The 56201-nt window shown below is 70.3% G+C and carries 50 protein-coding genes and 1 riboswitch (2 of these 51 only partly in view); of the genes, 29 read left to right on the top strand and 21 right to left on the bottom strand.

Going from position 1 to position 56201, the window contains the following annotated elements:
• Positions 1-1071, bottom strand: the 5' portion of a protein-coding gene (locus FHT37_RS21495) for a carboxyl transferase domain-containing protein (RefSeq protein WP_183484417.1). Its footprint begins 537 nt before the window's first position; 1071 of the gene's 1608 nt are visible here — the first part of the coding sequence; its start codon is at positions 1069-1071; the stop codon falls past the left edge of the window.
• Between the two features lie 231 nt (positions 1072-1302).
• On the opposite strand from FHT37_RS21495, the gene FHT37_RS21490 reads away from it, so the two are divergent.
• From FHT37_RS21490 to FHT37_RS21480, 3 genes are all read left to right on the top strand, one after another.
• Positions 1303-2082: a TetR/AcrR family transcriptional regulator gene (locus tag FHT37_RS21490; protein WP_147241495.1), complete on the top strand. Its 780-nt coding sequence runs from the start codon at positions 1303-1305 to the stop codon at positions 2080-2082.
• A 137-nt stretch (positions 2083-2219) separates the two neighbouring features.
• Complete coding sequence (locus FHT37_RS21485) at positions 2220-2486, top strand: hypothetical protein (protein ID WP_183484414.1); 267 nt, start codon at positions 2220-2222, stop codon at positions 2484-2486.
• Complete coding sequence (locus tag FHT37_RS21480) at positions 2467-2778, top strand: type II toxin-antitoxin system RelE/ParE family toxin (protein ID WP_183484412.1); 312 nt, start codon at positions 2467-2469, stop codon at positions 2776-2778. Before FHT37_RS21485 ends, FHT37_RS21480 begins: the two co-directional genes overlap by 20 nt.
• Positions 2779-2983: 205 nt before the next feature.
• On the opposite strand, the gene FHT37_RS21475 is transcribed toward FHT37_RS21480, so the two are convergent.
• On the bottom strand, positions 2984-5887 hold the full coding sequence (locus FHT37_RS21475; protein WP_091720013.1) for a TonB-dependent siderophore receptor: 2904 nt from the start codon (positions 5885-5887) through the stop codon (positions 2984-2986).
• Positions 5888-6330: 443 nt separating this feature from the next.
• A complete protein-coding gene (locus tag FHT37_RS21470; RefSeq protein ID WP_183484409.1) occupies positions 6331-9084 on the bottom strand; it encodes a TonB-dependent siderophore receptor in 2754 nt (917 codons plus the stop codon).
• A 506-nt stretch (positions 9085-9590) separates the two neighbouring features.
• Here FHT37_RS21470 and FHT37_RS21465 point away from each other — a divergent pair.
• Positions 9591-10061 (top strand): (2Fe-2S)-binding protein, encoded by a 471-nt coding sequence (locus tag FHT37_RS21465; RefSeq protein ID WP_217648365.1) that lies wholly within the window; start codon positions 9591-9593, stop codon positions 10059-10061.
• Between the two features lie 2 nt (positions 10062-10063).
• Positions 10064-12223, top strand: a complete 2160-nt coding sequence (locus FHT37_RS21460; protein ID WP_183484406.1) for a xanthine dehydrogenase family protein molybdopterin-binding subunit — start codon at positions 10064-10066, stop codon at positions 12221-12223.
• A gap of 15 nt (positions 12224-12238) precedes the next feature.
• On the opposite strand, the gene FHT37_RS21455 is transcribed toward FHT37_RS21460, so the two are convergent.
• Positions 12239-12433: a heavy-metal-associated domain-containing protein gene (locus tag FHT37_RS21455; protein WP_091720003.1), complete on the bottom strand. Its 195-nt coding sequence runs from the start codon at positions 12431-12433 to the stop codon at positions 12239-12241.
• A gap of 167 nt (positions 12434-12600) precedes the next feature.
• Here FHT37_RS21455 and FHT37_RS21450 point away from each other — a divergent pair, with 167 nt between their 5' ends.
• The 3 genes from FHT37_RS21450 (at position 12601) to FHT37_RS21440 (ending at position 16273) form a co-directional block, all read left to right on the top strand.
• The gene (locus FHT37_RS21450; protein ID WP_091720001.1) at positions 12601-14826 is read left to right on the top strand and encodes a cation-translocating P-type ATPase; all 2226 of its coding nucleotides are present in this window, start codon (positions 12601-12603) and stop codon (positions 14824-14826) included.
• 146 nt (positions 14827-14972) lie between these two features.
• Positions 14973-15326, top strand: coding sequence for a MerR family DNA-binding protein (locus FHT37_RS21445; protein WP_254783356.1), 354 nt, complete (start codon positions 14973-14975; stop codon positions 15324-15326).
• On the top strand, positions 15323-16273 hold the full coding sequence (locus FHT37_RS21440; RefSeq protein WP_183484401.1) for a pirin family protein: 951 nt from the start codon (positions 15323-15325) through the stop codon (positions 16271-16273). The genes FHT37_RS21445 and FHT37_RS21440 overlap by 4 nt, the downstream gene beginning before the upstream one ends.
• A 126-nt stretch (positions 16274-16399) precedes the next feature.
• On the opposite strand, the gene FHT37_RS21435 is transcribed toward FHT37_RS21440, so the two are convergent.
• Together FHT37_RS21435 and FHT37_RS21430 are read right to left on the bottom strand one after the other, a co-directional pair.
• Positions 16400-17272, bottom strand: coding sequence for a pirin family protein (locus FHT37_RS21435; protein ID WP_091719992.1), 873 nt, complete (start codon positions 17270-17272; stop codon positions 16400-16402).
• Between the two features lie 114 nt (positions 17273-17386).
• Positions 17387-18013, bottom strand: a complete 627-nt coding sequence (locus tag FHT37_RS21430; RefSeq protein ID WP_091719988.1) for an FMN-dependent NADH-azoreductase — start codon at positions 18011-18013, stop codon at positions 17387-17389.
• A gap of 199 nt (positions 18014-18212) precedes the next feature.
• Here FHT37_RS21430 and FHT37_RS21425 point away from each other — a divergent pair, with 199 nt between their 5' ends.
• Complete coding sequence (locus tag FHT37_RS21425; protein WP_183484398.1) at positions 18213-19154, top strand: LysR family transcriptional regulator; 942 nt, start codon at positions 18213-18215, stop codon at positions 19152-19154.
• 27 nt (positions 19155-19181) lie between these two features.
• On the opposite strand, the gene FHT37_RS21420 is transcribed toward FHT37_RS21425, so the two are convergent.
• On the bottom strand, positions 19182-19994 hold the full coding sequence (locus FHT37_RS21420; protein ID WP_183484395.1) for an energy transducer TonB: 813 nt from the start codon (positions 19992-19994) through the stop codon (positions 19182-19184).
• Between the two features lie 234 nt (positions 19995-20228).
• A riboswitch (TPP riboswitch) is annotated at positions 20229-20364 on the top strand.
• 123 nt (positions 20365-20487) lie between these two features.
• On the opposite strand from FHT37_RS21420, the gene thiC reads away from it, so the two are divergent.
• From thiC to FHT37_RS21385, 7 genes are all read left to right on the top strand, one after another.
• On the top strand, positions 20488-22377 hold the full coding sequence (thiC, locus tag FHT37_RS21415) for a phosphomethylpyrimidine synthase ThiC (RefSeq protein ID WP_183484392.1): 1890 nt from the start codon (positions 20488-20490) through the stop codon (positions 22375-22377).
• Positions 22378-22382: 5 nt separating this feature from the next.
• Entirely contained in the window at positions 22383-23459 is a 1077-nt protein-coding gene (locus tag FHT37_RS21410; RefSeq protein WP_183484390.1) for an FAD-dependent oxidoreductase, read from the top strand.
• Positions 23456-23674 carry a sulfur carrier protein ThiS gene (gene thiS, locus FHT37_RS21405; protein ID WP_091719973.1) on the top strand — a complete coding sequence of 73 codons (219 nt, stop codon included), beginning with the start codon at positions 23456-23458 and terminating at the stop codon, positions 23672-23674. The genes FHT37_RS21410 and thiS overlap by 4 nt, the downstream gene beginning before the upstream one ends.
• A gap of 10 nt (positions 23675-23684) precedes the next feature.
• Positions 23685-24491 carry a thiazole synthase gene (locus FHT37_RS21400; RefSeq protein WP_183484387.1) on the top strand — a complete coding sequence of 269 codons (807 nt, stop codon included), beginning with the start codon at positions 23685-23687 and terminating at the stop codon, positions 24489-24491.
• A 56-nt stretch (positions 24492-24547) separates the two neighbouring features.
• Positions 24548-26167 (top strand): bifunctional hydroxymethylpyrimidine kinase/phosphomethylpyrimidine kinase, encoded by a 1620-nt coding sequence (locus FHT37_RS21395; RefSeq protein WP_183484384.1) that lies wholly within the window; start codon positions 24548-24550, stop codon positions 26165-26167.
• Between the two features lie 257 nt (positions 26168-26424).
• A complete protein-coding gene (locus FHT37_RS21390; RefSeq protein ID WP_091719965.1) occupies positions 26425-26676 on the top strand; it encodes an AbrB/MazE/SpoVT family DNA-binding domain-containing protein in 252 nt (83 codons plus the stop codon).
• Positions 26670-27014: a type II toxin-antitoxin system ChpB family toxin gene (locus FHT37_RS21385; RefSeq protein ID WP_183484381.1), complete on the top strand. Its 345-nt coding sequence runs from the start codon at positions 26670-26672 to the stop codon at positions 27012-27014. The genes FHT37_RS21390 and FHT37_RS21385 overlap by 7 nt, the downstream gene beginning before the upstream one ends.
• Before the next feature lie 164 nt (positions 27015-27178).
• Here FHT37_RS21385 and FHT37_RS21380 read toward each other — a convergent pair whose 3' ends face one another.
• Positions 27179-29227, bottom strand: coding sequence for an alkaline phosphatase (locus FHT37_RS21380; protein ID WP_221211195.1), 2049 nt, complete (start codon positions 29225-29227; stop codon positions 27179-27181).
• 74 nt (positions 29228-29301) lie between these two features.
• Positions 29302-29796: a hypothetical protein gene (locus FHT37_RS21375; RefSeq protein WP_183484374.1), complete on the bottom strand. Its 495-nt coding sequence runs from the start codon at positions 29794-29796 to the stop codon at positions 29302-29304.
• Between the two features lie 202 nt (positions 29797-29998).
• Between FHT37_RS21375 and FHT37_RS21370 the strand changes: the two genes are divergently transcribed.
• The gene (locus FHT37_RS21370; RefSeq protein WP_183484372.1) at positions 29999-30649 is read left to right on the top strand and encodes a methyltransferase domain-containing protein; all 651 of its coding nucleotides are present in this window, start codon (positions 29999-30001) and stop codon (positions 30647-30649) included.
• 12 nt (positions 30650-30661) lie between these two features.
• Here the strand turns inward: FHT37_RS21370 and FHT37_RS21365 are convergent, their stop codons facing one another.
• Complete coding sequence (locus FHT37_RS21365) at positions 30662-31018, bottom strand: PspC domain-containing protein (protein ID WP_091719944.1); 357 nt, start codon at positions 31016-31018, stop codon at positions 30662-30664.
• Positions 31019-31201: 183 nt separating this feature from the next.
• Here FHT37_RS21365 and FHT37_RS21360 point away from each other — a divergent pair, with 183 nt between their 5' ends.
• Positions 31202-31885, top strand: a complete 684-nt coding sequence (locus FHT37_RS21360) for an alpha/beta hydrolase (protein ID WP_183484369.1) — start codon at positions 31202-31204, stop codon at positions 31883-31885.
• Between the two features lie 71 nt (positions 31886-31956).
• Positions 31957-35322 carry a prolyl oligopeptidase family serine peptidase gene (locus tag FHT37_RS21355; protein WP_183484366.1) on the top strand — a complete coding sequence of 1122 codons (3366 nt, stop codon included), beginning with the start codon at positions 31957-31959 and terminating at the stop codon, positions 35320-35322.
• 58 nt (positions 35323-35380) lie between these two features.
• Here FHT37_RS21355 and FHT37_RS21350 read toward each other — a convergent pair whose 3' ends face one another.
• The 4 genes from FHT37_RS21350 to FHT37_RS21335 form a co-directional block, all read right to left on the bottom strand.
• Positions 35381-36484 (bottom strand): M48 family metallopeptidase, encoded by a 1104-nt coding sequence (locus FHT37_RS21350; protein ID WP_183484363.1) that lies wholly within the window; start codon positions 36482-36484, stop codon positions 35381-35383.
• A 16-nt stretch (positions 36485-36500) separates the two neighbouring features.
• Positions 36501-37748 (bottom strand): YjgN family protein, encoded by a 1248-nt coding sequence (locus FHT37_RS21345; protein ID WP_183484360.1) that lies wholly within the window; start codon positions 37746-37748, stop codon positions 36501-36503.
• Between the two features lie 103 nt (positions 37749-37851).
• Positions 37852-38244 carry an S-adenosylmethionine decarboxylase family protein gene (locus FHT37_RS21340; protein ID WP_091719924.1) on the bottom strand — a complete coding sequence of 131 codons (393 nt, stop codon included), beginning with the start codon at positions 38242-38244 and terminating at the stop codon, positions 37852-37854.
• Positions 38245-38332: 88 nt separating this feature from the next.
• On the bottom strand, positions 38333-38797 hold the full coding sequence (locus FHT37_RS21335; RefSeq protein WP_091719921.1) for a MerR family DNA-binding transcriptional regulator: 465 nt from the start codon (positions 38795-38797) through the stop codon (positions 38333-38335).
• A 45-nt stretch (positions 38798-38842) separates the two neighbouring features.
• Between FHT37_RS21335 and FHT37_RS21330 the strand changes: the two genes are divergently transcribed.
• Complete coding sequence (locus tag FHT37_RS21330; RefSeq protein WP_091719918.1) at positions 38843-39898, top strand: MBL fold metallo-hydrolase; 1056 nt, start codon at positions 38843-38845, stop codon at positions 39896-39898.
• Positions 39899-40199: 301 nt separating this feature from the next.
• Here FHT37_RS21330 and FHT37_RS21325 read toward each other — a convergent pair whose 3' ends face one another.
• The 7 genes from FHT37_RS21325 to FHT37_RS21295 form a co-directional block, all read right to left on the bottom strand.
• On the bottom strand, positions 40200-41102 hold the full coding sequence (locus FHT37_RS21325) for a M48 family metallopeptidase (protein WP_183484357.1): 903 nt from the start codon (positions 41100-41102) through the stop codon (positions 40200-40202).
• Positions 41103-41117: 15 nt separating this feature from the next.
• Positions 41118-41927, bottom strand: a complete 810-nt coding sequence (locus FHT37_RS21320) for a 1-acyl-sn-glycerol-3-phosphate acyltransferase (RefSeq protein ID WP_183484354.1) — start codon at positions 41925-41927, stop codon at positions 41118-41120.
• Complete coding sequence (gene gmhB / locus FHT37_RS21315; RefSeq protein WP_254783153.1) at positions 41927-42577, bottom strand: D-glycero-beta-D-manno-heptose 1,7-bisphosphate 7-phosphatase; 651 nt, start codon at positions 42575-42577, stop codon at positions 41927-41929. Before gmhB ends, FHT37_RS21320 begins: the two co-directional genes overlap by 1 nt.
• Positions 42578-42595: 18 nt before the next feature.
• Complete coding sequence (gene glyS / locus FHT37_RS21310; RefSeq protein WP_183484352.1) at positions 42596-44737, bottom strand: glycine--tRNA ligase subunit beta; 2142 nt, start codon at positions 44735-44737, stop codon at positions 42596-42598.
• 19 nt (positions 44738-44756) lie between these two features.
• Positions 44757-45731: a glycine--tRNA ligase subunit alpha gene (glyQ, locus tag FHT37_RS21305; RefSeq protein WP_091719905.1), complete on the bottom strand. Its 975-nt coding sequence runs from the start codon at positions 45729-45731 to the stop codon at positions 44757-44759.
• Positions 45732-45831: 100 nt separating this feature from the next.
• Entirely contained in the window at positions 45832-47376 is a 1545-nt protein-coding gene (gene lnt / locus FHT37_RS21300; protein WP_183484349.1) for an apolipoprotein N-acyltransferase, read from the bottom strand.
• On the bottom strand, positions 47376-48260 hold the full coding sequence (locus FHT37_RS21295) for an HlyC/CorC family transporter (RefSeq protein WP_233218109.1): 885 nt from the start codon (positions 48258-48260) through the stop codon (positions 47376-47378). The genes lnt and FHT37_RS21295 overlap by 1 nt, the downstream gene beginning before the upstream one ends.
• Positions 48261-48382: 122 nt before the next feature.
• On the opposite strand from FHT37_RS21295, the gene FHT37_RS21290 reads away from it, so the two are divergent.
• The 9 genes from FHT37_RS21290 to FHT37_RS21250 form a co-directional block, all read left to right on the top strand.
• A complete protein-coding gene (locus FHT37_RS21290; RefSeq protein ID WP_183484346.1) occupies positions 48383-49504 on the top strand; it encodes a GTP-binding protein in 1122 nt (373 codons plus the stop codon).
• A gap of 149 nt (positions 49505-49653) precedes the next feature.
• A complete protein-coding gene (gene dksA / locus FHT37_RS25715) occupies positions 49654-50289 on the top strand; it encodes an RNA polymerase-binding protein DksA (protein ID WP_175538132.1) in 636 nt (211 codons plus the stop codon).
• 34 nt (positions 50290-50323) lie between these two features.
• Positions 50324-52075, top strand: a complete 1752-nt coding sequence (locus FHT37_RS21280) for a hypothetical protein (protein WP_091719889.1) — start codon at positions 50324-50326, stop codon at positions 52073-52075.
• Positions 52076-52275: 200 nt separating this feature from the next.
• On the top strand, positions 52276-52836 hold the full coding sequence (gene hslV, locus FHT37_RS21275) for an ATP-dependent protease subunit HslV (protein WP_091719884.1): 561 nt from the start codon (positions 52276-52278) through the stop codon (positions 52834-52836).
• Positions 52837-52856: 20 nt separating this feature from the next.
• Complete coding sequence (hslU, locus tag FHT37_RS21270; RefSeq protein WP_091719880.1) at positions 52857-54203, top strand: ATP-dependent protease ATPase subunit HslU; 1347 nt, start codon at positions 52857-52859, stop codon at positions 54201-54203.
• A gap of 31 nt (positions 54204-54234) precedes the next feature.
• Complete coding sequence (locus FHT37_RS21265) at positions 54235-55053, top strand: nucleotidyltransferase domain-containing protein (RefSeq protein ID WP_183484343.1); 819 nt, start codon at positions 54235-54237, stop codon at positions 55051-55053.
• Between the two features lie 133 nt (positions 55054-55186).
• Positions 55187-55435: a hypothetical protein gene (locus FHT37_RS21260; protein ID WP_183484340.1), complete on the top strand. Its 249-nt coding sequence runs from the start codon at positions 55187-55189 to the stop codon at positions 55433-55435.
• Positions 55436-55522: 87 nt separating this feature from the next.
• Complete coding sequence (locus tag FHT37_RS21255) at positions 55523-55942, top strand: nuclear transport factor 2 family protein (RefSeq protein WP_183484339.1); 420 nt, start codon at positions 55523-55525, stop codon at positions 55940-55942.
• 34 nt (positions 55943-55976) lie between these two features.
• Positions 55977-56201 carry the 5' portion of a tautomerase family protein gene (locus FHT37_RS21250; protein WP_147240928.1) on the top strand. 171 nt of this gene lie beyond the right edge of the window, so 225 of the gene's 396 nt are visible here — the first part of the coding sequence; its start codon is at positions 55977-55979; its stop codon lies off the right edge, out of view.

Genomic DNA, 56201 nt, shown 5'->3' with positions numbered 1-56201 from the left:
GGCGCCCTTGTTGGCGCTCTCCGCGAAGAGGATGCCGTTGTTGGCCACGATGCCCACCGGCATGCCCTCGATGTGGGCGAAGCCGCAGACCAGCGTGTTGCCGTAGCGGGCCTTGAATTCATCGAACTCGCTGCCATCGACGATGCGGGCGATGACCTCGCGTACGTCGAAGGGCTTGCGCGTGTCGGTCGGGATCACGCCGTGCAGCTCGGCCGGGTCGTAGGCGGGCGGCTTGGGCGGCTGGGTCAGCAGCTCGCCCCGCTTGCGCCAGTTGAGGCGGGCCACCGACTGGCGCGCGATCGCCAGCGCGTGGGTGTCGTTCTCGGCCAGGTGGTCGGCCACGCCGGACAGGCGCGTGTGGACATCGCCGCCGCCCAGGTCCTCGGCGCTGACCACCTCGCCGGTGGCGGCCTTCACCAGCGGGGGGCCGCCCAGGAAGATCGTGCCCTGGTTCTTGACGATGACGGTCTCGTCGCTCATCGCCGGCACGTAGGCGCCGCCAGCGGTGCAGGAGCCCATCACCACGGCGATCTGCGGGATGCCCTTGGCCGAGAGGTTGGCCTGGTTGAAGAAGATGCGGCCGAAGTGGTCGCGGTCCGGGAAGACCTCGTCCTGGTTGGGCAGGTTGGCGCCGCCGCTGTCGACCAGGTAGATGCACGGGAGGCGGTTCTGGTCCGCGATCTCCTGCGCGCGCAGGTGCTTCTTGACGGTGATCGGGTAGTAGGTGCCGCCCTTGACGGTGGCGTCGTTGCAGACGATCACGCACTCGACGCCCGAGACGCGGCCGATGCCGGCGATCACGCCGCCGCCCGGCGCGGCGTTGTCATACATGTCCAGGCCCGCGAGCGGGGCCAGTTCCAGGAAGGGCGTGCCCGGATCCAGCAGCATCTCGACGCGGTCGCGCGGCAGCAGCTTGCCGCGCCCGACGTGCTTGGCCCGCGCGGCCTCGCCGCCGCCTTCGGCGATCTTCGCCAGCCGGGCGTTGAGGTCGTCGATCAGGCCGCGCATCGCGTCCGCGTTGGCCTTGAAGTCGGCCGAGCGGTCGTTGAGCTTGGTGGACAGCTGGGGCATGGTGAGGTGTCTCCGGGCATCTGCGCTCAACGGCCGGCATGGCCGCAGAAACGCTCATATGAGCCGCGCTCAATTCTGTGGAGCGAGCGCTGGTGGGGCGCCGCCGCCCGGGATCGCCGGGCCGGCGCAAGGCGCGAAGCATACGCGAGAAACTCAAGGCGCCGCCAGATGTCCGGCCGCGGAAACCGCCCACTTGAGCCGGGCTCAATAAATCGGGAGAATCCGCCCCTCATGAGCGCCTCCGCCCCCCTCCGCCCCGATGCCGGCGCCATTCCGGCGTCGGCCGCCGCGCTGCCGGCGCGGCGCCGCTCGCCGGTGGGCGCCAAGGCCGAGCAACGGGTGCGGGACATCCTGCGCGAGAGCCGGGTGGTGTTCGCCGAACGCGGCTACGAGCGCGCGACGACGACGGAGATCGCGCAGCGGCTGGGGATCTCCGAGGCGACGGTCTTCACCTACTTCCGCGGCAAGCGCGAGCTGTGCATGCGGGTGATCGGCGACTGGTACGACGAGATCATCGACGCGATTGAATCGGGGCTGCCGCGGGGTCGGCCGATCCGGGACCAGCTGGAATTCGTCGTGCACACGCACCTGCGGCTGTTCCTGATCCAGGGCACGGGGCTGTGCGAGCTCGTGCTGTCGGAAGGCCGCAAGCGCGAGGCGCCGGTGACGCGCGGCGAGGGCCAGGACTTCGGCGCGGCCTTCGTGGACCTGCAGCGTCGCTACACGGCGCCGCTGATGGACCTGCTGGCGCGCGGCCAGGCGCAGGGCGAGGTGCGGCAGGACATTCCGCTGCGGCTGCTGCGCTCGCTGGTCTTCGGGCCGATGGAGCACATGCTGTGGGAGGTGATCATCGCGGGCCGGCAGATCCAGGTGGACGCCGCGGCGCGCGACTTGGTCTCGCTGCTGTGGCCGGCGCTGCAGGCGCCGGACCAGGAGCTCAAGGCGCTGCGGCGCATGAAGGCGCGCGTGGCGCAGGCGCTCGCCGAGGCGGGGGACGAGGGTGAGGGATGAGGCTCGACGGCCAGTCAGCGACCCAGCGCAAGACTCGAGAGGGTCAAACGCGCAGCAGTTCGAGTCATGGCGCGAGCAACACGATTCGGCCACGATGGCTGCTCCGACTTTCGAGTCGATTCCTGGAGTGAAACATCGTGAATGACCAGCCCCGCCTCGCCGTAGATGCGCTTGCCGCCGCTCATCCCGCGCCCGCCCAGCACCCACCGACCTCGCCAGGTGGGCTCCGCCCCGACCTCGACGAGGACCAGTTCGATCAGGAGGCGTGGGACAAGTGGTACCGGGAGCGCATTCGCCGCTCCCTCGAGGACCCTCGCCCCCCGATCTCTCATGCGGAACTGGTGGCGGCGACTTCGCAGTTCCTTTCCGAGTTGGAGGTGCGCCATGTCAGCAAGGCAGCTTGATTGGCGCATCCAGGCCGTGGAGAGCTTGCGCGTGATCCTGGAGCACATTGGCGAGCACAACCTCGACGCGGCCAAGGAGCTGTTCGGCGAGATCTGCAAGCGTCTCAAGCTCGTGACGGATTTCCCCAACCTGTACCGCGCCTCGGAGCGGGTCGAGGGCCTGCGCGAGATCGTGGTGACCGCGAACTATGTCGTGCCTTATCGCATCACGCCGGACGCCGTGCAGGTCGTGGACGTCGTCCACGCGCGAAGGAACTGGCCGGACCCTTCAGCATCTGCGCTGGCGAGTTGAGCCTCTACCCACGACAAGGGCGACCGCAAGCGGTCGCCCTCTTTCATCCGGTGCGCACGCAGCCCCTCCAGCACGCGGCTCTGGCACGCCTTCTCGGTACCCGAGACCAAGTCCGCGCACCCGGCCGCAGGCAAGTACGGACGAAGAAAAGGGACCCGAAGGTCCCTTTCCGCTTGGCGTTCGAGCCAGCCGAAGCCGGCGTCGATCACTTGAAGGTGTAGTTCGCAGTGAACGTCCAGTAGCGGCCGTAGCCGTTGTGCAGGCCGGGGTTCCAACCCAGGATCGTGTTGGCATTGGTGTTGGTGCCGGGGTAGTACGGCGCCTTCTCGTCGGTCACGTTCTGGATGTTCAGCGACAGCGACAGATCCTTGAAGCCGGTGTAGGTGTAGCCGACGTCGAAGGTCATCCACTTGCCGGTCGAGCAGCTCGGATAACGGTTGATGTACAGGTCGCGACCGTTGGTCGGAGTCGCCTGCACACCCAGCACCGTGCGGCCGGTCACGCCGTCCGGGTTCGGACCGCCCCAGTGGCAGGTGTTGCCCGAGTAGTACTCCGGCACCGCACCGTCCATGCGGCGGATGAACGACACGCCGCTCACCCAGTTCATGGCGCCCATCAGCGAGTGCCTGCCGTCGATGTCCAGCGTCGAGGTGGCGCGGAACTTCAGACGCGGCACGTCGCCGGCGGAGGTCGCCCAGTCGGCCAGGCCGCCGTTCGTGCCCACCAGGTTGTTGCGCGCGTCGCCGACGTGCTCTTCGCGGCTGTAGCGGGTCATGTAGGTGCCGCGCAGCTGGTTGGTCCAGCGCAGACCTTCCTTCGGGATCATGTTGGTCTTGACCTCGAAGTCGATGCCCGACACCTCGGTGCTGCCCTGGTTGACCCACGGCGTCTGCACGAACAGCAGCGGACCGGAGTTCGCCACGCCCGGCAGTTGCAGCGCCGGGTTGGTATCACGCAGGATCAGGCCGGGATAGCGCTCCGGATGGTCCACCACGCTCTGCACATCGAGCAGGGCCACTTCGCCCTTCTTCACGATGTTGAAGTAGTCGACCACGATGTCCACGTTCTTGTTGGGCGAGAAGATCACGCCGAACGAGTGGCTCTTGGACTTCTCGGGTTTCAGCTCGGGGTTCGACGTGCCCACGCCGGCCACGCTCTTCGCGCAGTCGGCGATCGCGGCGCCGGGCTTGGGCGTCGATCCATCTTCCTCGCAGCGCACCGGGTCGATGACCCCGTTGACGAAGTACTGCGCGCCGCCCGGAGCGATCTGCGACACGGCCGGAGCGCGGAAGCCCTCGGAATAAGTACCGCGGAAGGACAGTTGCGGGATGACCGTCCACTTCGCACCGACCTTCGGCACGAAGTTGGTCTTGATGCCGGGGTACTTGTCGGCGCGGCCGGCGAAGTCCATTTCGAAGGTCTTCAGCCACGGCGTGCGGAACTCGACGAAGGCCGACTTCACCGTGCGGGCGCCGTCGATCTGCGTATTGGCCAGGCCCAGGATCTTGCCGGTCGCGTTCAGCGTGTCAGGCGTGATTGCCAGCGTCTCCCGGCGAATCTCGACACCGGCCGCGGCGCCGATGGCACCGCCCGGCAGCGAGCCGAACTCGGTGGCGACCTTCGCATCCCATTGCCAGATCGACGCGTCGGCGTTGTTGGTCAGCGGGCGCGACAGGTTGGGATCGGCGGCGATCTGCGCCAGCGTGCGACCGTTGGGGCCGAGCATGGTGCGCAGCACGTCCAGGTTCAGGAAGCCGAAGCTGGTTTCCTCGCGCTTGGCCTTGTTCCACAGGACGGCGCTTTCCCAGTCGAAGGCGCCGGTCGTGCCCTTGACGCCGCCCAGGGCGCGGTACTGCTGGTTGGTCAGCTCGCTACCGCCGCGGATGTTCTCGAAGCGCATCTGCACCGCGGCGCGCGCGTTCGAGAACGGGTTGTCCGGATGCCCGATCTCGAGGACCGGCTGGAAGGACGGCGCCACGTTGCCGAGCAGGAAGTTGCTCGACGGGCTCAGGCCGCTGATCGTGCGCGGCGCGCCGAGGTAGTCCCGCTCGGTGCGCGCGTAGCCCGCTTCCGCGAACGCGGTGATGTCGTTGTTGACGCGGAAGCTCGCGCGCGAGATGAGGCTGCCGTCCGTGCCCTTGTTCTGCGCCTCGTTGTAGTTGTCCAGGTTGAAGTTGCAGAAGGTGCGGCCCAGCAGCGGCGCCTGGGTGATGCCATAGACGGCGCCGCCGGTGATCTGCTGCGACGGATCGCAGTTGGTGCGGATCACGACGTTGGCCGGGTTCCCCTGCGGGAAGTTCAGCTGGCCGGGGGTGCCTTCACGGGTGAGGAAGGGCGAGGCCGACGAGAACGAGCCGTACGGGTTCAGGCGCAGGTTGATGGCGCGGTAGTCGTCGGCGTGGATGTCCTTGACGTCGCGGGTCATCGTGCGACCGCGATGGGTGATGTCCGCGCTGATCAGCAGGTTGAAGCCGTCCTTGGCGAAGTCGCCGAAGCCGAACGCGCCATTGACCGTCTGGCGGCTGAATTCGCCGTCGTCGTTGGCGCCCACCGTGGCGCCCATCTGGATGCCCTGGTAATCGTTCTTCGTGATGAAGTTGATGACGCCGCCGACCGCGTCGGAGCCGTACACCGCCGAGGCGCCGTCCTTGAAGATCTCGACGCGCTCCAGCGCGGACACCGGGATCGAGTTCAAGTCGTACAGCGTCGACGTGCCGTTGTTCGGGTTCGCATAGGCGGCCGGCGTGAGGCGGCGGCCGTTCAGCAGCACCAGGGTCGAGGTCGAGCCCAGGCCCCGCAGCGAGGCGGTGGCCACACCGCGCGAGAAGCTGTTCTGCCCCGGCGTGTCGCTGAAGCCGTCGGTGCCCATCGCGGGAACCATCTTCATCAGCTCCAGCGCGGTCTTCGCGCCGCTGGCGCGAATCTCGGCCTGGGTGATGCGATCGATCGGCGAGGTGCCTTCGGCCGCGGTACGGCGGATGTTGGAGCCCGTGACTTCGACGCGCTCGAGTTGTTGCGATTCCTGCGCCGCGGCGATGCCGCAGGCCAGCGTGCTGGCAATCGCGATGCTGGTCAGTGCCAGCGCCCTGTGGGTCAGTTGACGAGACATTACGGTCCTCTTTTAAAAGGGGGTCGCACCCGGTGATGGCGCTGCTTCCCGACGTCGCAGCGCGCCACGGAATCGATAACTCCGGTGCGGTGCGCAACGCGATTTTTTCAGTGACGCAAACGTGTGGTTCACCAACAAAAACATTTGCTACAGCACGCAGCAAAGATGCGACAGACCTATAAGAAGAAACCCGTGATGAACGCGTCAAACGCGGGGGAACCCTATCCTCAGAAACCCCCTTAAATAGAGGCGGGACTACTACGGATATGTGGGGTGAATAACCATGACGAGGCAGTCCCAATGCCAAAAGCCATGCGGATCACCCATGCCAAAGGTCATGGAGCCCCTCCCGCGAAGGACGAAAAAAAGCCCGGACAAGCCGGGCTTCGCGAGGGGTGGAAGGCCGCGGGCGGCGGCCTTCCGGAACGCGCGGGGCGCTTTGATCAGAAGTCGTAGGACGCGCCGATCTTGTAGCTCCGCGGACGGACGCGGTAGCCATCGCGCAGGTTCACCGGCCGCTCGTCGCCCATCAGGTTGTTGATGTTCAGCGTCAGGCGCAGGTTCTTGATGCCGGTGTAGCCCAGGCTGAAGTCGGTGCGCAGGTCCTCGTCGATGTAGCAGGGCAGCGCGCCCGGCTTCAGGCGGGCCTGGCACGCGGACTCGCCCCAGCTGGCCAGGTCGGTCTCGTCGCGGTTCAGCGCGGTGCGGGACGTGTAGTTGAAGCGCAGTCCGGTGGTCCAGTCGCCCTTGTTCCAGTAGGCCGAGAACACCGCCTTCAGGCGCGGGTTCTCATACATGCCGACCTGGTTGGGACGCCACTTGTTCGCGTCGATGTCCCACGCCTTGTAGGTCAGCGCGTAGGTCGCCGCCACGCCCAGGTTCAGCGTGCCGAACGAACCCGCCGCCACGCGGCCCTTGACGTCGATGTCCACGCCCGAGGTCTCGGTCTTGCCGAAGTTTTCGTACTGCAGCAGCAGCGAGGTGATCTGGCCGGCCTGCCAGGCCAGCGAACCGCCCGACAGCTGGTTGGCGCGGTCCACCCAGGCCTGCTCCTGCGCGGTCAGCGTGGCGCGGCTGATCATGGTCTCGTAGCCGGGCTTGCCTTCGCGCTCCAGCACGTAGTCCGGATCACGCGAGTTGATCTCGTTCTTGCGCTCGATCTTGAAGTAGTCGACGGCGATCGACGCGTTGCGGGTCGGCTCGAACACGAAGCCCAGGGTGATGCTCTTCGACGTTTCCGGCTTCAGGTTGGGATTGGCCGAGATCATCGCCGGCACCGAGGCGCGGCAGCCGCTGGCCAGGGCCAGCGCGGCGTCGGCCTGGTCGGCCGCCGTGCCCTTCTTGAGGATGTCGCTGACGGCCGTGGCGGTCGCGCAGCGCGCCGGGTCCACCGTGTTGTTGAAGAAGCCAGTCACGCCGACCTGGCCCAGCGTCTCGGGGATGTTGGGCGCGCGGAAGCCGCCGGCCACCGTGCCGCGCAGCAGCAGCTGCGGCGACACCTCGTAGCGCACGCCCAGCTTCGGCGAGACGCGGCCGTCGAAGCCGCTGGCCTTGTCGAAGCGCAGCGCGCCATTGAGCTCCAGGCCCTTCCACACCGGGGCGTTCAGCTCCAGGAAGGCGGCGTCGAGGTTGCGCTCGCCGTCGATCAGCACCGAGCCGCGGCCCACGATCTGCGCCTTCAGGACGTTGTCGGTCGACTTGATCGACACGCCTTCCTGGCGGTGTTCGGCACCCAGCGCGAAGGCCAGCGGACCGCCCGGCAGCTGCATCAGCTCGCCGCTCAGCTTGGCATCCACCCAGGTCTGATGGTTCTTGCCCTTGGAGCCGTTGACCGGGAACAGGCGCTCGAGCAGCTCGCGGCTGTTGCCGCCGCCGATCTTGTACTCGCCGGATTCGACGGCCGCGAACAGGTCGCGCGAGCCCCAGCGGGCCAGCTTCTCCGCCTCGGCGGCGTTGCGGCCGACCGAGACTTCCCAGTCCATGTCGCGGAAGGTGCCTTGCAGACCGGTCAGCACGCGGTACTGCTTGCCGGTGCCGTCGTAGTTGAACAGGCTGGGGTCATCCATGAACCGGTAGTCGATGCCACGCGGCTGGCCGGTCGGGTTGGCCGGGTTGGTGGCCGAGAGCACCGGGTGCGGCACCGACTGGGCCACCTTGTTGTAGCCGTCGTACCAGCGCGAGGTGGCGCCGGCGCCGATGGCCATCGGCACCGTCAGGTACTCGGTGGTCGTCTTGGAGTAGCTCAGCTCGGCGAAGGCCTGGATGTCCTCGGTGACCTTCGCGCGGGCGGCGCTGAACAGGTTCACGCGCCTGGCCGGATCGGAAACCGCATTCAGGCCGTTGATGTCGGTCACGCACTGGCCGGCCGAATTCAGCGTCGTGCAGCCCGCCACCGGCACGCGGTTGGTGCCCACGCGCAGGTTGCCGGGGTAGGAGTTCAGGCTGGGGTCGCCGAAGGATGCCAGATAGAAGGACTTGTGCCACGCGGGGTAGTCGTCCTTGACGTCGGCCACGGTGTAGCCCTCGCGGCGATAGGCCTCGATGTTGGCGAAGACGTTGAAGCGGTCCTTCTCGAGGTCGCCGAAGCCGGCCACGATGCTGGCCTGGCGCTGCGCGCCCAGGCTGGGGTTCTCGTTGAAGGTGTAGCTGGCGGACGCGCCGACGCCGTTGTAGCTGCGGCGCGTGATGATGTTGATCACGCCGGCCATCGCGTCCGAGCCGTAGATGGCGGAGGCGCCGTCCTTCAGCACTTCCACGCGCTCGACGGCATCGGCCGGGATCGAGTCGACGTTGACGAAGGTGTCCTTGGCGCCGTCGGCCAGGCCGAAGTTGGCGACGCGGCGGCCGTTCAGCAGCACCAGCGTGGCGCCCTTGCCCAGCCCGCGCATCGACACGCCCGAGGCGCCGGAGGCGAAGCTGGAGGTGTTGCCGTCGTCGCGGATCTCGGTGCTCGAGGTCGAGGTCAGCGTGTCCAGCACCTGGCGCACGGTGTTGGCGCCGGTGCGACGGATCTCCTCGCGGTTGTAGACCTGCACCGGCGAGGCGGTTTCGGACGCCAGGCGCTTGATGTTGGAGCCGGTCACCTCGACGCGCTGGAGCTGGGTCGTGTCCTGTGCCTGGGCTTGCGCGATCTGGGCGCAGCACAGCAGCGCCGCGGCGGCGCTCAGGGACAGGGAGAGCTGGTTGTTCTTTCTCATACTTCCACTTGCGAATTGATGAAAGGCCGGATGGGTCGCATCGGCCGAGGAGACCGGTGCCCGCGAGCAGGACCGGATCGCGCCCGGGGGATCACCCGATGGGCGCGAGGGGGCGGATTCTGGGGAGGGGCCTCCCCCCTGTCCCTCGTCATCCATTGCAAATCAGCAACAAACCTTCACGTCGCGCCGTCCGTTATTCGCAGAACCGGGCGCTTCTCGCGCGAGTGCTACAAAAGTGGGCTGACTTGGATGGGGGACGGTCCGTTACCTCACCCAAAGCGCGGGAAAACCCTCCCGCCTGGGAGCGGCACCATTCGGGTGCGCCCATCGCCCTCTCGTGCGGGTGAACCCTGCCGGGTTGACCCTCGAAGGCGGCATCAAGACCTGTCCCTGCACGGTTTTGAAGCGAAAGCGCTACCCTTGCGCACCCCCGCCGCAAGACCCGGCCCCTTCGCGAAGGACCGGGCGCGGTGGATCCGCCCCAGGCGCCCCCAGGAGGAATCCCCATGTCCATTTCGATGACCGTGAACGGCAAGGCGGTGACGCTCGATGCCGATCCGCAGATGCCGCTACTGTGGGCGCTGCGCGAGGACCTGCAGCTGACCGGCACCAAGTTCGGTTGCGGCATGGCGCTGTGCGGCGCCTGCACCGTCCACCTGGACGGCCAGCCGGTGCGCGCCTGCCAGACGCCCCTGGAGGCCGCGGCCGGCAAGAAGATCACGACGATCGAGGGCGTGGCCGCCACGCCCACCGGCCGGGCGGTGCAGAAGGCCTGGCTCAAGATCGACGTGCCACAGTGCGGCTATTGCCAGAGCGGCCAGATCATGAGCGCCTGCGCGTTGCTGGCCGGCAAGAAGAAGCCCACCGACGCGGACATCGATGGCGCGATGAGCGGCAATGTCTGCCGCTGCGGCACCTACAACCAGATCCGGGCGGCGATCCACGACGCCTCGGCCACGCTGGCGAAGGGAGGCTGATCATGGGCATCACCGTGGAATCCCCGAGCCGCCGCGGGCTGCTCAAGACCGGCGCGGCGCTGACCCTGTCCTTCGCGCTGCCGCTGGCGACGACGCGCGCCGCGCTGGCACAGGCCGCCTCGGCCCCCGCCAGCAACACCTTCGCACCCAATGCCTGGCTGCGCATCACGCCGGACGGCAAGGTCACCGTGGTCTGCGGCTCGGCCGAGATGGGCCAGGGCGTGCTGACCGCCATCCCGATGATGGTGGCCGAGGAACTGGACGCCGACTGGGCGCTGGTCTCGGTCGAGCAGGCGCCGGCCAGCGCCGCCTACAACAACCCGATGTTCGGCATGCAGGCCACCGGCGGCAGCACGACGGTGCGCGCGCACTGGACGCCGGTGCGCCAGGCCGGCGCGGCGGCACGCCAGATGCTGGTCGCGGCCGCGGCGCAGCAGTGGGGCGTGGATGCCGCGTCGCTGCGAACCGAGCGCGGCCAGGTCATCGGCCCGAATGGCCGCCAGCTCGGCTACGGCGCGCTGGTCGAGGCCGCCGCGAAACAGGCCGTGCCCGAGAAGCCGGTGCTGAAGGACCGCAAGGACTTCCGCATCATGGGCAAGCCCACGCGCCGCCTGGACAGCGCGGCCAAGATCAACGGCACCGCCAAGTTCGGCATCGACGCGCACGTCGAGGGCATGCTGGTCGCGGTGATGGCGCGCGCGCCGATCGCCGGCGCCAAGCCCAAGGCCTTCGACGAGGGCAAGGCCAAGGCGATCAAGGGCGTGCGCAAGGTCATCGCGATCCCGTCCGGCGTGGCGGTGCTGGCGGATGGCTACTGGGCCGCGAAGCAGGGGCGCGACGCGCTCGGCATCGAGTGGGATCTGGGCGCGCACGCGGACCTGTCCACCGACAAGGTCTCGGCGACGCTGGACGAAGCCCTGCAGAACCCCAGCGCGATCGCGCGCGAGACCGGCAACGTCAAGGATGGCAGCGCCAATTCAGCGCGTAGCCTGACCGCGCAGTACGACGTGCCCTACCTCGCCCACGCCTGCATGGAGCCGCTGAACTGCCTGGCCTGGGTGCGCGGCGACGAGGTCACGATCTGGGCCGGCACGCAGAGCCAGGGACCGGCGCAGGGCATCCTGTCGCAGGTCGCGCAGGTCACGCCGGCCAAGGTCAAGGTCAACACGCTGCTGCTGGGCGGCGGCTTCGGACGCCGCTTCGCGCCGGACTTCACCATCGACGCCACGCTGCTGTCCAAGCTCAGCGGCAGCCCGGTGAAGCTGGTCTACACCCGCGAGGACGACATGGCCGCGGGCTACTACCGCCCGACTTCGCGGGTGCGCTTCGAGGCCGGGCTCGACGACAAGGGCCAGCCGCTGATGCTGCGGGCCGAGGTCGCGAGCCCGTCCATCATGGCCGCCTCCGGCTTCATGAAGATCCCCGACAACGGCGTCGACGCGATGGCCGTCGAGGGCCTGGCGGACCATCCCTACGAGATCCCGCATCAGCGCGTCGCCTACGGCCGCGCGGAGCCGGGCCCGCAGGTGTGGTTCTGGCGCTCGGTGGGGCATTCCCAGAACGCGTTCTTCATCGAGAGCTTCATCGATGAACTCGCGCACGCGGCCAAGGCCGATCCGCTGAAGTACCGCCTGGCGCTGCTGGAGAAGCATCCCCGCGCGCGCGGCGTGCTGCTGCTCGCGGCGGAGAAGGCCGGCTGGAGCCGCCCATTGCCCAAGGGCCGGCACCGCGGCATCGCGGTGGCCGAGAGCTTCGGCACCTGGGTGGCGGAGGTGGCCGAGGTGTCCGTCGGCAAGGACGGTGCGATCAAGGTGCATCGCGTGACCGCGGCGGTGGACTGCGGCCAGACCGTCAACCCGCAGACCATCGCCCGCCAGATCGAGGGCGCCGTGGTCTACGGCCTGTCCGCGGCGCTGTATGGCCGCATCACCTTCAAGGACGGGAAGGTCGAGCAGAGCAACTTCCACGACTACCCGGTGCTGCGCCTGAACGAGATGCCCAAGGTGGACGTGCACATCGTGCAGAGCAGCGAGGCGCCCGGCGGCATCGGCGAGCCGGGCACGCCGCCGATCGCGCCGGCCGTGGCCAACGCGATCTTCGCGGCCACCGGCAAGCGGCTGCGCCAGCTGCCGTTCGACGGCGAGGCGCTGAAGCGGGCCTGAGCGCCCGCGGCGGACTCAGGAGGCCGGCGGGTAGCCGGCCTCGCTGAGCACGCCGGCCAGTTGCTCGCGGCTCAGGCCGCTTTCCACCCGCACCGTCTTCTGCGGCAGGTCGACATCGACCTCGGCCTTGGCGTCGGCCTCCTTGACGGCCTCGGTCACGGCGGCGAGGCAGTGCCCGCAGCTCATGTCGGGCAGCTTGAATTCATGCATGGGGAACTCCTGGGAAAAAGGAACGGGAGGAACGGGAGGAACGGGAGGAACGGCCCGAAGGTTAAACCTTGCCATCGTGGCAGGGTCAAGGCGAGCGCCGCATGACGCTTCTCCCATCCGGGGCATGGCCTTGACCTTCCCATCATGGCAAGCTTGAGACTGCCGCCATGAACACCGCCCCCACCCCCACCGCGCCGGCCGGCGAGCTCCAGCTCGCCGTGGCCGGCATGACCTGCGCGAGCTGCGTCAACCGCGTCGAGCGCGCGCTGCGCAAGGTGCCCGGCGTCGAGGACGCCCAGGTGAACCTCGCGCTGGAGACCGCCACCGTGCGCCTGCTGCCCGGCGTGGACGCGGCCGCGCTGGTCGCAGCCATCGGCAAGGCTGGCTACGAGGCGCGCCGGCTCGCCGTCGAGGACGACGCGCCCCCCGCGCCGCCGCCCTGGTCGGCCACCGGCTGGCCGGTGCTGGTCGCGGCGCTGCTGACGCTGCCGCTGATCGCGCCGATGGTCGCGATGCTCTGGGGCGGGCACCTGATGCTGTCCGGCGGATGGCAGCTGGTGCTGGCCACGCCGGTGCAGTTCTGGCTGGGCGCGCGCTTCTACCGCGCCGGTTGGGCCGCACTGAAGGACCGCAGCGGCAACATGGACCTGCTGGTCGCGCTCGGCACCAGCGCCGCCTACGGGCTGAGCGTCTACGAGCTGCTCCGGCAAGGACCGGCGAGCGGCGCGCTGTACTTCGAATCGGCCGCCGCGGTGATCACGCTGGTGCTGCTCGGCAAGTGGCTGGAGGGACGCGCCAAGCGCCAGACGCTCAGCGCCATCGCCGCGCTGAAGCAGCTGCGCCCCGAGCACGCCCGCGTGCGCCGCGGCCCGGCCGATGCGCTACGGGAGATCGACGTGCCGCTCGCGCAGCTCCGGCTGGGGGACCTGATGGTCGTGCGCCCCGGCGAGCGCATTCCCGCCGACGGCCGCATCCGCGAAGGCGCGGGCCACGTCGATGAATCGCTGATCAGCGGGGAGAGCCTGCCGGTCGAGAAGGCCGCGGGCGACCGCGTCGTCGGCGGCGCGGTCAATGGCGAGGGCCTGTTGCTGGTCGAGGTCACCGCGCTGGGGGCCGAGTCCACGCTGTCGCGCATCGTGCGGCTGGTCGAGTCGGCGCAGGCGCACAAGGCGCCGATCCAGCGCCTGGTGGACCAGGTGAGCGCGGTGTTCGTGCCGGCGGTGCTGGTGATCGCCGCCATCACGCTGGTGGGCTGGGGCCTGGCGAGCGGCGACTGGGAGCGCGCGCTGATCCATGCGGTCGCGGTGCTGGTGATCGCCTGCCCCTGCGCGCTCGGACTGGCGACGCCCGCCGCGATCATGGTCGGCACCGGCGTCGCGGCGCGACGCGGCCTGCTGATCAAGGATGCCGAGGCGCTGGAGCAGGCGCGGCGCGTCGACCTGGTCGTGTTCGACAAGACCGGCACGCTGACCGAGGGCAAGCCGCGGCTGACCGCCTTCGCGGCGGTGCCGGGCCAGGACGAGGCCGAAGCGCTGGCGTTGGCCGCGGCGCTGCAGCAAGGCAGCGAACATCCGCTGGCGCGCGCGGTGCGCGACGCCGCCTCCGGGCGCGCGCTGGCGACGGTGCCGGCCACCGCCGTCCGTGCGGTCGCGGGACGCGGCATCGAGGGCCGCGTCCAGGACCGCGCGCTGAAGCTGGGTAGCGGGCGCTGGATGGCGGCGCTGGGCGTCGACCTGTCGCCGCTGGCCGCGCAGGCGGACGCCGAGATGGCGCGCGGCCACACCCTGTCGTGGCTGGCGGCGGTCGAGCCCGGGGGCGCGCCGGTGCTGCTGGCGATGCTGGCCTTCGGCGACCGCGCCAAGCCGACCTCGGCCGCGGCGATCGCCGAGCTGAAGGCGCTGGGCCTGCGCACGCTGATGCTGAGCGGTGACAACGCCGCGGCGGCAAGGGCGGCGGCCGACGCACTGGGCCTGGACGAGGTCCGCGCCGAGCTGCTGCCGGAGGACAAGGCGCGCATCGTCGCCGGGCTGCGGGACGGCGGCGCGCGCGTGGCGATGGTCGGCGACGGCATCAACGACGCGCCGGCGCTGGCCGCGGCGGATGTCGGCCTGGCGATGGGCGGCGGCACCGACGTGGCGATGGAAGCCGCCGGCATCACGCTGATGCGGGGCGACCCGCGACTGGTCGCCGACGCGATCGCGCTGTCGCGCGCGACGGTCGCGAAGATCCGCCAGAACCTGTTCTGGGCCTTCATCTACAACCTGCTGGGCGTGCCGCTGGCGGCGCTGGGACTGCTGAGCCCGGTGATCGCCGGCGCGGCGATGGCGCTGTCCAGCGTCTCCGTGCTCGGCAACGCGCTGCTGCTCAAGCGCTGGAAGGGATCCGCCCGATGACCGCTGCCGCCCCGATGAGGACACGCGTCGCCGGCGCCAGGCACCGCCGCGACGAGGCGGCCGACGCCGGCAACGGCGTGCCCGCCAACGACGCCGCGCCGCTGACGATCGGCCAGGCGGCCGAGCGCTCCGGTGTCTCGCCGAAGATGCTGCGCCATTACGAGTCGCTCGGCCTGCTGCCGCCGGTGGCGCGCACCGGCTCGGGCTACCGCCTCTACGGCGAGAAGGAGGTGCACACGCTGCGCTTCATCCGCCGCGCGCGCGACCTGGGTTTCTCGATGGCGGAGATCGCCGAGCTGCTCAAGCTCTGGCAGAACCGCCGCCGCGCCAGCGGCCAGGTCAAGCGCATCGCCGAGGCCCACATCGCCGACCTGGACCGCCGGCTGGCGGAGATGCAGGCCATGCGGCGCGCGCTGGCCGAGCTGGCCCGCTGCTGCCACGGCGACGACCGCCCCGACTGCCCCATCCTCGACGACCTCTCACAAGGAGCCCTCCCATGAGCGTCCCCCTCGACCCGGCCATCGGCCCGCATGCCGATCCCGTCCCCGCCCGCTGGGAGCGCATCGGCGCGCACCTGGGCGATGTCGGCGGCCTGAGCATCCGCCGCGCGATCCCCACCGCCAGGCGCCGCATGATCGGCGCCTGGTGCTTCCTGGACCACGCCGGCCCGGCCGACCTCACGCCCGAGACGGCGATGCGCGTGGGCCCGCATCCGCACACCGGGCTGCAGACCTTCAGCTGGATGATCGAGGGCGAGGTGCTGCATCGCGACAGCCTGGGCTCCGAGCAGATGCTGCGGCCCGGCCAGGTGAACCTCATGACCGCGGGCCGGGGCATCAGCCACACCGAGGAATCGCAGTCGGACCGCCTCCAGCTGGCGCAGCTGTGGATCGCGCTGCCCGACGCGGTGCGCCATCGCGAGCCGGCCTTCCAGCACTTCCCGGAACTGCCGTCGTTCGCCACCGGCGGCTTCGAGACGATGCTGCTGGTGGGCGAGTTCGGCGGCCAGCGCTCGCCGGTGCCCAGCCACACGCCGCTGCTGGGCATGGACCTGAGCGCGACGCGCGCCGCCGAAGCGACGCTGCCGCTGCATCCGGACCACGAGTACGGGCTGATGGTGCTGGAGGGCGAGCTCTCGGTCACGCTGGACGGCGAGTCCGCCGGCGCCAGCAAGCCCGGCGAGCTGCTGTACCTGGCGCCGGGCGCGCAATCGCTGAAGCTGCTGTCGGGCGGCGGCAAGAGCCGCGCGCTGCTGCTGGGCGGCCCGCCCTTCGGCGAGCCGGTGCTGCTGTTCTGGAACTTCGTCGGTCGCAACCGCGAGGAAATGCAGGCCTATGCCGAGGAATGGAACAGCCGCGAGGACGGCGGCCGCTTCGGCGCGGTGCAAGGCTTCGACGGGCCGCGGTTGCTCGCGCCCGTGGTGCCGCCGCTCAAGACGCCGCGATGAGAAGTCGCGGGCGGGGTGCGTGTCCCCGCCCGCGGCCGGCTTGTCGGGCCGACGGCTGCCGCAAGCGGTCACGCGCCGCCCGCGCCCCGGGAGGGCCGCCGGCGGCGCGTCGAGTCGGACCGGGGCTCAGGCGAACTTGCCGGCCTGGAAGTCGCGCACGGCCTGGAGCAGCTCGCCTTCGGTGTTCATCACGAACGGGCCGTACTGCGCGATCGGCTCGCCCAGCGGCTGGCCGGCCACGAGGATGACGCGCGCGCCTTCCTCCGACGCCGTGAGCCGCACGCCGTCCGAGCCGGCCGTGTTGGCCAGGATCGCCATCCGGCCGCTCGGCACCAGGCAGCCGGTGTCGAAGCGCAGCGCCCCGCGGTACACGTACACGAAGGCGTTGTGCGACTCGGGCAGCGCCTGCTCGAAGCTCGCGCCGGGCTCAAGGCGGATGTCGAGGTAGGTCGGCTGCGTCGCGTCGCGCTGCACCGCGCCCGCCACGCCCTGACTCTCGCCCGCGATGACGCGCACCGTCGCGCCTGGCAGCGCCAGCTCGGGGATCTCGGCGCTGGTGATGTCGCGGTACCAGGGGTCGCGCATCTTGTCGCGGCCCGGCAGGTTCAGCCACAGCTGGAAGCCTTCCATGCGGCCTTCCTGCTGCTCGGGCAGTTCCGAATGGATCACGCCGCGGCCGGCGGTCATCCACTGCACGCCGCCCGGGCCCAGCAGGCCTTCATGGCCGGCCGAGTCGCGATGGCGCATCCGGCCTTCCAGCATGTAGGTCACGGTCTCGAAGCCGCGGTGCGGATGGTCGGGGAAGCCGGCGATGTAGTCGTCGGCATCGTCGGTGCCGAAGGCGTCCAGCATCAGGAAGGGATCCAGGCGCCGCTGCAGGTCCTGCGTCAGCACGCGCGTCAGCTTGACGCCGGCGCCGTCGCGGGTGGCCCTGCCCTGCACCAGGCGCTCGACCTGGCGGGGCGTCCGAAGAGGGGTGGCAGGGGTGGCGGCGGTCATGGTGGATCCTTTCCAGAAGGGGGGAGTGTCGAACGAGGGGGAGAGGCCCTTCCCCCGGAGGGGCCCACCCGCATCGGGTGGGCAACGGTCAAAAACGGTCGAAAGCGGTCGAGCTCAGGCCGGCTGCGCTTCGCCGAACAGCGCGGCGATTTCCTCACGGGCGACCGCCAGGCCCTTGGCCGCGGCTTCCTCGCCCATGTTCAGGCCCTCGGCCAGCACGAACTTCACGTCGGTCATGCCCAGGAAGCCCAGCGTCACCTGCAGGTAGGGAACGATGTTGTCGGTCGGCTGGCCGCGGTGCACGCCGCCGCGCGAGCTGACGACGATGACCTTCTTGCCGGTGACCAGGCCGACCGGGCCGTTGGCGCCGTAGCTGAAGGTGACGCCGGCGCGGGCCACGGCATCGATCCAGTTCTTCAGCTGCGAGGACACGCCGAAGTTGATCATCGGCGCGGTCAGCACGATCACGTCGGCGGCCTGCAGTTCGGCGATCAGCTGGTCGTTGAACGCCACGCGGTCGGCCTGCGCCTGGCTGCGGGCGTCGGCCGGGGTGAACAGCGCGCCCAGCGTGGCCTCGTCCATCGGCGGCAGCGGACGCACCGCCAGGTCGTGCACCACCGTCTTCGCGCCGGGGTTGCGCTCGACCAGTTGCTGGACCACTTCATTGGCCAGCAGGGTCGAGACCGAACCCTGGCCTTCATGCAGACGGCGGGCGCTGGAATTGATCTGGAGGATGTTCATGGTGCGTTTCTCCGGGCGTTTCGGCTGAATCAGCCGGGGGTGTGATGGGATGGAATGAACTGTATTGATCCCCCTCCAACACCAGAAGACGCCGTACTGGATAAGATTGTTCCATTGGGCGAACAATCCACCTCTCCCCTTCCCGCCCCTCCGCTCTTCCCTCGTTCCCCCTCTGCCCCCCTCTTCGACGGATGCCCCCATGAGCCTTGATGCCGACGACCTCCTCGTCTTCGCCCGCGTGATGGAGAGCGGCAGCTTCAGCCGCGCGGCCGAGCGGCTGCAGTTGCCCAAGTCGACGGTGTCGCGGCGCATCGCGGCGCTGGAGGAACGGCTGGGCGAGAAGCTGCTCCAGCGCAGCACCCGGCGGCTGACGCTGACCGAGTTCGGCCAGGGCGTGCTCGAGCATGCGCGGACGCTGGCGGGCGAGGTGGACGGCGCGCTGGCGCTGGCGCTGCATCGGCAGCAGCGACCCACCGGTCGGCTGCGGGTGTCGATGCCGGCGGACTTCGCGCACCAGATGCTGACGCCGATGCTGAGCCGCTTCGTCGGCGACTACCCGGAGGTGCAGCTGGAGCTGGACCTGTCGCCCCGGCGCGTGGACCTGATCGCGGAAGGCTTCGACATCGCGGTGCGCATGGGCCAGCTGCCGCCGGACAGCCAGTTGGCGGCGCGTCGGCTGGCGATCTTCAGCAGCGGGCTGTACGCGTCGCCGGCCTACCTGCAGCGCCATGGCGAGCCCCAGCTGCCCGAGGGCCTGCTCAGCATGCATGGCCTGATGATCCTGGGCCGCGCCGGCGAGCCGCTGCCGTGGCGACTGTCCGGGATCGTCGACGGCAAGGCCGACCAGCGGACGGAGTGGGTCGGCGTGCCGGACAGCCGCACGCTGGTGAACGCGCCGGACATGCTGCTGCAGATGGCGCGCGCGGGTCTCGGCATCACCTGGGTCGGCAACCAGTACGCGCAGGGCTTCGTCGACCGCGGCGAGCTGACGCGCGTGCTGCCGCACTGGTGCGCGGAACCGTCGACCTGCTGGGCGGTGTTCCCGCAGCGACGGCTGATGCCGCTGCGCACGCGGCTGTTCCTCGACGCGATGGCCGCGGAGCTCGCGCCCTTCGACCAGGCGGCGATGTACGGGCTCTGAGCGCCGCCCTCGCGGCGGCGCCTCGCGTCAATCGACCTGGAAGCCGATCTCCACGCTCACCTGGCGCGGTGTCGGGATCGGCTCGAAGCGCCATTGCTTGACCGCGTTGATCGCGGCGGCGCTCAGCTTGCGATCGGGCGAACGCATCGCCTGCGCCGCATCCACCGAGCCGTCCGGCCGGACGGTGAACTGCACCAGCACCGAGCCCTGGCGCTGCTGGGCCAGCAGGGCGCGGGGGTACTCGGGATCGACCTTGCGGACGAGCTTGAGCGGCACCGGCTCGTCGGCCTCGGGTGGTTCCGGCTCGGGCGCACGGCCGGCCGGTGCGGCCATGGACGGCGCGGCCATCGACACGACCTGCGGCGCGGGCGCCTCCGACAGCGGTTGCGGCGCGGTCGAGGGCGGCGCCACCGTCTGAGCTGCCGTCTGCGCGAGCGGCGCGGGCGAGGCGCCGACCGCGGCGACCGCGGGCGCCTCCTGCGCGGCGTTGCGCGTGGCGAGCGCGCGTTCGGCCGCGGGATCGAGGTCCTGGCGGCGCGCTGCGGGCGCCGGCGCGGCCGTGGCCACCGCACGGGCAACGGGCTTGGCCGCGTCGGCCTTGGCCTCGTGTCGTTCGGGGGTCTTCTTCTCGCCCTTCTCGGCGTGGAACTTGATCCACTGGAAAACCTTGTCGGCATCGCGCTTGGCGCGGTCGACATCGCTCATCGGGGCCTTGGGATCGGCGGGCGCGGCGGACGTCGCCGTCTGCGCCTGCGCGGCCATCGCGACCAGGGACAAGCTCAAGACCTGGCACAGCGCCAGACCGTGACGCCGGACGTTCAGGAGACTACGGCTGCTCATCACTCCACCCTCTCGATTGCGCTGGTTGCTCTCTTTTGGAGACAACGCCGGTCTTGTCTACGGCTCTTGGTCTTGGTTCTCGCGCCCCGGCATGAGCGCCGCAGTGTAAGAAGTCACCACCGTGACGAGACCTCGGGGTTTGCCCGGAATCAGGATGTAACAGCGGGCCGCAGGGCCGATGGCGTCGAGGAAGTCACGATCTCGCGGCCCCGCGCACCGACCGGCCTATACTGCGCGCCTGCTCCGGGGTGCCCTGGGCCGATCCGCGCGACAGCGCGGCGCGGCACGGGCTGAGACATGGCGATGAAGCTGTGGACCCGCTGAACTTGATCCGGTTCGTACCGGCGTAAGAAGAGCCCGCCCTTCCAGGCGCACCTCGGCGATCCCCGCGCATTCCTCGCGCGCCGCCCGTGCGCCGTGCCACGAGAAGGGCCCAGTTCCTCCCGCCCGCGTTCCCTTCAGTCCAGCCTCCGGCGCCCAACCGGAGACCCTGATGCTGGACCTGACGCACAACCTGCCCCCGACCGCCGCAAGCCCCGATGCCGCCGCGGAGTTCCATGACCGCCTCGCCGCCAGCCGCGCGCCGCTGCCGGCGTCGACCAAGACGCATGAGGCCGGCGTGCTGCATCCGCAGCTGCGCGTGCCGCTGCGCGAGATCGCGCTGACCAACGGCGAGCGCATCGCCGTCTACGACACCTCGGGTCCGTACACCGATCCCGCCGTCACCACCGACGTGCGTCGCGGCCTGCCCGCCACGCGCGCCGCCTGGGTCGAATCGCGCGGCGACACCGAGGCCTACACCGGCCGCCCGATCCAGCTCTTCGATGACGGCCTGCGCGAGGCCGCGCAGCAGCAGGCGCTGCGCGCGCAGAGCGCGGCGCTGAACCGCACGCCGCGGCGCGCGAAGTCCGGCGCCAACGTGACGCAGATGCACTACGCGCGCCGCGGCATCGTCACCGCCGAGATGGAGTACGTCGCTATCCGCGAGAACGGCCGCCGCGCCTGGATGCACGAGTACCTCGCCGACAGCGAGCGCGAGCAGCGCCTGGCCGGCCAGGGCCTGGGCGCGCGGATCCCCGGGATCATCACGCCCGAGTTCGTCCGCGACGAGGTCGCGCGCGGCCGCGCCATCATCCCGGCCAACATCAACCATCCGGAACTCGAGCCGATGGCCATCGGCCGCAACTTCCTGGTCAAGGTCAACGCCAACATCGGCAACTCGGCGGTCAGCTCGGGCATCGAGGAGGAGGTCGAGAAGCTGGTGTGGGCCACGCGCTGGGGCGCGGACACGGTGATGGACCTCTCCACGGGCCGCAACATCCACACCACGCGCGACTGGATCCTGCGCAACAGCCCCGTGCCCATCGGCACCGTGCCGATCTACCAGGCGCTGGAGAAGGTCGGCGGCGTGGCCGAGGACCTCACCTGGGAGCTCTTCCGCGACACGCTGATCGAGCAGGCCGAGCAAGGCGTCGACTACTTCACCATCCACGCCGGCGTGCGGCTGCCCTTCGTGCCGATGACGGTCAAGCGCCGCACCGGCATCGTGTCGCGCGGCGGCTCGATCCTGGCGAAGTGGTGCATCGCGCACCACCGCGAGAACTTCCTCTACACGCACTTCGAAGAGATCTGCGACATCATGAAGGCCTACGACGTCAGCTTCTCGCTGGGCGACGGCCTGCGGCCGGGCTCGCTGGCCGACGCCAATGACGAGGCCCAGTTCGCCGAGCTGCGCACCCTGGGCGAGCTGACGAAGATCGCATGGAAGCACGACGTGCAGACCATGATCGAAGGCCCGGGCCATGTGCCGATGCACATGATCCAGGCCAACATGACCGAGCAGCTCAAGCACTGCGACGAGGCGCCCTTCTACACGCTGGGCCCGCTGACGACGGACATCGCGCCCGGCTACGACCACATCACCAGCGGCATCGGCGCCGCGATGATCGGCTGGTTCGGCTGCGCGATGCTGTGCTACGTGACGCCCAAGGAGCACCTGGGCCTGCCCGACCGCGACGACGTCAAGCAGGGCCTGATGGCCTACAAGATCGCGGCGCACGCGGCCGACATCGCCAAGGGCCATCCAGCGGCGCGCGCCCGCGACGACGCGCTGTCCAAGGCGCGTTTCGAGTTCCGCTGGGAGGACCAGTTCAACCTGGGCCTGGATCCGGAGACGGCGCGCGAGTTCCATGACGAGACCCTGCCCAAGGACAGCGCGAAGGTGGCGCACTTCTGCTCGATGTGCGGGCCCAAGTTCTGCTCGATGAAGATCACGCAGGACGTGCGCGAGTACAGCGCGCAGCTGGAGGACGGCATGCGCGAGAAGAGCGCGGAGTTCCGCGCCGGCGGCGCCGAGCTCTACATCCCGATCCGCCAGGACTGAGCGCGATGGCCGCGATCGCCATCGCCGGGGCGGGGCTCGCCGGGCGGCTGCTCGCGTGGGCGCTCGCGCGCGCCGGGCATCGCGTCGAGGTCTTCGACGCGTCGCCCGGTCCGGCGCACGCCTTCGACGCGCAGGGGGCCGCCGCGTTCAGCGCGGCCGGCATGCTGAGCCCGCTCGCCGAGCAGGAGCAGGGCGGCGCCGCGATCGCCGCGCTGGGATGGCGTTCGCTGGCGCTGTGGCCCGGCATCGTGGCGGCGCTGCCGCTGCCCGTGCCGCTGCAGGCGAACGGCAGCCTGTTGCTGGCGCATCGCGCGGACCTGGGCGCCGCGCAGCGCGCGCTGATGCGCATGCCGGGCGCGGAGCCCCTCGATGCCCAGGCGCTGCGCGCCCGGGAGCCGATGCTCGCGCCGGGCCTGCGCGGCTGGCTGCTGCCGCGCGAAGGCCTGATCTCGCCGCTCGCGGCGATGACCGCGCTGCAGGCAGGCGCGGCCGATGTGCGTTGGCACTGGGCGCGGCCCGTCGACCAAGTGCTGCCGGGCGAGTTCCATTTCGCCGATGGTGGGCATTGGCGCGGCGACTGGGCGATCGATGCGCGCGGTCTGGGCGCGCGGCCGCCCTTGCCGCTGCGCGGCGTGCGGGGCGAGATCGTCACGCTGTCGCTGCCGGGCCATGGCCTGAGGCATCCCGCGCGGCTGCTGCATCCGCGCCATCGCGTCTATCTGGTCCCCCGCTCCGGCGAGGAACTCGTCGTCGGCGCCAGCGAGATCGAGAGCGAGGACCGCAGCCCCATGTCGCTGCGCTCCGCCGTCGAACTGATGGCCGCGGCGCAGAGCGTGCTGCCGGCGCTGTCCGAGGCGCGAATCGTGCGGCTGGATCGCCATCTGCGCCCGGCCCTCCCCGACAACCTGCCCTTCACCCATCACGAGCCCGGCCTGCTGCGGCTCAACGGCCTGTACCGCCACGGCTGGCTGCTGGCGCCCGCGCTGGTCGAGCGGCTGCTCGGCGAGGCCGGCCTGGCCACGCTCGGCGCGCTCATCGGCGAGCGCGTTCCAGCCACCGATTCCCTGGAGACTTTCCCATGACCGCCCTGCCCTCGATCACCGTGCGGCTCGACGACCGCGCCGTAGCGCTGCCCGCCGGCGCCACGCTCGCGCAACTGCTGGAACTCGAACGGCGCGAGCCCGCCGCAGTCGCAACGGCGCTCAATGGCCGCTTCGTGCCGCGCGACGCGCGTCCCGCGACGGCCCTCAGCGACGGCGACGTCGTCCTGTTCTTCCAACCGATCGTCGGAGGCTGAGATGACGAACATGACGAACGGATCCGATCCGCTGCTGATCGACGGTGTCGCGCTCGACAGCCGCTTCTTCCTGGGCACGGCCGGCTATCCGAGCCCGGCGGTGCTGTGCGACGCGATCCGCGCGTCCTCGTCGCAGGTGCTGACGGTCGGCCTGAAGCGCACGCTGCAGGCGGGCGACAACGGCGCGCTCGCGCAGGCGCTGGCCGCCGGGCGCGAACAGGGCGCGCGGCTGCTGCCCAACACGGCGGGCTGCCGCAGCGCGCGCGAGGCGGTGCAGCTCGCCCACATGGCGCGCGAGCTCTACGGCACGGCGTGGATCAAGCTGGAGGTGATTGGCGACGAGCACACGCTGCAGCCCGATCCCTTCGAGCTCGTCGCCGCCGCGACCGAGCTGACGCGCGAGGGCTTCATCGTCTTCCCGTACTGCACCGAGGACCTGATCCTGGGCCGCCGGCTGCTCGACGCCGGTTGCCCGCTGCTGATGCCCTGGGGCGCGCCGATCGGCTCCGGCCAGGGACTGCTGAACCTGCACGGCCTGTGCACGCTGCGCGAGCGCCTGCCCGACACGGTGCTGGTCATCGACGCCGGACTGGGCGCGCCGTCGCAGGCGGCGCGGGCAATGGAACTGGGCTTCGACGCGGTGCTGCTGAACAGCGCGGTGGCGCAGGCCGGCGACCCCGTCGCGATGGCGGGCGCGTTCCGCGACGCGGTGGGCGCGGGACGGCGAGCCTGGCGCGCCGGCCTGATGGCGGCGCAGTCGTTCGCCGTCGCGAGCACGCCGGTCAGCGGCCACGCCTTCCTGCTGGGGGACGCATGAGCGAACGCGAGAACCGCCGGGCATCGCCGTCAGGCAGCGCACTGCCTTCGCCTCTGGTGCCGCATCCGAGCCTGCCTTCGCCGTGGGCCGAGGCGGTCGATCCCGACCTCGCAGCGCTGACGCCGTGGACCGAAGACCCGTCGCCCCCGGTGATCTGGAGCGTCGCCGGCACCGACAGCGGCGGCGGCGCGGGTCTGAGCGCCGACACGCGCGCCGCCGCGGCGATGGGTGTGCATCTGTGTCCGGTGGTGGCCGCGGTGACGGCGCAGCACTCGCTCGGCGTGAACGCGGTCTTCCCGCTGCCGCCGAACCAGGTGCGCGCGCAGCTGAGCGCGCTGCGGCAGGACCTGCCGCCGCGCGTGATCAAGACCGGGCTGCTCGCGAGCGCGGCGACCGTCGATGCCTTGCTGGCGCAAAGCGGCGACGCGCTGCTGGTGGTTGATCCGGTACTGGGCGCGAGTGCGGGCGGCGCTGCCTTCTGCGACGAGGCGCTGCTGGGCGCCTATCGCCATCAGCTCGTACCGGCCGCGGCCCTGCTGACGCCGAACCGGCGCGAGGCGGAACGGCTGCTTGGCGTCGCGCACGGGCAACTGCCGGTGCCGGAACTCGCCGCGATGCTGCGCGGCCTGGGCGCGCAGGCCGTGGTGGTCACCGGCGGCGACGACGCGGCGCTGGCCGATGGGCTGTCGCTGGACTGGCTCGACAGCCCGCTGGCGACGGGCTGGATCGCGCTGCCGCGGCTGTCCGGTCGCGATGGCGCGTCGGCGCATCACCACGGCAGCGGCTGCACCTTCGCGGCCGCGGCGGCGGCGGCGCTGGCGCGCGGCTTCGCGGTGCCAGACGCGGTGATCCTCGCGAAGATGCTGACCTGGTCGGCGCTGCGCGACGGCCATGCGGCCGGCGCGGGCCCGGGACCGCTGCGACCGGACCGCCGCTTCGTCGACGACCCGCGCGCGATGCCGGTGATGGGCTTCGGCGACGACACCGCGCCCGACCGGGCGACGTTGACGCGCTGGCGCGAAGTCCTGTGGCCGGCCTCGCGCCGGCCGCCGACCTTTGCCGGCGGTCTCTACGCGATCACCGACCGCCCGGAGCGTGTCGCCGCGATGGCGCTCAGCGGTCGCTTCGAGCATGTGCAGCTGCGCATCAAGCGCGGTGCCGGTGTCGATGAGGACCGGCTGCGCGCGGCGATCCGCGAGGCGGTGCGGGACATGGCCGGCCGCTCCAGCACGCTGTGGATCAACGACCACTGGCGGCTGGCGCTCGACGAGGGCGCGCGGGCGCTGCACCTGGGTCAGGAGGACTGGGCCGGCCTGGCGGGCGAGGACCGCGAGGCGTTGTGGCAGCGCCGCGCGCGGCACGGCGTGCGGCTGGGTTTGTCGAGCCACAGCCTGTGGGAGTTGTGCCGGGCCCGCGGCCTCGCGCCCGACTACATCGCCTGCGGTCCGCTCTGGCCGACGACGACCAAGGACATGCCCTGGCTCCCGCAGGGGCTGGCGCAACTGCGCTGGTGGTCGCGGATGGCTGGCGTGCCGGTGGTCGGCATCGGTGGCGTCCTGGAGGACCGGCAGTGGCGCGCCGGCCTTGCCGCCGGCGCGTCGGCGATGTGCCTGGTGCGGGCAGCGGAGGCGATGGTCCCCCAGGGGGATCGGGCCGAGCCCTCGGTCCGAGCCTGACGCCTGGCTTTCAACCCCCACCATCGCCCCCCAAACGGCCCGCCGATTCCTCCGATGGGCGGCGCCCTTCTTGGCGATTTCCGATCGAGGCCGACTCGTGGACGATGGTTGCTCGTTCGATGCATGCCGCCGCAAGGCCCGTCAGTCGACCGCTTACGGCGGTCTTTCCGACCAGGCAACGATCGTACAACTTTGTTTTACTTGAGACCGCCAGCCTGCCTAGAATGCGGACCTGTCTGCCGCGGGAAGGAACGGTCATGGAAGTGGTGTTGAAGAAAATGGGGAACAGTACCGCGTTGATTCTCCCGCCCCCCGTGCTGCGGGACCTGGGCCTGGCCGCCGGCCACGCGTTGACGCTGGAGACGACGGCGGACCGCCGGCTCGTCCTGACGCCCAAGCGCAAGTACACGCTCGACGAAATGATCGCCGCCTGCGACCTCTCGGCCCCGCCCCCGGCCGACATGGCCGCCTGGGATGCGCTCAAGCCCGAGGGAGGTGAGGCGTGGTGAGGAAGGCCTTCGATCGCGGCGACATCGTCGCCGTGCCCTTCGATCCCACGCTCGGCCGAGAGCAGCGGGGGGCGCGCCCGGCGCTGGTGCTGACGCCGCAGGCCTTCAACCGGCTCGGCGACGTGCTGGTGGCACCCATCACGCAAGGCGGCGACTTCGCCCGCCATGCCGGCTTCGCGGTGATGCTGACGGGCACGGGCTGCAAGACCCAGGGTGCGGTGCTGATCAACAAGATCCGGATGATGGACCTGGAAGCGCGACAGGCCCGTCGCATCGAGCGAGCGCCGCCGGACGTGATCGAGGAGGCCGTCGCGCGGCTGTCGGCGATATTGGCTTAGCGTCGCCAGTCGCCAGTCGCCAGTCGCCAGCCGCCAGCCGCCAGCCGCCAGCCGCCAGCCGCCAGCCGCCAGCCGAGAATCGCGGGTTGCGGGTTGCGGGTTGCGGGTTGCCGTGTCGATGGGTCGACGGGTCGCCCGCAGTCGCTACCGCGCCGTCGCGGCGCTCACCGTCGCGGCGACTTCGCCGGCCGCTTCGCGCCCGAGGCGTCGGCGGGCGCCGTCGTGCCCTTGACCGCCGCCTGCGCCAGCTTGAAGAACACATCGGTGTTGTCGATGACGCCGGTGAAGGCCAGCGCGCCGGGGCCGAAGGCCGACAGCGGGATGTCCGTCGCCGTGTGCACCGCCTGCTCGCCGGGCACCTGGCCGGTGACCAGGAATTCGCCCTGCGCGTCGTCGCGCTCGGCCGCATTGGCCGGGTACCACTTCAGCGGCTCCGACTTGGCCAGCGGCTGCTGCGAATCACGCAGCGGCGTCTGGTTGGTGCGCCAGTCCTCGTAGCGGTCCGCGTTCGCGCCATATCCCACCAGCAGGCGATAGTCGATGTCGGTCGCTTCCGGATAGCCGTCGGCGGCGATGCGATAACGCGGGAAGCCCGCCTTCTCGTAGACGCCGACCACCTTGTCGCGCAGGTTGGCCGCGCCCTTCTTCGTCGCCGCGTCCAGCAGCGCCTGGTCGGTCAGCATCGAGCCCCCGATCAGCGCCGCGCCCGAGCACTCGTGGTCGGCGGTGACGATCACCAGCGTGTCGCCCTGCTCCCGCGCGAAGTCCTGCGCTACCTGCACCGCGCGATCGAACTCGATGGTGTCGAGCATCCAGCGCTCGCTGTCCATGTTGTGCGCCTGCTTGTCGATCGAGGCGCCCTCGATCATCAGCACGAAGCCCTGGGGCTGCTTGCGCAGCGTCGCGAGCGCGGCCTGGGCCATCTCGTCGAGCATCGGCTGGTCGGGGAAGCCGTAGTCGTCCACAACGGTGCCACCGGCCAGGCCCTTCTTCGCGCCGCGGCGTCCGTCGATCTTGTCCAGCGCCACATTCATGTTGGAGAAGGCAAACAGGCCCAGCAGTTTGTCGGCGCCCGCGCCGGCGACGGCGGCGTCCAGCGCCGTCCGCGTCGGCGCATAGCGGTAGCCCGCGTCCTGGAACTCACGGATAAGGTCGCGGCCCTTGTCCTTCGCGCCCGGCGCCGCGCCCCAGCGCTTCACGATCTCGGCGGTGTGCGGGTCGCTCGCGGAGAAGGCGTAGTCGCTCGCCTCGGCGCGCTCGGAGCCAGCCGTTCCGGCGGGCAGGAACCACTTGCGACCGCCGCCCAGCAACACCGTCAGGCCGGTGCGCGCGCGGTCGTCGAAAAACTGGTCGACGATGCCGGTGCCGGCGCCGCGATTGCTGGTGTGCACCGCGTTGCCGGCCGGTGTCGCGTCGAAGACGTCGGCGGTGGTGACGACGCCCAGCGCCTTGCCCTGCGTGCGGTGCAGATATTCGGACAGGTATTCGATGCGCGGGTTGTCGAAGGCATCGACCGTGTCGTCCGGGAAGACGCCCTCTTCATTGTTGTTGTTCTTGTTGCCGGAGACGTAGGCCGTCATGCCGGGCGCCGAGTCGGTCACCACCGAGTTCAGCGAGGCCGTCTTGACCATCCCGGTCGCCGGGAAGGTGTCCATCGCCAGCGGCTGGATCACCTTGCCCTGGGCGTAGCCGCCCTTGACGATGCGCGCGGCCGTGCGCTGCGCCGCGCCCATGCCGTCTCCCACCAGGATGATGAGGTTCTTGACCTTGGGCCCCATGGCCGTGGTGAAGGGCACCACGTCGAGGTTGCCGGTGGCGCTGACCGTCTGGCCGTCGGCCTGGGTCGCCTCGACGCTGAAGGTGTGACGGCCGGCCTTCTGCAGGCTGACCGCGCGCACCGTCGCGATCGCGGTCTCCGCCGCCACGCCCTTGACGCAGCCGGCCGCGCAGTCGCGCAGCGCGACGGTCGCATCGACCGGCTTGCCGTCGATCAGGAAGCGCGCGGCGGTGATGCGCTGCCCCGCATCGGGCTTGATCGTGGCCTGCAGGTCGAAACGTTGGCCGGGCAGGAAACGCGCGATGACCGGCTCGGGACGGCCGCTGGAGAACAACTCGCTGGGCGGCGTGAGGCGCGTCACGGTGGGAGCCGCGTGGGCGGCGCTCAGCGCCAGGAGCGCGCAAGCGCCGGCGAGCAAGGAAGGCAGGTGTTTCATCATCGGGGCTCGAATCGAAGGAATCGGTAGAGGGGCGGAGGAGCTGCGGGGACGCCGGGCGTGCGCGGGCGCGCTCAGTGGCGATGGCCCGCGCCATCGGGCCGCGTGGCCGAGGCGGCCTCGGCCTCCAACGCTCCGGGCGGCAGGCGCAGGCGGATCCAGGACACGCGGCCGGTCTCGTCCTCGACGCGACCCACCGACAGCGTGCCGGTCAGCGACACCAGCCCGTCGCGATGGGCGACGAGGCGACCCTGCTGCGACGGATCAAGCAGCACGGTCACCATCGCGGCGGGCAGGTCATCGGCCTCGCCGTCGGCGTGCTCGCTCATGCGCACCGGCCGCGGCGTCAGCCAGAAGCGGCCCGGCCGGGCCTGTTCCTGCGCGACCATGTAGCCGACCAGGCGCACCGGACGGCCGTCGGCGGCGCGCAGCGCGTCCGACAGTTCCAGGCCCGCGGGGCCGATCGGCGACTTGAAGAACTGGGAGAACTTGAGATCGGCCACCTCGGTCGCCGTGGCCACCGGCGCGGGGGTGTCCCGGACGGCGGGTTCGGCTCGGGCCGTCGGCATCGTAGCCATGACGAGCAGGGCCGCACAAAGAGGCGGAAGGACGCGGGCGGCACGCCGGGCAAGCCGCGTACCTGTGGTGAGTTCGACGCACATGGGCCGCGATTCTTTCGGCGGCGGATGACGGTTCCGTGACGCACCGTTTTTCTTGCTTGACACCGCGCGAGGCGCCACGCGAAGCTGGCCCGCGAAAAAAAGGGAGTTCATGAACACGCCCGACACCCGGCCGGCGCTGCAGGCCTTGAACGCGCTCTACGCGCGCCGCGCGCCGATCTACGACTACGAGCTGATGCCGGTGGCCCCGCTGCGGCGCGAGGCGATCGCGGCGCTGGATCTGGCGCCGGGGCAGACGGTGCTCGACATCGGCGCCGGCACGGGCCTGAGCCTGCACGGGCTCAGCCAGGCGGTCGGACCGACGGGGCGGATCGTCGCCGTGGAACCCTGCGAGACGATGATGCGGCAGGCCCGCCAGCGCGCGCTCACCGATCACCTCGAAACCCCGGTCGACTACCTCCCGACCACGGCCGAGGAGGCACCGTATGCGTCCGCGCTTGGCGCCCGCCGCGCCGACGCGGCCCTGTTCTTCTTCACGCACGACGTGCTGCAGAGCATCGAAGCCGTCGACCGCGCGCTGGCCGTGCTGAAGCCGGGTGCGCGCATCGTTGCGGCCGGGCTGGCCTGGGCGCCGCCGTGGATGCCGATGAGCAACTGCTTCGTGCTCGGCGCGGCGATGCACTCGATCCTGCGCATGGACGGGCTGGACTGCCCCTGGCGACATCTGGAGGCCCGGATGGCCGACGCGGAGGTCGAGCGCCGCTGGCTCGCCTCCGCGTACCTGCTCAAGGGCCGCCGCTGAGCGGCCGAAGCGTCAGTCCTCGATCGGCACGAAGATCCACAGCAGGAAGTACAGCAGCATCCCGCCGCCGGCACACATCGTCAGCGCGACGAAGACGATGCGCCAGAACCATGCGGCCAGGCCGCTGAGCCGGGCGAGGCCGCCGCACACGCCGCCGATCCAGCGGTCGTCGCGGCTGCGCCGGAAGGCATTGATCGCGTTGACGGCCGGCGCGCCGCTCTGGGGGGCCGCATAGGCGTAGGTGGTCGATGCGGACGGGCGGGTGCCGGCATTCAGCACCCGGTCCTTGGCCCTGGCGAACTCCTCGTCGCTGAGCACGCCGCGCTGGTGGAGATCGGCCAGGCGATTGAGTTCTTCGCTGTCGGACATGGGGGCTCCTTTTCCTGAAAGTCGCGCATCGAGGGATGCGATGGAATGCAGGCTACGCAGCGACCCGCGCCGCCGCGACCCGCGTGCGACCGGATGCAGGTGGGCGCGATGCGGAGCGGATGTCGCGCGACAGGGCGTTTCCACCCAGTGCCGGCACGGCATCGCGGACTAGCATTCCCGCCCATGACGCTCGAAACCATTGAATTGCAGACGCGCGAGGCGCCCCGTTTCAGCCTGCTGGTGTTGCACGGACTGGGCGCGGACGGCAACGACTTCGTGCCCGTCGTCCAGGCGCTGGACCTGTCGCCGGTGCTGGCGCAGGGCGGCTTGCGGGTCGTGCTGCCGAGCGCGCCGGAGATCCCGGTGACGATCAACGGCGGCATGCGCATGCGCGCCTGGTACGACATCCGCCATGGCGACCTCAGCCAGCGCGAGGATGCCGACGGCCTGCGCGCGTCGCAGGCGCTGATCGAGGAGCTGATCGCCCGCGAGGAGCGCGAGTTCGGCATCCCGCCGGAGCGGGTGGTGCTGATGGGCTTCTCGCAGGGCTGCGCGATGACGCTGATGACGGGCCTGCGCTATCCCCGGCGGCTGGCCGGCCTGGTCGGCCTGTCGGGCTACCTGCCGCTGCTGGACACGACCGAGGCGCAGCGCAGTCCCGCCAACGCGGCCACGCCAATCTTCCTGGCGCACGGCACCGGCGACGGCGTGGTGCTGCCGGCGCGGGCGAAGGCCTCGCTGGCCGAACTGCGCCGCCTCGGCCATGCGGTCGATTGGCACGAGTTCCCGATGGCGCACGAGGTCAGCATGGATGAGATCCAGGCCCTGCAGGCCTGGCTCGTGAAGACCTTGACCGCCGCCGCCTGATCGAGCGCCCACCCCGCGCTCACGCGGATGCCGCCCCTCGCCCCTTCCGCCCCATTTGCCCTCTCGACCCCATGTCCTCGTCCTCGACCATGCCCACCCGGCTTCTTCCGCCTTCGCTGGCCGCGCTCTCGCTGGCGCTGCTGCCCTTCGCCCCGCTGAACGCGGCCACGCCGCCGCAGGCGACCACGCCGGTCGCCGCCGCGGCCGCAAGCGCTGTTCAGCCCAGCTCGGCCTTGCCGCCGATCACGCACGACGTCTACGCCACCTGGCGCAGCATCCAGCACACGCAGCTGAGCCGCGATGGGCAGTGGATCGCCTACGCGCTGGTGGCGCAGGAGGCCGATGGCGAGCTGGTCGTACGCCGCGTCGCCGATGGCCGCGAGTACCGCGCGCCGCGTGGCACCGCGCCGCAGTTCAGCGCCGACGGCCGCTTCGTCGCCTTCGCCGTGCAGCCGACGCGCGTGGAGATCGACAAAGCCAAGAAGGACAAGAAGAAGGGCGACGACGCGCCCAAGCCCGGCGCGGCCTGGATGGACCTGGCGACCGGCAAGGTCGAGACGGTCGAGCGCGTGAAGCGCTTCGGTTGGGGCAAGGACGGCGGCGTGCACCTGGCGATGCTGCTGGAAGCACCCGCGAAGAAGGACGGCGCGAAGGATCCCAAGGCGCCGGCCGCCAGGGCCGACAGCGAGGCAGGGACCGCGGGCGAGGTCCTGGTCGACGCGGCGCTCGACGCCGGCACGAGCCGCGCGAGGGCGGACGCCACCCTCGACCAGGAAGCGCCGGCCGAAGGCGGCGCGCCATCCGCGAAGAAGCTGCCCGGCAATGATCTGCTGTTGATCGACGCCCAGACCGGCCAGCGCAACACCTTCAAGGACGCCGCCGATTTCGCCTGGAACAACGGCGGCACCCTGCTCGCCTACGTGGTCTCGGTGAAGGAGGCGAAAGCCCCCGCTGGGGCCTCCGGCGCCGCGAAGGCGACGCCGGCCACCGCACCGGAGACCCGGCCGGCGGAGCCGTCCGTCCCGGCTTCGGCGAATCCGCCGGCGCCCGCCGCGCCGCCGGCTTCGGACGCGCTCGGCGCCGTGCCCCCCGCCACGCCAGTCGCCGCGGCGAAACCCGCAGCCGACGACAGCGCCCGCGAAGGCGTCTACTTGATCGACCCGAGCGCGCCGACACGGGCACGCGCGGTGATGTCCGGCGCGGGCAGCTACAAGCAGCTGCGCTTCGACGAGGCCGGCCGCCGCCTGGCTTTCGTCAGCAACCGCGACCACGTGGCCGAAACCCGCACCACCGAGAAGGCCCGGGAAGCCGAGGACCGGAAGGACGGCGCCAAGGAAAGCGCGAAGGACGCGAAGGACACGAAGGCCGACAAGCCCGATCCGACGCCGTTCAAGCTCTTCCTGTGGCAGGCCGGCCAGGACCGCGCCACGGTGCTGGTCAGTGCCGCGACCGCCGGCATGCCCGCCGGCTGGACGCCGAGCGAGCACGCGCCGCTGGCCTTCAGCAAGGACGGGCAGCGGCTGTTCCTCGGCACCGCGGAACTGCCCGGGCCCGAGCCCAAGGACGCGCCCGAGCCGATGAAGGTCGACCTCTGGCACTGGAAGGATCCGGAGCTGCAGTCGGCGCAGAAGGCCAAGGCGGAGCGCGAACGCACGCGCAGCTATCGCGCCGTCGTGCACCTCGGCCAGGACGTGGACGCCGCGCGCTTCGTGCAGCTCGGCACCGTGGACCTGCCGACGATCCAGGTCAACGAGAACACCCGCGTGGCGCTGGGCCTGAGCGAGCTGCCGTATCGCCCGCTGATGTCCTGGGAAGGCGTGTACATGGACGCCTACGCGGTCGACCTGGACACCGGCGCGGCCACGCCGCTCGCGCGCAAGCTGCGCCATGCGCCGACGCTGTCCCCGACCGGCCGCTACCTGCTGGGCTTCGACGCGCCGGCCGCGCGCTGGATGGCCTGGCGCACCGACACCGCGCAGGCGATCGACCTGACCGGGAAGATCAAGGCCCGCTTCGACAACGACGAGCGCGACGTGCCCGACCTGCCAACCGCCTACGGCAGCGCGGGCTGGACCGCCGGGGACGACAGCGTCGTGCTCTACGACAAGTTCGACCTCTGGGCCGTGCAGCCGGCGACCGGCCTGTCGCGCAACCTGACGCAGGGCTGGGGCCGCAAGCGGCAGATCCAGCTGCGCGTGGTGCCGCTGGACCCCGAGGACGCCGACCAGCGCGCCCTGCCCGCCGATGCGCTGATGCTGGCCGGCACGCAGGACCTGACGCGCGCCAGCGGCTACTTCCGCGTCGATGCCAGCGGCGGCGTCCCGACCGCGCTGCTGCAGGACGACAAGATGATCGGCGGCCTGATCAAGGCCAAGGACGCGGACCGCCTCGTCTTCACGCAGCAGACCTTCACCGAGTTCCCCGACCTGTGGACCTCGACGCTGAGCTTCGAGCGGCCGCAGCGCATCAGCGAGGCCAATCCGCAGCAGTCGCGGTATGCCTGGGGCACGCAGGAGCTGATCGAGTACACCGCGGCCGACGGCAGGAAGCTGCGCGCGCTGCTGGCCAAGCCGGCCGACTTCGACCCGAAGCGGCAGTACCCGATGATGGTCTACATCTACGAGAAGATGAGCGACAACCGCCATCGCTACGTGCCGCCGGCGCCGGGCCAGAACATCAACGTCACGCGCTACGTTTCCAACGGCTACCTGGTGCTGCGCCCGGACATCGTCTACACCACCGGCCACCCGGGCCGCAGCGCGATGAACACGGTGCTGCCGGCGGTCCGCCAGCAGATCGCCAAGGGCTATGTCGATCCGAAGCGGGTGGGCATCCAGGGCCACAGCTGGGGCGCCTACCAGATCAACTACCTGATCACCCGCACCCACGAGTTCCGCGCGGCGGAGGCCGGCGCCTCGATGGCCAACATGATCAGCGGCTACGGCGGCATCCGCTGGGGCGCGGGCATCAGCCGCGCCTTCCAGTACGAGCACGGCCAGAGCCGCATCGGCGCCACGCCCTGGGAGCGGCCCGACCTGTACCTGGAGAACTCACCGATCTTCCGCGTCGACAAGGTCACCACGCCCTACCTGACCATCCACAACGACGAGGACGACGCGGTGCCCTGGTACCAGGGCATCGAGTTCTTCACCGCGCTGCGCCGCCTGGGCAAGGAGGCCTACTGGTTCAACTACAACGGCGAGAAACACGGCCTGCGCGACCGCGACAACATGAAGCACTTCACCGTGCACATGGCCGAGTTCTTCGACCATTACCTGCTGGGCAGTCCGCGGCCCGCCTGGATGGACCAGCCGGTGCCCTACCTCGAGCGCGGCAAGCGCGACGTGATGGGCCAGTTCAAGCCGGGGGCGCCGGCCGCCGCGACCGCCGTCGCCAAGGGCCAGCAGGAGGCCGCCAGCGGCGGCAGCGCGAAGTGAGCCGCCGGCGGCCGGGACCGGTCGTCCCGGGCCGCCGGCCCCCGGTCAGCGCCCCGGGTCAGCGCACCGGGTCGGCGTTCTGCGCGGCGCGACGGGCGCTCTCCAGCCGCTCGCTGATCGGCGGGTGCGACGACAGCCACTCGACGCCCTCGCTCGTGTGGCCCTCGCGCCGCATCGCGTCGCGCAGCTTGAGCCACACGCCGACCAGCGTCTCGTTGGGCAGGTGCTCGCGCAGGATCAGGCGCTGCGCCTCGGCATCGGCTTCGCGCTCGGCGTTGCGCCCGTAGCGCAGCGTCTGCACCGAGGCCATCGAACTGGCCGCGACGGTGGAGAAATCGCCCATGACCACGCCGGCCACGGCCACCAGGCCAACGCCCTGCACCAGGTGGCGCATCGCATGGCGATGCTTCACATGCCCGGCCTCGTGACCGAGCACGGCCATCACTTCGTCGTCGCTCAGGTCCTGCGTCATCCCGTCGAGCAGGAACAGCGTGCCGTTGGGCAGCGCGAAGGCATTGAAGCCGCCGCTGTTGCCCAGCCGCGCGAAACGCAGCTTGAGGGTCTGGCCCGGGAAGGTCCGCCCGGCGATCTCCTCGAAGCGCTGGCGCAGCGCGGCCTGCCGCGCCGGCGCGACCGTCGACGGCTTGAGCCAGCGCGCCGTCACCTCCTGCTCGACCTTGTCGCCGACGGCGATGTCGAGCTGCTTGGGCACCAGCGGCAGCGCCGCGCGCGCCAGCAGGCCCGCGCCCTGGCGGTCGAACCAGGCGACCAGCGCGATCAGCGCGACCAGGCAGCACAGGGACATCACCCAGCTCGAGATCAGTTGCGTCGTCAGCGACTGGCCGCCCAGGGCGCGTCCCATCGCGTTGTCCGCGGGGATCCAGAGCGTGCCGCCGTCGGGCAGGCCGACCGGCGTCGGGCTGCCGCGCCACCATTCGCCGACCGACAGGCCCTTGCGGGTGTAGCGACGCAGCCCCGGCAGCGACGGGCGCGACGCGGCCAGCTCGGCCTCCGACGGCGGCATCGAGGACGAGGCCTGCGGACGTGGCGGCCAGGGCATGAACTCGAGGTGGTGGCGGCTCAGGCGCACGCGCACTTCCTGCGGGCGGTTCTCCACGCCATCGAACCACCGGGCGGTGGCGGTGTAGCTCTGCGATCTCATGGCGATGTCTCCCCGCTCACCAGCCGATGTCCAGGCCGAAGGCATCGGCCACGCCGTCCCCGACCGCGCCGGGGCCGCGCCGTCTGGCGGCGCGCACGACCAGGGCGTCCAGCGGCTCATCGGACAGCACGGTCATGCCCTCGATGCGCAGCTTGGCGATGCGCACCGCGAGGAAGGGCCAGTACAGGCCCAGCGTCAGCACCGTGAGCAGGCCGTGGCCCATCACCGTCTTGAAGAGGGAGAAGGCGGGCAGCTGGTACGCGAACTCGATGCCGCCGGCCAGCCGGGTGTTGTCCCAGATCAGCTTCTGCAGCCGCGCGATGTAGATCGGCCAGCCGATCACCCACAGCACGCCCATCGTGGCCAGCGGCGCGAACATCGCCACCAGCGACGCCTGCGCGCCGAAGACGGCTTTCAGCGCGCCGATCGCCACCGCGGCGATCACACCGGCGACGAAGCCGCCCAGCAGGCCGACGCCGACCAGCGTCAGGTACAGGCCGTAGAACTTGCGCACCGGGAGCTCGAAGTCGAACTCGAGCGCGCCATAGCGGGCATGACGATGCTGGAAGCGCTTGAGCCAGCCATGCGCCAGCGGAAAGAGCAGCCCCACCGCCAGGCCGGCGATGCCGATGACGATGGGCCCCAGTCCCATGCCGGCGCCGACGGACACGACGGTCCACGCCACCAGCAGCGGCAGGCAGGAGGCGTAGACGGTGGCGGCGCTGGCCTGGAAGCCGAAGCGCACGCCGCGCCAGCTGGTGTTGCCGAGCTTGAAGCGCTGGGCGCCCGCGAACAGCATCGGGCCAAACGCGTAGAGCACCGCCAGCATCGCGAAGCCGGCGCCCTTGGACCACTCGAACGCATGGCCGTAGCAGACCAGCAGCGCCAGCGCCAGCACGCGGCCGATCAGGATGCGGCGCGGATCGCCGTGGAAATCGAAGCCGTCGCCAGCCAGCAGCGTGTGCCGCGCGAACCAGCTCGCCTTGCGGCGCTTGGCCCAGGCGGAGTAGACGCCCAGCGTCGCCAGCGTCAGCAAGGCATTGACGACCCAGATGCGGAAATACTCGCTGCCGGTGCCGGTGAACTCCAGTCGCTGCTCATGTAGCTTCGCGAGCAGGCCGGTGGCCATCGGCCCGGCCTGCTCCGACGGCGCGGCGACCGCCGGCTTGAGGACCGGCGCGCGCGGCGCCGGCGGCAGCGGCGCCGGCGGTGCGGCTGGAGGTGCCTTGGGCAACAGCTCCACCTCGATCTTGTTCTCGATCAATCCCTCTTCTCCCAGGCCGTCCTGGCCCGGGCGAGAGTCTAGTGAAGCCGGCGGTCCCCGCCGATCCCCCGCCGGGGCGAGCGGGGAAAACGCCACGGTCGCGTCATCGCTCGGTCCGGGGGGCCGGACGCCCCCGTTCGAGCGACTGCAGGTCGGCCTCGGCCGGCTCGAACAGCGCCACCAGCGCCGCCATCAGCGCGCGCGCCTTGGCCGAGTTGTCGCCGCCGTAGTTGCAGACGTAGACATCCAGCGTCACCGCGGCCAGTTCGGGCCAGCTGTGCAGCGCCACATGCGACTCGGCCAGCAGCAGCATGCCGGTGATGCCGCCCGGCGAGCCGTCGGCCGCGGCCGGGAAGCGATGCCAGTGTTCGCCCACCACGGTCAGTCCGGCCGACGCCACCGCCTCGCGAGCCTGGCGGGCCAGGCCGGGGGCGTCCGTCAGCAGCGCCGCGCGCGCGCAGCGGGCCAGGTCGGCGGTGAGATGCAGGCCGTTCATGGCGGCGGAGTGTAGGGCGGCGCCGTGTGGGGCGGCGCGACGCGCAGGGCCGGGTTTCGTCCGCGCGCCGCGGTCAGCGGGTGGCGGCTCAGCTGTCGACCGGCTGGCCGGCCTCGGCCAGCAGCGCGTGGCAGCGCTCCTCGTGCTGGGCGATCTCGGCGAGGGTGACCTCGATGTCGCTGAGCTGCTGCTGCAGCTGCTTGCGGTGCTGGTCCAGCACGCCGAGGAAGGCGCGCAGCTGCGGCACGGTGTCCGACTGGTTGTCGTACATGTCCACCAGCTGCTTGATCTCCTGCAGCGACAGCCCCAGGCGCTTGCCGCGCAGGGTCAACTTCAGCCGCGTGCGGTCGCGCTGCGTGTACACGCGATTGCGCCCGGCGCGGGCGGGCGTCAGCAGGCCCATGTCCTCGTAGAAGCGGATCGCGCGCGGGGTGATGTCGAACTCGGTCGCCAGCTCGGTGATGGTGAACAGCGGTCCCGCGTCGTCGCCGGCTTCGGGCAGCGCGTCCTCGGGCAGGTCATCGGCCGGGGTCGGGCGGGGAGAGGGGCTCATGGCTACACTGGCTAATGACGTTGACGTAAACGTAAGTCTAAAGCCATGGCCAATCCCCGCGAATCGGAACTCACCTACCCCCTGGGCGACACCCTCCCCGGTCCGGGCGAGGCGCTCGACCTGCTGCCCGGCCTCCGGTGGGTGCGCATGGGCCTGCCCTTCGCGCTGGACCACATCAACCTGTGGTTGCTGCGGGACGTCCAGGACGGGCGCGAGGGCTGGACCATCGTCGATTGCGGCATCCACAGCGATGCGACGAAGGCGAACTGGGAACGGGTCTTCGCCGAGCGACTCGACGGCCTGCCGGTGCTGCGCGTCATCGTCACCCACTTCCACCCGGACCACATGGGCCTGGCCCACTGGCTGACCGAGCGCTGGCAGTGCCGGCTGTGGATCAGCGCGACGGACTATCAGCTGGCGCGGGTGGCGTCCTCGTCGACGGTGGGCATGGGCGGCGAGGCGGCGGCGGCCTTCTTCGGCAGCCACGGCCTGACCGATCCGGCGGCGCTGGACAAGATCCGCGGCCGCGCGAGCTATTACCCGAGCATGGTCCCGTCGATCCCGCCCGCCTTCCGCCGGCTGATGGACGGCATGAGCGTGCGCATCGGCGATCACGACTGGCGCTGCCTTGTCGGCCATGGCCACGCGCCGGAGCACATCAGTCTGTTCAGCGAGACGCTGGGCGTGATGATCTCGGGCGACATGGTGCTGCCGAGGATCTCCACCAACGTCTCGGTCGTGGACGTGGAACCGGAGGCGGATCCGCTGCAGCTCTACCTCGATTCGATCGCGCGGCTGAGCACGCTGCCGGCCGACACCCTGGTGCTGCCCGCGCACGGCAAGCCCTTCCGGGGATTGCACGCGCGCATCGACCAGCTGCAGCAGCACCACCAGGAGCGGCTGGCCGAAGTGCTGGAGGCCTGCACCGCCAAGCCCTGCCACGCGGCCGAGCTGCTGCCGATGATGTTCCGCCGGCCGTTGGACCTGCACCAGACGACCTTCGCCATGGGCGAGGCGGTGGCTCACCTGCATCGGCTGTGGCTGGGCGGGTTGCTGCGGCGGACGTTGGATGCGGATGGCATCCATCGCTTCTCGGCCTGAAGAAAAACGAGGCCCGGAAAGACAGTCGCCGCCGCCCCGATCACGGGACGGCGGCGCTGCGCCTTGTTATGCATCAGCTTGTCGGCTCTGAGCGCGGGTCGACCGGACGCAGCCGGGAAGGCTGGGGGACCAAAGCGCCGCCGGGAGCGGAACGCGGGAGGAGGTTCTGACTCAGATGCGAGTGATGACAGCGGTATCCAGTGTGCAGCCCCACCCAAATCAGCTACAAGCCCCCCCAAAGGGGGAAATGCGAACGTTTACCGCTATCAAGCGGAACGATTGACGAAATCCCGACGCGGCATCAGGCCTCGTCCATCAGCGGCAGCACCGCCTGCTTGAGGCGATCGCGCGCGAGTTCGTATTCCGGGAACACCGACCGCACCACCGCCCAGAACCGGGGGCTGTGGTTCATCTCCTTGAGATGGGCCAGTTCATGCGCGACGACGTAGTCGATCAGCGCGGGCGAGAAGTGGATCAGCCGCCAGTTGAGCCGGATCATGCCGTCGGCGCTGGCGCTGCCCCAGCGCGTCTGCGCGGAGGACAGCCGCAGCCCGGTCATCGTGACGCCCAGCGGCCCGGCGAAGTGTCTGCAGCGGGACTCGAACAGCTGCCGCGCCTGGCGCTGCAGCCAGGCCTGCACCGCGTCGCGGATCTGCTCCGGCGCCGCGGTCTGCGGCAGGCCGAGGTAGAGCATGCGGCGCGGCACCGTCGCCAGCGTCGGCTGGGGGTCGGCCTGGCCCTCGTCGAGCCGCGTGCCGGTCATCGACGGATCGAGCACGACGATCAGCGGCTCGCCCAGGTAGGGCAGGCTGCAGCCGTCGCCCCAGTGGACACGGGCCGCCTGCGTCCGCTTGGCGCGCTCGCGTTGCTCGACCAGCTTGCGCAAGATCCAGTCGCCCTTCTGCTGCAGCGCGTTGTCGATGTCGCCCAGCGGCACCCACTTCGGCGCGGACACCCGCAGGCCGTCCTCGCTCACCGTGAAGCCGATGCTGCGGCGGCGCGCGCGCTTGAGCTCGTAGGGGATCGCCTGCCCGTGCAGCAAGACCTGGCGCAGCGACGCGCCGGCCTCACCGCGCAAGCGCGGCGTCGGGGCGACGGGATCCGGTGCGGGCGGCGGAGGCGCGGGCGGGGGCTCGGTGTCGAACAGCGACAGCTGCGTGAAGTTCAGCAGCGCGCCCAATCCCCGCAGCTTGGAAGGCAGCATGGGCTGCGAGTGTAATCAGGCGGCGGCCGACGTGGACGGCGGGGCCGGCGGCGCAGGCGGCACGCCGGTCATCGCGGCGGCGCCGTCGGCGGGATAGGCCGCCGGGTCCAGCACCCGCATCTCGGTCTCGATCCAGCCCTGCACCTCCTTCATCAGGTCGGCCGGTGTGCGGCCGGTGCTGGGGATCATCGGGCCGATCGAGATGTCGACCACGCCAGGGCGCAGCAGGAAGCTCTTGCGCGGCCAGCAGCTCGCCGAGTTCATCGCGATCGGCACCACCGGCACGCCGGTCTCGACGGCCAGTCGCGTGCCGCCGGTCTTGTACTCGCCGACCTTGCCGCGCGCCACCCGCGTGCCTTCCGGGAACATGATGATCCAGTTGCCCAGCCCGGCGATGCGCCGGCCCTGCGCGGCCACCTTGTTCCAGGCCTCGCTGCGCTTGCTGCGGTCGATGTGGATCATGTCCAGCCGCGCCATGGACCAGCCGAAGAACGGGATGTAGATCAGTTCCCGCTTGAACACGTAGGCCAGCGGCCGCGGCATCAGCATCGGGTAGGCGAAGGTCTCCCAGGTCGACTGGTGCTTGGACAGCAGGATCACCGACTGGGCCTTGTCCGTGGGCAGGTGCTCCATGCCGCGCACGCGCCAGCGCACGCCGCAGATCAAGCGGGCGCCCCAGATCGCCACGCGCAGCCAGTTGGCGCACATCCAGTACAGCTGCGTGCTGTTGAGGAACAGCGAGCAGACCACGACCGCGGTGCCCCAGGGCACGACGGTGACGATCAGGTAGAGGACGAAGAGGATCGAACGCAGCGCGATGAGCATCAGCCCAGGTCTCCAGGAGCGGTATCGGGTTCAGCGGATTCGCCGCGCGACTCGGCGCGCGCGCGGCGTTCCTCATGGATCAGGGCCTCGGCGAAGGCGGCCAGGTCCTGGTGCACGCGCGAGCCGGGCACCAGGGCGATCTGGCCTTGCAGCTGCGCCTCGTCGACGCCGGCCAGGCGGTCGCCGCGCACCAGGTGCGGCACGCAGCCGGCGTTGTGCGCGGTCTGCAGGTCGCGCACGCTGGCGCCGACCATGTGGACCTGCTGCAGGTCCACGCCGAAGCGCTCGCCGATCTGTTCGACCAGCCCCGGCAGCGGCTTGCGGCAGTTGCAGTTCTCTTCCGGCGCATGCGGGCAGAAGAACGCTGCGTCCAGCCGACCGCCCTTCTCCGCCAGCAGCTGGTTCAGCCGCAGGTGCACCGCGTTGAGCGAGGCCATGTCCAGCAGCCCGCGGCCGATGCCGGGCTGGTTGGTGGCCATGACGGTGTGCCAGCCGGCGTGGTTCAGCCGCGCGACGGCCTCGAGCGCGCCGGGCAGCGGCTCGAGTTCCTCGGGCGACTTCACATGGTCGTCGCGGTAGCGGTTGATCGTGCCGTCGCGGCCCAGGATCACCAGTTTCATGCCATGCGGATGGTCGGACCGGTTGGGCATCGAAGGCTCCGTTCTGCGTCAGGCCGCCAGGCGCGACAGGTCCGCGACGCGGTTCATCGCGTCGTGCAGCTGCTTGAGCAGCGCCTGGCGATTGGCGCGCAGCGCGGGGTCCTCGGCGTTCACCATCACGTCGTCGAAGAAGGCGTCGACCGGCGCCTTCAGCGCGGCCAGCGCCTTGAGCGAGCCGGCGTAGTCGTGCTGCTCGAACAGCGCGTCGGCCTGCGGCTTCACACCGGCGAGCGCGTCGGCCAGGGCCCGCTCGGCCGCCTCGGTCAGCAGCGCGGGCTGGACCTCGGTCGGCAGCTCGCCCTCGATCTTCTTGAGGATGTTGCCGACCCGCTTGTTGGCCGCGGCCAGCGAGGCCGATTCGGGCAGCGCGGCGAAGGCGCGCACGGCGCCCAGGCGCTTGGGCACGTCGCCCAGGCGGGCCGGGCTCAGCGCCAGCACCGCGTCGACCTCCTGGGCGCTGTAGCCCTGGTCGCGCAGGCTCACCGCCAGGCGGTCGGCGAAGAAGCCCAGCAGCGGCTCGGTCGGATCCTGGATCAGCTCGCCGAACGCGGGCAGCGCGCCCTGGATCAGCTCCGGCAGCGACAGGTGCATGTGGTTCTCGACCAGGATGCGGATCACGCCCAGCGCGTGGCGGCGCAGCGCGAACGGGTCCTTGTCGCCGGTGGGCAGCTGGCCGATGCCGAACAGGCCGATCAGCGTCTCGAGCTTGTCCGCCAGCGCGACGACGGTGCCGGTGTGGTTGCGCGGCAGCGCATCGCCGGCGAAGCGCGGCTTGTAGTGGTCCTCGATGGCCTTGGCCACGCCGTCGCGCAAGCCTTCATGGCGCGCGTAGTAGCCGCCCATGATGCCCTGCAGCTCGGGGAACTCGCCCACCATGTCGGTCAGCAGGTCGGCCTTGGCCAGCAGCGCGGCCTCCTGGGCCTTGCTGTCGAGCACGTCGAACTCGTCCTTGGCCTCGACCGTGTACGGGTGCTGGGCCATGCGCAGCTGGTTGACGATCGCATGCGCGATCGCGCGCACGCGCTCGGTGCGTTCGCCCTGGCTGCCGAGCTTGCCGTGATAGACCACCTTGCCCAGGCCCTCGACGCGCGAGGCCAGCGTCTTCTTGCGGTCCTGGTCGAAGAAGAACTTCGCATCGGCCAGGCGCGGGCGCACGACGCGCTCGTTGCCCTCGATGACCTTGGACGCATCGTCCGGATGGATGTTGCTGACCACCAGGAAGCGGTGGGTCAGCTTGCCCTGCGCGTCCAGCAGCGGGAAGTACTTCTGGTTGGCCTTCATCGTCAGGATCAGGCACTCCTGCGGCACGGCCAGGAACTCGGGCTCGAACTGGCAGGACAGCACGTTGGGCTGCTCCACCAGCGCGGTCACCTCGTCCAGCAGCTCGGGCGCGTCGATCGGCGTCAGGCCCAGCGGCGCGGCCTGCGCCTGCAGCTGGCGCACGATCTCGTCGCGACGCTGGTCGAAGGACGCGATCACCGCGCCCTCTTCGCGGAGCTGGCGCTCATAGCTGTCGGCGCTCTGGATCGTGATCGTCCCGGCCTTGGACTCGAAGCGATGACCGCGCGTCGTCCGACCGGCGGTGAGGCCCAGCGCGCCGATCTCGACCAGGTCCTCGCCATGCAGCGCGACCAGGCCGTGGGCCGGACGCACGAACTTGACGTCGCTCCAGCCGTCGGCCAGCTGGTAGGTCATGACCTTGGGAATGGGCAGCTTGGCGAGCGCCTCGTCCAGCGCCTTCTGCAGGCCGTCCTTGAGCGACACGCCGGCGACGACGGTGTCCAGGAACAGCGCCTCGGCCTTGCCGTCGGGGGCGCGCTTGAGGCTGGGCACGACGGTGGCGTCGGCACCCACCGACGCCAGCTTCTTGAGCAGCGCCGGCGTGGCGTTGCCCGCGCCGTCCAGGGCCACCGCCACCGGCATCAGCTTCTGCTGGACGGCGCGGTCGGCGGCCTTGGCGGCGACGCCGGCCAGATGCACCGCCAGGCGGCGCGGCGTGGCGTAGGCGGTCACGGCCGCGTCGGCCGGCGCCAGGCCCTGCGCCTTGAGCGCATCGGCCAGCACCGCCGAGAACGCCTCGCCCAGCTTCCTCAGCGCCTTGGGCGGGAGTTCCTCGACAAACAGTTCGACGAGCAGGTTCTTCGTGGTCATGGGGTGGTGTTCCTCGTCGTCAGGCGGCGGTCTTCTTGTCCGACTGCTCCGCGGCCTTCCCGGACTTCGCGGCGGCCTCAGCGCTCTTCTTCTCGATCTGCGCGACGACCTCGTCGGCCCAGGCCTTGGGGGCCATCGGGAAGCCCAGTCGCGCGCGGCTGTCGACGTAGCTCTGGGCCACGGCGCGCGCCAGGTTGCGGATGCGGCCGATGTAGGCGGCGCGCTCGGTCACGCTGATCGCGCCGCGGGCATCCAGCAGGTTGAAGGTGTGGGCCGCCTTGAGCAGCTGCTCGTAGGCCGGCAGCGCCAGCCGCGTGTCCATGAGGTCCTTGGACTTGCGCTCGTAGGCGCCGAAGGCCTGCAGCAGGAAGTCGACGTCGCTGTGCTCGAAGTTGTAGGTCGACTGCTCGACCTCGTTCTGGTGGAACACGTCGCCGTAGGTCAGACCGTCGGTATAGACGAGGTCGTAGACCGATTCCTTGCCCTGCAGGTACATCGCCAGGCGCTCGAGGCCGTAGGTGATCTCGCCGGTGATGGGTTTGCAGTCGATGCCGCCGACCTGCTGGAAGTAGGTGAACTGGGTCACCTCCATGCCGTTGAGCCAGACCTCCCAGCCCAGGCCCCAGCAGCCGAGCGTGGGGTTCTCCCAGTCGTCCTCGACGAAGCGGACGTCGTTCTTCTTCAGGTCGAAGCCCAGGGCCTCGAGCGAGCCCAGGTAGAGCTCCAGGATGTTGGCCGGCGCCGGCTTGAGCACGACCTGGAACTGGTAATAGTGCTGCAGCCGGTTCGGGTTCTCGCCGTAGCGGCCGTCCTTGGGGCGACGGCTGGGCTGCACGTAGGCGGCCTTCCAGGGCTCGGGACCCAGCGCGCGCAGGAAGGTCGCGGTGTGGCTGGTGCCGGCGCCGACCTCCATGTCATAGGGCTGCAGCAGGGCGCAACCCTGCTTGGACCAGTATTCCTGCAGGCGGAGGATCAGTTGCTGGAAAGTCAGCATGGGGCGTCGGGCCGTCGGGCCGGCGGTGGAGCAAAACGCCCGATTCTATGTGCGGCCCGGGGGAGACACCGGCGTGCCGCCCAGGGACGGCGGGCCCCGGTCAGGCGACGCGTCCCGCGCCGTCGCGGCGGCGCCGCCAGGCCGGCACCAGCACCGGCAACAGTCCCGCCGCGGCCAGCGCCCACAGCGGCCACAGGCCCGCCGCCGACAGCCAGCGCGCATAGGGCGTGACGCCGCTGCGGCCCTCCACGGTGACCTCGAGCACGCCCGCCTGCTCCGCCGGGAGCCGGGCCAGCACCTGCCCGCGGTGGTCGACCTGCGCGGTCGCGCCGGTGTTGGTCGCCCGCACGATCGGCCGCTGGAATTCCAGCGCCCGCATCTGCGAGAACTGCAGGTGCTGGTCCTGCACCATGCGCGGCCCGAACCAGGCCAGGTTGCTCACGTTGACGAAGACCGTGGCGGCCGCGTCGCCGCGGTCCAGCGCGCTGGCGACGACGTCCTCGCCGAATAGGTCCTCGTAGCAGATCAGCGGCCGCAGGCGCTGGCCCGCGAAGGCCAGCGCGCGCTGGTGCGTGCCGCTGGCCTGGTCGTCCATCGGGATGTTCATCGCCCTGACGAACCAGTGGAAGCCGGGCGGGATGAACTCGCCGAAGGGCAGCAGGTGGCGCTTGCCGTAGTCGTACTCGCCCGCGAAGCCCATGGCGGCCAGCGAGTTCACGAAACCATCGGTCGTGTTGCCCAGGAAGGTACCCAGCAGCAGCGGCCGCTGCCGGGCGTCGCGGCGCAAGCGCTCCACATGCGCCTCGTCGAGGAAGGCCAGCGGCACAGGCAGCACCGACTCCGGCGTGATGACGACCTGCCCGCGGGCCGACTCGATCAGCGCGGTCAACTGGTCGAGGTTCTGATCGAAGCGATCGCGGTCGAACTTCTGGTCCTGCGGGATGTTGGGCTGCACCAGCGACACGGCCAGCGTGCCGGTCGGGCGCGTGAAATCCCGCGGCAGGAGTTGCGCCAGGCCGATGGCGACGACCAGCGCGCCCAGCAGCGCCCAGTGGCGCAGCGCCAGCGCCGCCGCCAGCAGGGCCGCCACCGCGGTGATGCCGTAGACGCCGACATAGGGCGCGAGCGCGGCCAGCGGCCCCTGCGCATGCGCGTAACCGCTGGCGATCCACGGGAAGCCGGTGAACCAGCTCGCGCGGGCGAGTTCCGCGCCCAGCCACAGGGCGGCGAAGGCGAGCACCCGCCGCGTCGGCGCGGCGCCGGCGGACCAGCGAACCGCCAGACCCATGCCGGCGGCGTAGTAGAGCGAGAGGAACAACGCCAGCGCCAGCACCGCCAGCGCCGACACGGCCGCGGGCAGATGCCCGAAGTCGTGCATGCTGATGTAGAGCCACCACAGCCCCGAGGCCAGCCAGCCGATGCCGAACAGCGCGCCGGCCAGCGCGGCGCGGCGCGGCCGCACGCCATCGCAGGCGGCGACCAGCCAGGCCAGCGCCAGCGGCTGCAGCCACCAGGCGGGACTGGGCGAGAACGAGGCGGTGTGCAGCGCCCCGGCGACAAGCGCGAGCGCCGGATGAAGCAGCCAGGACCACCGGCCCTGGCGGGCCCCGCCGTCGATCCGGTCCGACAAGGAGCCGCGGCGCATCAGCCGCTGTGGTCGTCGGCCTCGGGCGCCGGCGCGCGGGTCACCTTGAACCAGCGCACCGCGCCGCCGCGGTTGATCATCACCGAGAAGCGCAGGCCGGCGACCTCGACGGTCTCGCCGCGGCGCGGCACGCGGCCATGCTCATGCGCCACCAGGCCGCCGATGGTGTCGAAGTCGGCGTCGGACAGCGACAGCCCGAAGGCGGTGTTGACCGCGTCGATCTCGGCGTCGCCCGCGACGCGGTAGCTGCCGTCGGCCAGCGTGTAGATGCCAGCATCGCCGTCGCCGACGTCGAATTCGTCCTCGATCTCGCCGACGATCTCCTCGAGCACGTCCTCGATCGTGATCAGGCCGGCGGTGTTGCCGAATTCGTCGATCACGATGGCCAGGTGATTCCGGTTGGAACGGAAATCGCGGAGCAGCTCATTGAGGCCCTTGCTCTCGGGCACGAAAACTGCCGGGCGCAACAGCGCGCGCAGATTCAGTTCCGGAGCGCGCTGGAGCTTGAGCAGGTCCTTGGCCAGCAGGATGCCAATGATGTTGTCGCGCTGGCCGTCGTAGACCGGGAAACGCGAGTGACCGGTATCGATGACGGCGGCCAGCAGTTCGTCGGGCGGCGACTGGATGTCCAGCAGGTCCATCCGCGGCGCGGCGACCATGACGTCACCGGCGCTGAGTTCGGCCATTCGCAGGACGCCCTCGAGCATCTGGCGCGATTCGGGCGCGATCAGATCGCGCTCCTCCGCTTCGGCGAAGTTCTCGATCAGCTCGCTGGTCGAGTCCGGGCCGGGGTGCAGGAATTCGAGCACGCGATCGATGAGACCGCGTTGGTCGTTGCCACGCCCGCCATGCTTGGCGGGCCGACTAGGCTGGGGATCAGACACTGTCGTGTGTGCCGTCGTTGAGGAGGCGCCAGAATAACCGATTGACATTGACATTCGCTTGAAACACAGTCATCCGCCCCCAGTTGCCGGGCCCAAGCTTCTCCATAGATTGGTCGTTCACCATGTCGTCCGTTCCTGACACCGCCGCCGCGAATCCAGCCACGAGTCCCGCGCCGGGACTGATCCCCGCCACCATCCTCACGGGCTTCCTCGGCTCGGGCAAGACGACGCTGCTCAAGCGCGTGCTGACCGAGGCGCACGGCCAGAAGATCGCCGTCATCGAGAACGAGTTCGGCGAGGAGAACATCGACAACGACATCCTCGTCAGCGAGACGCAGGAGCAGATCATCCAGCTCAGCAACGGCTGCGTCTGCTGCACCATCCGCGAGGACCTGCGCACCACGCTGGCCGACCTGGCCGCCAAGCGCCGCAAGGGCGAGCTGGACTTCGAGCGCGTGGTCATCGAGACCACCGGCCTGGCCGACCCCGGCCCGGTCGCGCAGACCTTCTTCATGGACGACGAGATCGCGGAGACCTTCCTGCTCGACTCGATCCTGACGCTGGTCGACGCCAAGCATGCGAACGATCAGCTCGACACCCGCCAGGAGGCGCGCCGCCAGGTCGGTTTCGCCGACCAGATCTTCCTGAGCAAGACGGACCTGGTCGACGCCGCCGCGGTGGACGCGCTGTCGCACCGCCTCAAGCACATGAACCCGCGCGCGCCGCAGTCCAAGGTGCACTTCGGCGAGGTGCCGATCAAGGACGTCTTCGACCTGCGCGGCTTCAACCTGAACGCCAAGCTGGAGATCGACCCCGACTTCCTGGCTGCCGACGAGCACGACCATGCGCACGAGCACGGTCATGACCATGGCCACGACCATGCCCACGATCATCACGACCACGAGCACGGCGAGCACTGCGACCATCCGCACCATCACCACCATGACGACGACGTGAAGTCCTTCGTCTTCCGCTCGGAGCGCCCGTTCAACCCGGCCAAGCTGGAGGACTTCCTGGGCGCGATCGTGCAGGTGTACGGTCCGAAGATGCTGCGCTACAAGGGCGTGCTGAACATGAAGGGCACCGACAAGAAGGTGATCTTCCAGGGCGTGCACCAGCTGATGGGGTCCGACCTCGGTCCGAAGTGGATGCCCGAGGAGAAGAAGGTCAGCAAGATGGTGTTCATCGGCATCGATCTGCCGAAGGACATCCTGATGCAGGGGCTGGAAGGCTGCCTGGCTTAGTGCCACACTGACCGATGGTTCAGACCCATCGGCGGCGCGGCGGCGGAGGTGGCTACAATCCGCCGCGCCCGAACCAGGCCCCTGCGCCAGCGCGGGAAGCCCCGGCTTCTCATGTCGAGCAGGTATAAAGAGCCGCTAGGAGAGTGAACGTGAGCAAGACACCGGCCTCCAAGACCGCCGCGCCCAAGGCCGCCGCCAAGGTGGCCAAGGCTCCGGCGGCAGGCAAACCCGCCGACGCGGACGCGCCCGACAGCACGGTCTCTCTGCTGGACAGCCCTGTCCGGCCTTCGACCCCGACATCAACGAACCAGAACAGCCGCCCTGCCGTGAAGACCGATCCCAAACTCTCGTCTGCCTGGAAATCCAAGGCCGGTGCCGAACTGACCGACGCCGAAGTGCTGGCGATGCCGGACAGCGAGTACATGAACGACAAGCAAGTCGACTTCTTCCGCGCCAAGCTGACGCAGCTGAAGGAAGACATCCTGTCCAACGCCGGCGAGACGACCGAGCACCTGCGCGAGGACACCTCCATCGTCCCCGACCCGGCCGACCGCGCCACGATCGAGGAAGAGCACGCCCTGGAGCTGCGCACCCGCGACCGCGAGCGCAAGCTGCTGAAGAAGATCATGCAATCGCTGCAGCGCCTGGAAAGCGGCGAGTACGGCTACTGCGACGAGACCGGCGAGCCGATCGGCCTGGGTCGCCTGATCGCGCGCCCGACCGCCACGCTGTCGCTGGAAGCGCAGCAGCGCCGTGAGCTGAAACAGAAGATGTTCGGCGATTGAGCCGGACAGCGCGCAGAGCAAGGTCCGCCAGAGCATGACCGACCCCAAAGACGGCACCAAAGAAGGCGAGAGCTTCTTCCGCAAGGTGGCGCGCTTCGTCGCCAATCCGACGACCGACTGGGCGGAGATCAACTCCCGCCAGGACGATCCCGAGGCCGATGCCGCCAAGGCCGAGCTGCGGGCGATGGTGGAGCGCAAGCGGCGCAACGATTTCGTGCGCAAGCGCGAGCTCGACATGCTGCGCAAGATCCGCCGCGAGGGCCTGACGCCTGAACAGCTGGCCGCGCTTGGCGGCCACGCGACCTCCGGCATCGACGAACTGGGCCGCATCAGCGAGATCCAGGGCGCCCGCCGCGATGAAGCCAGCGTCAAGGCCAAGATCGACCAGATCGAGCAGCAGATGGTGGGCGAGGGTTTCGTCCCCACCCAGGTGCAGGGCCAGCACTCGCCCGGCTTCTTCGAGACCAGCACCAAACCGGTCAATTTCGCCGCGACGCAGCCGGCGGACCAGATCGGCGCGCGGGTGTCCGACCACGCCTCGCCGGCCGACATCGAGCGCCTGGACCTGTCGCCGGCGCCAGCCGCGGCCTCGATGGGCGGCGGCATGGCCCCGCAGTCGGCCGCCGCGCCCGCGCCGATCCCCGAGCTGAAGAAGGAGATCCCGACGCTGAGCTTCCGCGTCGCGGACCCGCAGGTCGAGGTCAGCGAGGTCGTCCACGACGCCGAGCTGGACGAAGCGGTGATCGCCTTCGCCAATGCCGACTACGAGCACTGCGAGCGCAGCCTGATCGACCTGACGCGCCCGGGCGGCGCGCGCCACGATCACGCCGAGACCTGGCTGGTGCTGTTCGACCTGTACCGGGCGACCGGCCAGCAGGGCAAGTTCGAGCAGCTGGCCAACGACTACGCGCAGCAGTTCGGGCTGTCCTCGCCGCAATGGTTCTCGCTGCCCAAGCTGGTGGCCGAGGCGGTGCAGCAGGAACGCGCCCCGCGCGGCCGCGCGAGCAGCGTCTCCTGGACAGCGCCGGAATACCTGGACACCGAGGCGGTGACGCAGATGCGCACCCGCTGCGAGAACCTGCCGATGCCTTGGGTGATCGACTGGGCGCCGCTGCGCCAGATCGACATCGAGGCCTGCGCCAAGCTGCGCGACCTGTTCCGCGCCTGGGCGCAGCAGGCGCTGGACCTGCGCTGGCTGTCGGGCGACCACTTCTTCAACGTGCTGCGGGAGCAGGCCCCGGTCGGCAGCCGGGACGCGGATCCCATCCTGTGGATGCTGCGCCTGGAAGCGCTGCGCCTGGCCAACCGCCCGGACCAGTTCGACGAAGTCGCGATCGACTACTGCGTCACCTACGAGGTGTCGCCGCCCAGCTGGGAGAAGGCGCTGTGCCATGTCCGCATCAGCGGCAATGCGCTGTCGACGAGCTCGCCCTCCTCGATCCAGCCGGCGGCGCCGGACACCGGCATCGCCTTCCTCGAGTCGACGATGACCGACGCGGTCAACACCGCGGCGCTGATGGAGCTCTCCGGCCAGTTGAGCGGCGACATCAGCGAGACGCTGGCGCTGATGACCGAGCAGCTCGGCGCCGCGTCGCTGGTGACGATCGCCTGCCCGAAGCTGATCCGCCTGGACTTCATGGCCGCCGGCGACCTGCTGAACTGGGTGCTGGCGCGGCGCAGCGAGAACCGCGCCGTGCAGTTCAGCGACGCGCACCGGCTGGTGGCGCTGTTCTTTGGTGCCATGGGCATCAACGAGCACGCCCGGGTCAAGGTGCGGCACGTCTGACGACCGCCGGGCGCCGGCTTCGACCTTCGCGACCACGGGGCCTCTGGCCCCGTTCTTCATCCGGATGTCCGATCATCGGCCTCGTCAACCGGCATTCGCACAGGCGGGGCCGCTCCCTTTTCCTCACCTTGTGATTCCCGCGCGGGAACCCACGTGAGGCCTTCATGACGTTCAAGGCGTCCCCGCACGTCCGATCCACCATGTCCCAAGATTCCTCCTCCCCGCTTGCGCCGTACCACGGCACCACCATCGTCAGCGTGCGGCGCGGCAACCAGGTCGCGATCGGCGGCGACGGCCAGGTGACGCTGGGCTCGATCGTCGTGAAGTCGACGGCGCGCAAGGTGCGCAAGCTCTACAAGAACCAGGTGCTGGCCGGCTTCGCCGGCGCGACGGCCGATGCGTTCACGCTGTTCGAGCGCTTCGAGGCCAAGCTCGAGAAGCACCAGGGCCATCTGGTGCGCGCGGCGGTGGACCTGACCCGCGACTGGCGCACCGACCGCGTGCTGCGCCGCCTGGAGGCGATGCTGGCGGTGGCCGACCGCACGGCGTCGCTGATCATCACCGGCAACGGCGACGTGCTGGAGCCCGAGCAGGGCATCGTCGCCATCGGCAGCGGCGGCGCCTATGCGCAGGCGGCGGCGAAGGCGCTGCTCAACCACAGCGAGCTGAGCGCGGTGGACATCGTCAAGCAGTCGCTGGTGATCGCCGGCGAGATCTGCATCTACACCAACGGCAACCACACGATCGAGACGCTGGACTGAGCCGGCGCCGGAGCACACGAATGAGCAGCAGCATGACCCCGCAGGAGATCGTCTCCGAACTCGACCGGCACATCGTCGGCCAGGCCGATGCCAAGCGCGCCGTCGCGATCGCGTTGCGCAACCGCTGGCGGCGCCAGCAGGTCGACGAGAAGCTGCGTGGCGAGATCACGCCGAAGAACATCCTCATGATCGGCCCCACCGGCGTGGGCAAGACCGAGATCGCGCGCCGCCTGGCCAAGCTCGCCGACGCGCCCTTCATCAAGGTCGAGGCGACCAAGTTCACCGAGGTGGGCTACGTCGGCAAGGACGTGGACAGCATCGTGCGCGACCTGGTCGACATCGCCGTCAAGCAGGAGCGCGAGCGCCAGATGCGCTTCCAGCGCGCGCGGGCCGAGGATGCGGCCGAGGAGCGCATCCTCGACGCGCTGGTGCCGCCGCCGCGCTCGTCGACCGGCTTCGCGCCGGCGGCGGACAGCGCCGGCGGCGACAACACCGCCCGGCAGGTGATGCGCAAGCGGCTGCGCGAGGGCTCGATGGACGACAAGGAGATCGAGATCGAGCTGGCCGAGGCACGGCCCTCGATGGAGATCGTCGGCCCGCAGGGCATGGAAGAGATGGCGGAGCAGCTCAAGGGGCTGTTCTCGCAGATGGGCCAGGAGCGCCGCAAGGCGCGCAAGCTCAAGATCGCCGAGGCGATGAAGCTGCTGGTCGAGGAAGAAGCCGCCAAGCTGGTCAACGAGGACGAGATCAAGACCGCGGCGCTGGCGCATGCGCAGGACAACGGCATCGTCTTCATCGACGAGATCGACAAGGTGGCGACGCGCGCCGAGCACAGCGGCGGCGCCGACGTGTCGCGCCAGGGCGTGCAGCGCGACCTGCTGCCGCTGGTGGAGGGCACGACGGTCAACACCAAGTACGGGATGGTGAAGACCGACCACATCCTGTTCATCGCCTCGGGCGCCTTCCACCTGAGCAAGCCCAGCGACCTGATTCCCGAGTTGCAGGGCCGTTTCCCGATCCGGGTGGAGCTGAAGTCGCTGTCGGTGGAGGACTTCGAGGCCATCCTGTCGAGCACGCATGCGAGCCTGGTCAAGCAATACCAGGCGCTGCTGGCGACGGAAGGGCTGACGCTGGAGCTGAGCGCGGACGGCATCCGCCGGCTGGCGCAGATCGCGTTCGAGGTCAACGAGCGCACCGAGAACATCGGCGCGCGACGCCTGGCGACGGTGCTGGAGCGACTGCTGGACGACATCAGCTTCGACGCGCACAAGCACGCCGGCCAGACCGTCACGATCGCCGGCGCGCAGGTCGACGAGAAGCTCGGCGCGCTGGCGCAGAACGAGGACCTGAGCCGGTTCATCCTGTAAAGACGGCGCGCGGCGGGGTCAGAATGCGCCCATGAGCGCTCCCACGACCGACCTCTCCGTCATCCCCGCCCCCGCGCGCGCCGAGATTCAGTCGCGGCTGCGCCGCGCCGAAACCGAGCACGAGGTGCGCGTGCTGCTGGCCGTCGAGTCCGGCAGCCGTGCCTGGGGTTTCGCTTCGCCCGACAGCGACTTCGACGCCCGCTTCATCTACGTCAACCGCATGGACTGGTACCTGTCCATCGGCCTCGAGGAACAGCGCGACGTCATCGAGTACCCGATCGTCGACGAGATGGACATCAACGGCTGGGACCTGCGCAAGGCGCTGCGGCTGTTCCGCGGCTCCAACCCGGGCTTCGTCGAATGGATCCAGTCGCCGATCGTCTACGAAAGCCGCGGCCGCTTCCACGCGCGGGCGCTGGAATTGCTGCCGGTCGTGTACTCGATCGTGCGCGGCATCCATCACTACCGCAGCATGGCGAAGACCAACTTCCGCGGTTATCTGCAGGCCGAGCAGGTCCCGTTGAAGAAGTACTTCTACGTGCTGCGTCCGTTGTTGGCGGTCCGATGGCTGGAATGCCACCAGAGTCCCGCGCCCATCGAGTTCCATCGCCTGCTCGACACCATCCGGGACGAACCGGGGCTGCCCGAAGCCATCGACGACCTGCTCGAGCTGAAGCGCAACACCGGGGAGCTCGGGCTGTCAGGCCAGGTGATCCCGATCCAGCGCTTCATCGAGCGGGAGCTCGACCGCATCGAGGGTCTGGAACTGCCCGCCAAGGATCGGCCGGAAGTCGAGCCGCTGCTGTCCGAGTTGTTCCGAGACGTGCTGCGGGAAAGCTGGGCGGGCTGACGGCCCCCTGCGAGACCGGACCGCTGCCGTGCACCGCACGGCAAGCTCACCGAGCGCTCACACCGGGCTCATCCTGAGCACCGCGCCGATGGCGAGACTGGCCGCTTTCCACCAGGAAAGGAACCCGTCCGCCATGAATCGCCTGCTCATTTCCGTCCTCCTGGGTCTGCTGGTCTGGAACGTCTCGACGGCCCTGCTCATCGACCTTTACGTCCCCTCCCCCTGCGACGCCAGCGGCCGCTGCGACGGCGACATGATCTTCACCCTCAAGGTGGTCGGCCTGTGGCTGGGCATGTTCTGGGTGAGTTCCGTCGGCGTGCTGCTCTACAACGTCGCGCGATGGCAGCGCGACTGGCGCCTGCATCAGCAGGGGGCCCGATGACCGGCGAGCGCCGGCCCCGTCCCCGTCGAAATCCGCCGCCCTGGATCGTCGTCTCCACGGAGCCATCCCGCTTCAAGGAGACACACCATGACCGATGACCCGATCCATGCCTTCCTGGGCGACTACGCGGCCGCCGTCCTCGAGCGCGACCTGGCGCGCTTCCTGGACCTCTACGCGCAGGACGTCCAGGTCTTCGACAGCTGGGACCGCTGGCACTACGCCGGCCGCGAGGACTGGGGCGGCATGATCGCCGCCTGGTTCGACGGCATCCGCGACGTGCGCGTGCGCGTCACCGCGACGGAGGTGACGACCTGGTGCGATACCCGGGTCGCCGGTGGTGTGGCGACGCTGGCGTTCACCGCGCTCGATGCCGGCGGCGAGGCGCTGCGCGCGATCGAGAACCGGCTGACCGTGCTGATGCGACGCGAGCGGGATCGATGGCGCGTCGTCCACCAGCACAGCTCCGTGCCCGTCGACTTTCAGAGCCGGCAGGTCGTCGCGCGATAAGCTCGCGTTCCCGTCGCCCCTCATCGCAGCGCCCATGCCGAGCACCCTCATCGAAATCCGCCGTGCCTGTTCCCCCGAGCAGGAAACCCAGTTGATCGAAGCGGTGCAGGCCGCGCTGGTCGAGGGCTTCAAGATCCCGGCGGAAGACCGCTGCGTGCGCCTGATCGCCTACGAGCCGCATCGCTTCATCCATCCGCCGCGGCTCTCGCGGCCCGAGTGCTACACGCTGGTGACGGTGACGGCCTTCTCCGGCCGCACG

Origin of the sequence: Mitsuaria sp. BK037, from assembly GCF_014193045.1 — a bacterium.
Classification (GTDB): domain Bacteria; phylum Pseudomonadota; class Gammaproteobacteria; order Burkholderiales; family Burkholderiaceae_C; genus Roseateles.
The sequence above is the reverse complement of the archived record's forward strand: the minus strand, read 5'-3'. Positions and strand labels throughout refer to the sequence as shown.

Bases quoted from the DNA above. Each gene is read 5' to 3' on its own strand.
- FHT37_RS21490 (WP_147241495.1), top strand. From the start codon at position 1,303: ATGAGCGCCTCCGCCCCCCTCCGCCCCGATGCCGGCGCCATTCCGGCG.
- FHT37_RS21480 (WP_183484412.1), top strand. From the start codon at position 2,467: ATGTCAGCAAGGCAGCTTGATTGGCGCATCCAGGCCGTGGAGAGCTTG.
- FHT37_RS21475 (WP_091720013.1), bottom strand. From the start codon at position 5,887: ATGTCTCGTCAACTGACCCACAGGGCGCTGGCACTGACCAGCATCGCG.
- FHT37_RS21470 (WP_183484409.1), bottom strand. From the start codon at position 9,084: ATGAGAAAGAACAACCAGCTCTCCCTGTCCCTGAGCGCCGCCGCGGCG.
- FHT37_RS21465 (WP_217648365.1), top strand. From the start codon at position 9,591: ATGTCCATTTCGATGACCGTGAACGGCAAGGCGGTGACGCTCGATGCC.
- FHT37_RS21460 (WP_183484406.1), top strand. From the start codon at position 10,064: ATGGGCATCACCGTGGAATCCCCGAGCCGCCGCGGGCTGCTCAAGACC.
- FHT37_RS21455 (WP_091720003.1), bottom strand. From the start codon at position 12,433: ATGCATGAATTCAAGCTGCCCGACATGAGCTGCGGGCACTGCCTCGCC.
- FHT37_RS21450 (WP_091720001.1), top strand. From the start codon at position 12,601: ATGAACACCGCCCCCACCCCCACCGCGCCGGCCGGCGAGCTCCAGCTC.
- FHT37_RS21445 (WP_254783356.1), top strand. From the start codon at position 14,973: ATGCTGCGCCATTACGAGTCGCTCGGCCTGCTGCCGCCGGTGGCGCGC.
- FHT37_RS21440 (WP_183484401.1), top strand. From the start codon at position 15,323: ATGAGCGTCCCCCTCGACCCGGCCATCGGCCCGCATGCCGATCCCGTC.
- FHT37_RS21435 (WP_091719992.1), bottom strand. From the start codon at position 17,272: ATGACCGCCGCCACCCCTGCCACCCCTCTTCGGACGCCCCGCCAGGTC.
- FHT37_RS21430 (WP_091719988.1), bottom strand. From the start codon at position 18,013: ATGAACATCCTCCAGATCAATTCCAGCGCCCGCCGTCTGCATGAAGGC.
- FHT37_RS21425 (WP_183484398.1), top strand. From the start codon at position 18,213: ATGAGCCTTGATGCCGACGACCTCCTCGTCTTCGCCCGCGTGATGGAG.
- FHT37_RS21420 (WP_183484395.1), bottom strand. From the start codon at position 19,994: ATGAGCAGCCGTAGTCTCCTGAACGTCCGGCGTCACGGTCTGGCGCTG.
- thiC (WP_183484392.1), top strand. From the start codon at position 20,488: ATGCTGGACCTGACGCACAACCTGCCCCCGACCGCCGCAAGCCCCGAT.
- FHT37_RS21410 (WP_183484390.1), top strand. From the start codon at position 22,383: ATGGCCGCGATCGCCATCGCCGGGGCGGGGCTCGCCGGGCGGCTGCTC.
- thiS (WP_091719973.1), top strand. From the start codon at position 23,456: ATGACCGCCCTGCCCTCGATCACCGTGCGGCTCGACGACCGCGCCGTA.
- FHT37_RS21400 (WP_183484387.1), top strand. From the start codon at position 23,685: ATGACGAACGGATCCGATCCGCTGCTGATCGACGGTGTCGCGCTCGAC.
- FHT37_RS21390 (WP_091719965.1), top strand. From the start codon at position 26,425: ATGGAAGTGGTGTTGAAGAAAATGGGGAACAGTACCGCGTTGATTCTC.
- FHT37_RS21380 (WP_221211195.1), bottom strand. From the start codon at position 29,227: ATGAAACACCTGCCTTCCTTGCTCGCCGGCGCTTGCGCGCTCCTGGCG.
- FHT37_RS21375 (WP_183484374.1), bottom strand. From the start codon at position 29,796: ATGCCGACGGCCCGAGCCGAACCCGCCGTCCGGGACACCCCCGCGCCG.
- FHT37_RS21370 (WP_183484372.1), top strand. From the start codon at position 29,999: ATGAACACGCCCGACACCCGGCCGGCGCTGCAGGCCTTGAACGCGCTC.
- FHT37_RS21365 (WP_091719944.1), bottom strand. From the start codon at position 31,018: ATGTCCGACAGCGAAGAACTCAATCGCCTGGCCGATCTCCACCAGCGC.
- FHT37_RS21360 (WP_183484369.1), top strand. From the start codon at position 31,202: ATGACGCTCGAAACCATTGAATTGCAGACGCGCGAGGCGCCCCGTTTC.
- FHT37_RS21355 (WP_183484366.1), top strand. From the start codon at position 31,957: ATGTCCTCGTCCTCGACCATGCCCACCCGGCTTCTTCCGCCTTCGCTG.
- FHT37_RS21350 (WP_183484363.1), bottom strand. From the start codon at position 36,484: ATGAGATCGCAGAGCTACACCGCCACCGCCCGGTGGTTCGATGGCGTG.
- FHT37_RS21340 (WP_091719924.1), bottom strand. From the start codon at position 38,244: ATGAACGGCCTGCATCTCACCGCCGACCTGGCCCGCTGCGCGCGCGCG.
- FHT37_RS21335 (WP_091719921.1), bottom strand. From the start codon at position 38,797: ATGAGCCCCTCTCCCCGCCCGACCCCGGCCGATGACCTGCCCGAGGAC.
- FHT37_RS21330 (WP_091719918.1), top strand. From the start codon at position 38,843: ATGGCCAATCCCCGCGAATCGGAACTCACCTACCCCCTGGGCGACACC.
- FHT37_RS21325 (WP_183484357.1), bottom strand. From the start codon at position 41,102: ATGCTGCCTTCCAAGCTGCGGGGATTGGGCGCGCTGCTGAACTTCACG.
- FHT37_RS21320 (WP_183484354.1), bottom strand. From the start codon at position 41,927: ATGCTCATCGCGCTGCGTTCGATCCTCTTCGTCCTCTACCTGATCGTC.
- gmhB (WP_254783153.1), bottom strand. From the start codon at position 42,577: ATGCCCAACCGGTCCGACCATCCGCATGGCATGAAACTGGTGATCCTG.
- glyS (WP_183484352.1), bottom strand. From the start codon at position 44,737: ATGACCACGAAGAACCTGCTCGTCGAACTGTTTGTCGAGGAACTCCCG.
- glyQ (WP_091719905.1), bottom strand. From the start codon at position 45,731: ATGCTGACTTTCCAGCAACTGATCCTCCGCCTGCAGGAATACTGGTCC.
- lnt (WP_183484349.1), bottom strand. From the start codon at position 47,376: ATGCGCCGCGGCTCCTTGTCGGACCGGATCGACGGCGGGGCCCGCCAG.
- FHT37_RS21290 (WP_183484346.1), top strand. From the start codon at position 48,383: ATGTCGTCCGTTCCTGACACCGCCGCCGCGAATCCAGCCACGAGTCCC.
- FHT37_RS21280 (WP_091719889.1), top strand. From the start codon at position 50,324: ATGACCGACCCCAAAGACGGCACCAAAGAAGGCGAGAGCTTCTTCCGC.
- hslV (WP_091719884.1), top strand. From the start codon at position 52,276: ATGTCCCAAGATTCCTCCTCCCCGCTTGCGCCGTACCACGGCACCACC.
- hslU (WP_091719880.1), top strand. From the start codon at position 52,857: ATGAGCAGCAGCATGACCCCGCAGGAGATCGTCTCCGAACTCGACCGG.
- FHT37_RS21265 (WP_183484343.1), top strand. From the start codon at position 54,235: ATGAGCGCTCCCACGACCGACCTCTCCGTCATCCCCGCCCCCGCGCGC.
- FHT37_RS21260 (WP_183484340.1), top strand. From the start codon at position 55,187: ATGAATCGCCTGCTCATTTCCGTCCTCCTGGGTCTGCTGGTCTGGAAC.
- FHT37_RS21255 (WP_183484339.1), top strand. From the start codon at position 55,523: ATGACCGATGACCCGATCCATGCCTTCCTGGGCGACTACGCGGCCGCC.